Annotated in this window: 35 protein-coding genes (1 of these 35 running past the window's edge); 24 read left to right on the top strand and 11 right to left on the bottom strand. The window is 44.2% G+C overall.

Features of this window, described 5'->3' with window-relative positions; genetic code table 11:
* Positions 1-297: 297 nt before the first annotated feature.
* Entirely contained in the window at positions 298-1041 is a 744-nt protein-coding gene (locus AAFM34_RS02315) for an ester cyclase (RefSeq protein WP_341659558.1), read from the top strand.
* Between the two features lie 420 nt (positions 1042-1461).
* Here the strand turns inward: AAFM34_RS02315 and glnG are convergent, their stop codons facing one another.
* The 3 genes from glnG to glnA form a co-directional block, all read right to left on the bottom strand.
* Positions 1462-2865 carry a nitrogen regulation protein NR(I) gene (gene glnG, locus AAFM34_RS02310; RefSeq protein ID WP_341659556.1) on the bottom strand — a complete coding sequence of 468 codons (1404 nt, stop codon included), beginning with the start codon at positions 2863-2865 and terminating at the stop codon, positions 1462-1464.
* 28 nt (positions 2866-2893) lie between these two features.
* Complete coding sequence (gene glnL / locus AAFM34_RS02305) at positions 2894-3949, bottom strand: nitrogen regulation protein NR(II) (RefSeq protein WP_341659554.1); 1056 nt, start codon at positions 3947-3949, stop codon at positions 2894-2896.
* Between the two features lie 178 nt (positions 3950-4127).
* A complete protein-coding gene (glnA, locus tag AAFM34_RS02300; protein ID WP_341659552.1) occupies positions 4128-5537 on the bottom strand; it encodes a glutamate--ammonia ligase in 1410 nt (469 codons plus the stop codon).
* A gap of 483 nt (positions 5538-6020) precedes the next feature.
* On the opposite strand from glnA, the gene typA reads away from it, so the two are divergent.
* From typA to AAFM34_RS02255, 9 genes are all read left to right on the top strand, one after another.
* Positions 6021-7850, top strand: coding sequence for a translational GTPase TypA (gene typA / locus AAFM34_RS02295; protein ID WP_239172567.1), 1830 nt, complete (start codon positions 6021-6023; stop codon positions 7848-7850).
* Positions 7851-8184: 334 nt separating this feature from the next.
* Positions 8185-9861 carry a peptide ABC transporter substrate-binding protein gene (locus AAFM34_RS02290; RefSeq protein WP_341659549.1) on the top strand — a complete coding sequence of 559 codons (1677 nt, stop codon included), beginning with the start codon at positions 8185-8187 and terminating at the stop codon, positions 9859-9861.
* A 15-nt stretch (positions 9862-9876) separates the two neighbouring features.
* A complete protein-coding gene (locus AAFM34_RS02285) occupies positions 9877-10806 on the top strand; it encodes an ABC transporter ATP-binding protein (protein ID WP_341659547.1) in 930 nt (309 codons plus the stop codon).
* Positions 10806-11633 (top strand): ATP-binding cassette domain-containing protein, encoded by an 828-nt coding sequence (locus tag AAFM34_RS02280; RefSeq protein WP_341659545.1) that lies wholly within the window; start codon positions 10806-10808, stop codon positions 11631-11633. Before AAFM34_RS02285 ends, AAFM34_RS02280 begins: the two co-directional genes overlap by 1 nt.
* A 34-nt stretch (positions 11634-11667) precedes the next feature.
* Positions 11668-12636 carry an ABC transporter permease gene (locus AAFM34_RS02275; RefSeq protein WP_341659543.1) on the top strand — a complete coding sequence of 323 codons (969 nt, stop codon included), beginning with the start codon at positions 11668-11670 and terminating at the stop codon, positions 12634-12636.
* Complete coding sequence (locus tag AAFM34_RS02270; RefSeq protein WP_341659541.1) at positions 12633-13541, top strand: ABC transporter permease; 909 nt, start codon at positions 12633-12635, stop codon at positions 13539-13541. The genes AAFM34_RS02275 and AAFM34_RS02270 overlap by 4 nt, the downstream gene beginning before the upstream one ends.
* An 81-nt stretch (positions 13542-13622) precedes the next feature.
* Positions 13623-14540, top strand: coding sequence for a virulence factor BrkB family protein (locus tag AAFM34_RS02265; RefSeq protein ID WP_341659539.1), 918 nt, complete (start codon positions 13623-13625; stop codon positions 14538-14540).
* Positions 14512-14946, top strand: coding sequence for a D-aminoacyl-tRNA deacylase (gene dtd, locus AAFM34_RS02260; protein ID WP_341659537.1), 435 nt, complete (start codon positions 14512-14514; stop codon positions 14944-14946). Before AAFM34_RS02265 ends, dtd begins: the two co-directional genes overlap by 29 nt.
* A gap of 52 nt (positions 14947-14998) precedes the next feature.
* The gene (locus AAFM34_RS02255) at positions 14999-15937 is read left to right on the top strand and encodes a bifunctional GNAT family N-acetyltransferase/hotdog fold thioesterase (RefSeq protein WP_341659535.1); all 939 of its coding nucleotides are present in this window, start codon (positions 14999-15001) and stop codon (positions 15935-15937) included.
* Here AAFM34_RS02255 and AAFM34_RS02250 read toward each other — a convergent pair.
* From AAFM34_RS02250 to hslR, 4 genes are all read right to left on the bottom strand, one after another.
* Entirely contained in the window at positions 15892-17826 is a 1935-nt protein-coding gene (locus tag AAFM34_RS02250; protein WP_341659533.1) for an AsmA family protein, read from the bottom strand. The genes AAFM34_RS02255 and AAFM34_RS02250 overlap by 46 nt on opposite strands.
* Positions 17827-17983: 157 nt before the next feature.
* Complete coding sequence (pckA, locus tag AAFM34_RS02245; RefSeq protein ID WP_239172577.1) at positions 17984-19612, bottom strand: phosphoenolpyruvate carboxykinase (ATP); 1629 nt, start codon at positions 19610-19612, stop codon at positions 17984-17986.
* Positions 19613-19949: 337 nt separating this feature from the next.
* A complete protein-coding gene (gene hslO / locus AAFM34_RS02240) occupies positions 19950-20825 on the bottom strand; it encodes an Hsp33 family molecular chaperone HslO (protein WP_341659530.1) in 876 nt (291 codons plus the stop codon).
* Between the two features lie 54 nt (positions 20826-20879).
* Positions 20880-21266, bottom strand: coding sequence for a ribosome-associated heat shock protein Hsp15 (gene hslR / locus AAFM34_RS02235; RefSeq protein ID WP_341659528.1), 387 nt, complete (start codon positions 21264-21266; stop codon positions 20880-20882).
* A gap of 252 nt (positions 21267-21518) precedes the next feature.
* Between hslR and gspC the strand changes: the two genes are divergently transcribed.
* Genes gspC through AAFM34_RS02175 form a run of 12 tightly spaced genes read left to right on the top strand, consistent with a single transcriptional unit; the run spans position 21519 to position 32738 of the window.
* On the top strand, positions 21519-22385 hold the full coding sequence (gspC, locus tag AAFM34_RS02230) for a type II secretion system protein GspC (protein ID WP_341659527.1): 867 nt from the start codon (positions 21519-21521) through the stop codon (positions 22383-22385).
* A 39-nt stretch (positions 22386-22424) separates the two neighbouring features.
* A complete protein-coding gene (gspD, locus tag AAFM34_RS02225) occupies positions 22425-24455 on the top strand; it encodes a type II secretion system secretin GspD (RefSeq protein ID WP_341659525.1) in 2031 nt (676 codons plus the stop codon).
* A complete protein-coding gene (gene gspE / locus AAFM34_RS02220) occupies positions 24455-25939 on the top strand; it encodes a type II secretion system ATPase GspE (protein WP_341659523.1) in 1485 nt (494 codons plus the stop codon). Before gspD ends, gspE begins: the two co-directional genes overlap by 1 nt.
* Positions 25939-27162: a type II secretion system inner membrane protein GspF gene (gene gspF / locus AAFM34_RS02215; RefSeq protein WP_341659522.1), complete on the top strand. Its 1224-nt coding sequence runs from the start codon at positions 25939-25941 to the stop codon at positions 27160-27162. Before gspE ends, gspF begins: the two co-directional genes overlap by 1 nt.
* Positions 27163-27216: 54 nt before the next feature.
* On the top strand, positions 27217-27660 hold the full coding sequence (gene gspG / locus AAFM34_RS02210; RefSeq protein ID WP_114785865.1) for a type II secretion system major pseudopilin GspG: 444 nt from the start codon (positions 27217-27219) through the stop codon (positions 27658-27660).
* A 36-nt stretch (positions 27661-27696) separates the two neighbouring features.
* Entirely contained in the window at positions 27697-28296 is a 600-nt protein-coding gene (gene gspH / locus AAFM34_RS02205; RefSeq protein ID WP_341659519.1) for a type II secretion system minor pseudopilin GspH, read from the top strand.
* On the top strand, positions 28286-28639 hold the full coding sequence (gene gspI, locus AAFM34_RS02200) for a type II secretion system minor pseudopilin GspI (RefSeq protein ID WP_341659517.1): 354 nt from the start codon (positions 28286-28288) through the stop codon (positions 28637-28639). The genes gspH and gspI overlap by 11 nt, the downstream gene beginning before the upstream one ends.
* A complete protein-coding gene (gspJ, locus tag AAFM34_RS02195) occupies positions 28626-29273 on the top strand; it encodes a type II secretion system minor pseudopilin GspJ (RefSeq protein ID WP_341659515.1) in 648 nt (215 codons plus the stop codon). The genes gspI and gspJ overlap by 14 nt, the downstream gene beginning before the upstream one ends.
* Positions 29273-30292: a type II secretion system minor pseudopilin GspK gene (gspK, locus tag AAFM34_RS02190; protein WP_341659563.1), complete on the top strand. Its 1020-nt coding sequence runs from the start codon at positions 29273-29275 to the stop codon at positions 30290-30292. Before gspJ ends, gspK begins: the two co-directional genes overlap by 1 nt.
* Entirely contained in the window at positions 30255-31466 is a 1212-nt protein-coding gene (gene gspL, locus AAFM34_RS02185; RefSeq protein ID WP_341659513.1) for a type II secretion system protein GspL, read from the top strand. Before gspK ends, gspL begins: the two co-directional genes overlap by 38 nt.
* 9 nt (positions 31467-31475) lie before the next feature.
* Positions 31476-31967 (top strand): type II secretion system protein M, encoded by a 492-nt coding sequence (locus tag AAFM34_RS02180; RefSeq protein WP_341659511.1) that lies wholly within the window; start codon positions 31476-31478, stop codon positions 31965-31967.
* Between the two features lie 6 nt (positions 31968-31973).
* Complete coding sequence (locus tag AAFM34_RS02175; protein WP_341659509.1) at positions 31974-32738, top strand: type II secretion system protein N; 765 nt, start codon at positions 31974-31976, stop codon at positions 32736-32738.
* Positions 32739-32820: 82 nt separating this feature from the next.
* Here the strand turns inward: AAFM34_RS02175 and envZ are convergent, their stop codons facing one another.
* A complete protein-coding gene (gene envZ / locus AAFM34_RS02170; RefSeq protein WP_341659507.1) occupies positions 32821-34134 on the bottom strand; it encodes a two-component system sensor histidine kinase EnvZ in 1314 nt (437 codons plus the stop codon).
* A gap of 70 nt (positions 34135-34204) precedes the next feature.
* Positions 34205-34924 carry a two-component system response regulator OmpR gene (gene ompR, locus AAFM34_RS02165; protein ID WP_152429276.1) on the bottom strand — a complete coding sequence of 240 codons (720 nt, stop codon included), beginning with the start codon at positions 34922-34924 and terminating at the stop codon, positions 34205-34207.
* A 180-nt stretch (positions 34925-35104) separates the two neighbouring features.
* On the opposite strand from ompR, the gene greB reads away from it, so the two are divergent.
* Positions 35105-35596: a transcription elongation factor GreB gene (greB, locus tag AAFM34_RS02160; protein ID WP_341659504.1), complete on the top strand. Its 492-nt coding sequence runs from the start codon at positions 35105-35107 to the stop codon at positions 35594-35596.
* A gap of 37 nt (positions 35597-35633) precedes the next feature.
* On the opposite strand, the gene AAFM34_RS02155 is transcribed toward greB, so the two are convergent.
* Positions 35634-37544, bottom strand: coding sequence for a RimK/LysX family protein (locus AAFM34_RS02155; protein WP_341659502.1), 1911 nt, complete (start codon positions 37542-37544; stop codon positions 35634-35636).
* A gap of 210 nt (positions 37545-37754) precedes the next feature.
* Between AAFM34_RS02155 and AAFM34_RS02150 the strand changes: the two genes are divergently transcribed.
* Positions 37755-40064, top strand: coding sequence for a Tex family protein (locus AAFM34_RS02150; RefSeq protein ID WP_341659500.1), 2310 nt, complete (start codon positions 37755-37757; stop codon positions 40062-40064).
* Positions 40065-40123: 59 nt separating this feature from the next.
* Here AAFM34_RS02150 and AAFM34_RS02145 read toward each other — a convergent pair whose 3' ends face one another.
* Positions 40124-40439, bottom strand: the 3' portion of a protein-coding gene (locus AAFM34_RS02145; RefSeq protein WP_341659498.1) for an ATP-dependent Lon protease. The gene runs 155 nt beyond the window's last position; 316 of the gene's 471 nt are visible here — the last part of the coding sequence; the start codon falls outside the window, past its right edge; its stop codon occupies positions 40124-40126.

The following is a 40439-nucleotide window of genomic DNA, read 5'->3' as shown; positions in this document are numbered from 1 at the left end:
ACCGGCATACGTTAATAGCGTATCTAGGGTTCAAATCCCTATCTCTCCGCCACATCTAAAAGCCGCTGTTTTTACAGCGGCTTTTTTCTTAATTACTTTGTCTAAAATTCCTTTTGTTTGGATCTTAAAGTAAACCATTCGGTCTATTTATTTTTACATTTCAAGCAACTTCATAATACTTCATAGTTACCATTTAAGTTAGATATATGGAACAATAAGCTTATTGTCTTCAATCCATTTTGATATTTAACCCATTCCTATTCCGTTAAATAGAAAATAAAATATGTTGCAAAAAGTATGAAACATCGAGATCCAAATGCTCGCTTAGCGAGAAATTTTATGGAGCATGTTTGGCTAGAACGTGTTCAGGAAGGTTTGGATGAATTTTTGTCGCATCAAATTCTGGTAAAGTCACCTCTAAAACAGAGTGTAGGGGTAGATACGCTCACTAATGCATTTTCCGTTTGGTTTAGGGGATTTCCCAATCTTTCCTATCGCGAGAAAAAGTTTAATATTTCCAATGATAAAGTGGATATTGAGTGGGAAGTCGAGGGGAATCATTTAGGTGAGTTTTTTGGCTTCTCTCCAACTGGAAAGCCAATTCAGTACTCAGGAACGACAGAGCTTGTCATGTTTGATGGAAGAATACAAACTTACAGCGCTGATGTCCAAATCGGTGCGGTTATAGAGCAGATATCGTCACATACTCCTATTGTTGTCGAAAATGTCAGTGATGATATTTACATTAGGCTCAATCATATCCTAGGGCTCAGTTTGACAAAAAGACAAATAGATTGTCTCGCACTCAATTGTTTGCGTTGTGATAATACGCTCATCTTATCGAAGCTCAATATCAAATACACCACCTTCAGAACCCATATCGAGAGGATACTACCGACCCTTGGCTTGACCTCTCGAAAAGATATTTTTGATTGGGCGATGTCAAACCACATATTAGAACTCTTAATACACATTGGGCTAGAAAAGCTTCATTCGACCGACCCTAAAAAATATAGTTCTTATTTTGATACACATATGTAATTACTGTGTTTTATCACCTATTTAGGGCTCGTGCTGAACAATTATTAACTGGTCCCTCAACTGAAAAGTCTCAGTAACAGAAAGTTAAGCTTATATTGCCACTGGTGTAATCACCCAGTTTAACTAATTGTGGGGTATTTAAATAACTTATTTCTTTGGTGATGGTTGTAACTATAGTGTGTGATATCACAAAATATAGTTTCATATTATGGTTTGTGGTCATTTTTTGAGGACAACTATGTTATGGTAGCCGCTATTAGGAAGTGGGATGGGAACGACACAAGTTCAACACGCTTTTTATTGGCTAGATATGCTTTTTTCGGAGACGGTATATCTCAGGGTTCTTGATAGAGCCCTGTTATGAAGCCATAAGCCAATTGGTTTGTACCCCGGGACTATTTAGTTACGGGGTTTTTTTGACTAATAAAGTTCTTTGAGTTTTCTTGTTAGGGTATTTCTCCCCCAACCCAACACTTTCGCAGCGTCTTGCTTGTGACCTCTGGTATGTTCAAGAGCCGCTTCCAGCAGAATTCGTTCAAATTCAGGTAACGCTTTGGTGAGGATTTCGGTACCTCCCTCTGATAGTGAGCTTTTGGCCCAAACCGCCAATTGACTTTGCCAACTGGTCGAGGCTTTATCACTTGAACCTTCGACTGTGGTAAAGAGCTCAGTAGGGAGATCTGAAGGTAAGATTTCTCCTCCGCTTGCCATAACAGTCAGCCAGCGACAGGTATTTTCGAGTTGTCTAACATTGCCCGGCCAATTGAGGCTACTTAGAGCCTGAATTGTGGACGAGTGAAGCGTTTTAGCATCCACTTCAAGCTCTTTAGCGGCTTCGGATAAAAAGTGTAAGGTAAGCTTCTCGATATCTTTTTTTCGCTCACGCAGTGCTGGAATATGCACACGTATCACGTTGAGTCGATGGAATAAATCTTCTCGAAAGTCACCTTCATTGACCAAATTTTCTAAATGTTGATGTGTCGCGGCTATTATGCGCACGTCGACTTGTATTGGTGAGTGGCCACCAACTCGGTAGAACTGTCCATCGGATAATACGCGCAATAAGCGAGTTTGAATATCAAGTGGCATGTCACCAATCTCATCGAGAAATAACGTGCCACGGTTAGCTTGCTCAAAACGCCCCTGGCGTATACTAGCAGCACCAGTAAAGGCGCCTTTTTCATGGCCAAATAACTCAGACTCTATGAGATCTTTTGGTATAGCAGCCATATTAAGTGCGATAAAAGGCTTAGAGGCTCTCGGGCTATGCCTGTGAAGCGCTTTAGCGACCAGCTCTTTACCAGTACCAGACTCTCCATTGATAAGCACAGAAATTGACGAGCGTGAGAGCTTGCCAATAGCGCGAAAGACCTCTTGCATTGCCGGCGCTTCACCTATGATTTCTGGAGTATTGTTGCTATTGGTTTGGTTTAAGCTTTGAGACTGTTTCTGCTCTTGATTGTGAGCCAATGCTCTTTCTACCAGATTGAGCGTTTCGTCGACATCAAATGGTTTAGGCAAATAGTCAAAAGCCCCCTTTTTATAGGAATTAACTGCGGCATCTAGGTCTGAATGGGCGGTCATTATGATAACAGGTAAGTTGGGATAACCTTGGTTAACACGCTGTAATAAATCCATTCCATCAATACCTGGCATACGAATATCTGATACTAAAACGTCTGGCGTTTCGCGCTCTAAAGCCACTAAAACACTTTCTGCTTCGGCAAACGTCTCGCACTTTATATTCGCTGCTGAGAGGGTCTTTTCTAATACCCAGCGAATAGAGCTATCATCATCGACAACCCAGACGTATCCTTTACTCATAGGGTACTCATCCTTTCAGTAATACTATTCATGTAATCGAAATTGGTAGATAGATGGTAAATTTTGTGTGACCTGGCCAGCTTTCTAAGTCAATTTTCCCTTGGTGTTGATCTATTAGGTTTTGGGCGATGGAGAGCCCAAGGCCAGTGCCCCCCTCTCTGCCACTGACCATTGGATAGAACAGAGTATCTTGCAGATTTTCGGGCACTCCCGGACCGTTATCTAGGATATCGATTTTTGCTGCCAGCTTATAGTTTTGACCATGTATATTGACTTGGTGCGCCGTTCGAGTGCGTATGAGGATCTGACCATGAGGTTGGTCTTGTAAGATCTGACCTGCGTTACTGATAATATTCAACATTGCTTGCTCTATTTGGTCTGAATCAAGCATGAATTCAGGCAGACTAGGGTCATAGTCTCGTTCAATTTTTATATGTGGCTCGGTATCTAGTTCGACTAACTGACGCACTTTTTCTAGGATAAGATGTAGATTTTGGCATTTCTTTTCCCCTGGTCTTTGTGGCCCTAGCAGCCTGTCAACCAGTACTCTTAACCTATCTGCTTGCTCAATAATGATTTGGGTGTATTCGACCATTGAAGGATCGGGGAGCATTCGCTCTAAAAGCTGCGCCGCGCCGCGAAGACCGCCAAGAGGGTTTTTTATCTCGTGAGCCAGTCCTCTCACTAAAAGCTTGGCAGCTTGCTGCTGTGTGTGTTGATGGATCTCTTGTGATAAGCGACGCTGCTCTTCTACTTTTCTTAGCTCAACCAGAAGCAGCAATTGCTTGTGCCAGGTGATTGGACTGGTAGTCACCTCTAGAATCAGCGGCCTGTCATCGATTATTAATGTGCAGTTACTGTCTGTCATGCTTTGACCTGTTTGAATTGGTCGTAATAGCCAATCTAAATCAATTGATGGATTTTGCACTAGGTTGGTTAGCTTTTGCTCGGTGATACGCTTAGCACTATGAGTAAATAGCTGTTCGGCGGCAGCATTCACATATTGAATTTGAAAATACTCGTCAATGATAATCACAGCCGTCGTTTGGTGACTGAGTATGATGCTATTTAGCTCACTATTCACATCTGATCCTCGTCCATGATAACACTATCAAATTTCGCACCAAATTGGTGCAATAACTTAGTATGGATTAATTATGCTGCTAAGCGAAGCAAAAAGTTTGTTTTCCCACAGTCAAAGCTTGATAGAAAAAAGGCCCACGTACTTGTGAGCCTATTTTAACTACTGATTCAACAATGAATCACACAGAGTAATAAAGTTCAAACTCAAGTGGATGAGTGGTCATGTTGACCTGTGCAACATCTTGCGACTTAAGGCCGATATAAGAATCGATAAAGTCATCAGAGAACACACCGCCAGTTGTTAAGAACTCACGATCTTGATCGAGTGAATCAAGCGCGTCTTTTAGCGAGTATGCAACGGTTGGGATCTCTGCAGCTTCTTCAGCAGGCAGGTCGTAGAGATCCTTATCCATAGCTTCGCCTGGGTGAATCTTATTCTTAATTCCATCAAGGCCAGCCATAAGCATTGCAGCAAAGCATAAGTATGGGTTTGCTGATGGATCGCCGAAACGAACTTCAATACGTCTTGCTTTAGGGCTTGGTACGACTGGAATACGAATCGAAGCGCTTCGATTTCGAGCTGAATAAGCGAGCATTACAGGTGCTTCAAAACCAGGAACTAAGCGTTTGTACGAGTTAGTGGATGCATTAGCAAAGGCGTTAATAGCGCGAGCGTGTTTGATGATACCACCAATGTAGTAAAGCGCGGTGTCAGAAAGGCCGCCGTACTTGTCACCTGCAAACAGGTTGACGCCGTCTTTTGCTAGAGACTGGTGAACGTGCATACCACTGCCGTTATCACCCACTAATGGCTTAGGCATGAATGTCGCTGTCTTGCCAAAGGCGTGAGCAACATTGTGTACTACGTACTTATAAACTTGGATTTCATCGGCTTTCGATGTAAGCGTGTTAAAGCGAGTCGCGATCTCGTTTTGTCCTGCTGTGGCAACTTCGTGGTGATGAGCTTCTACCACAAGCCCCATCTCTTCCATGATAAGACACATCGCAGAGCGGATGTCTTGAGATGAGTCGACGGGAGCTACAGGGAAGTACCCACCTTTAACGCCAGGGCGGTGGCCTTTGTTGCCTTCTTCGTAATCAGAGCCTGTGTTCCACGCAGCTTCAACATCATCAATCTTGAAGAATGAACCTGACATGTTGGTTGAAAATTTGACGTCGTCAAATAGGAAGAATTCTGGCTCAGGACCGATTAAAACAGTATCGGCAATGCCGGTAGAGCGCATGAAGTCTTCTGCGCGTTTTGCAATTGAGCGAGGGTCTCTGTCGTAACCCTGCATGGTAGCTGGTTCGAGGATATCACAACGGATGTTGAGAGTGGCATCTTCAGTAAATGGATCAAGGACGGCAGATGACGCGTCTGGCATCATCACCATGTCTGATTCGTTGATACCTTTCCAGCCTGCAACGGAAGAACCATCGAACATTTTACCTTCTTCGAAGAAGTCGGCATCGATTTGGTGGGCTGGGATGGAGATATGTTGCTCCTTCCCTTTAGTGTCGGTAAAACGTAGATCCACAAACTTAACTTCATTCTCTTGGATCAGCGACAGAACATTTTCAACTGACATCTTGGATAACCTCCAGTGTTATTAAAGCGGTAATAGCTCGATTAAATAAACAAATCCAGCATTGATTAATTTCATTGGTATTAATCGATGCTGACTCTACACAAGCTAGTACCATGCCATGTTTTTTTATCTTTTAAAATCAGTATATTATAAATAATCTCCTTGTTTTGGTGCAAAACTTTGCACCGATATGGGCTCCATTTGCACCATATTGGTGCGCTAAAATGATGTGTATTTCTAGAAGTCCAAGATTATTTCATTGGGCTTATAAATACCACTCATGTCAACGAGTAATGGTGGATTGGTAGAGAGATAGGTGTTTTTTTCGCATGGGTTGCGAAGAAAACTAATGTATCAGATCACATATTTCTGGGTTTTTCGCTAAAATCTGGTACATTACGGTCGTTTTTTTAATCAAATAAGCAGTGCTCGTTAAATGTACGATTTAAGAGGGTTGCTTCCTTTATAAGTGAATCAAGGTCCATGGCTACTCCACAGATTGATAATTTAAGAAATATCGCGATTATTGCGCACGTTGACCACGGTAAAACCACGCTGGTTGATAAACTGCTGCAGCAATCCGGAACCCTAGAGTCTCGCGGCGAGGCAGAAGAGCGAGTCATGGACTCGAACGATATCGAGAAAGAACGTGGTATTACCATTCTTGCGAAAAATACCGCGATTAACTGGAATGACTACCGTATCAATATCGTCGATACTCCTGGACACGCAGACTTCGGTGGTGAAGTAGAGCGCATTATGTCAATGGTAGATTCAGTGCTACTGATTGTTGATGCGGTTGATGGTCCTATGCCGCAGACTCGTTTTGTTACTCAAAAAGCGTTTGCACATGGCCTTAAACCTATTGTCGTTATCAACAAGATTGACCGTCCTGGTGCTCGTCCTGACTGGGTAATGGACCAAGTCTTCGATCTGTTTGACAACTTAGGTGCCACCGATGAGCAGCTAGACTTTAAAGTGGTGTACGCCTCTGCATTAAATGGCTGGGCTTCACTCGAAGAAGGTGAAACTGGCGATGATATGGAACCACTATTTCAAACTATCGTTGAAGAAGTGGCTGCGCCTCAAGTTGACTTAGATGGCCCGCTTCAAATGCAGGTGTCTCAGCTTGATTACAGCTCTTACGTTGGTGTAATTGGTGTGGCACGTGTTACGCGTGGTAGCGTCAAACCAAACCAGCAAGTGACGGTAGTTAGTGCCGATGGTAAGACGCGTAATGGTAAAGTGGGCACTGTCATGGGCTACCTTGGTTTAGATCGCCATGAAGTCGATCAAGCCAATGCTGGTGATATCATCGCTATTACAGGCCTTGGTGAGCTTAAGATTTCAGATACTATTTGTGCGCAAAACGCGGTTGAAGCTTTGCCTGCACTGTCGGTTGATGAGCCAACGGTTACCATGACTTTCCAAGTCAATACCTCTCCATTTGCAGGTAAAGAAGGTAAGTTTGTTACCTCACGTAATATCCTTGAGCGTCTTGAAAAAGAGCTAGTACATAATGTGGCACTGCGCGTTGAACAGACAGACGATCCAGACAAATTCCGCGTTTCTGGTCGTGGTGAGCTTCATCTATCTATCTTGATTGAGAACATGCGCCGTGAAGGTTTTGAACTCGCGGTATCTCGCCCTGAAGTTATTATCAAGGAAGAAGACGGTCAGCTAATGGAACCGTTTGAAACCGTAACTATTGATGTTATGGAAGAGCACCAAGGCGGCATCATGGAAAACATTGGCTTGCGTAAAGGTGAGCTGAAAGACATGTCACCTGATGGTAAAGGTCGAGTACGTATGGACTTTGTTATGCCATCGCGTGGCTTGATCGGTTTCCAAACTGAGTTTATGACCTTAACGTCTGGTTCTGGTCTTCTTTATCATACTTTTGATCACTATGGTCCACACAAGGGTGGCAACATAGGTCAGCGTATTAACGGTGTATTAATTGCCAATGCGGCGGGTAAAGCTCTGACTAACGCGCTGTTTAACCTACAAGAGCGTGGTCGTATGTTCATCGGTCATGGTGTGGAAGTATACGAGGGTATGGTGATTGGTATTCATAGCCGAGACAACGATTTGACGGTTAACGCGCTTAAGGGTAAGCAGCTAACCAACGTTCGTGCCTCTGGTACTGATGATGCTCAGGTTCTTACGCCGCCAATCATTATGACACTAGAGCAAGCACTTGAGTTTATCGATGATGATGAGCTAGTTGAAGTGACGCCAGAAAGTATCCGTATTCGTAAGAAGTTCCTTACAGAAAGCGATCGTAAGCGAGAAGCTCGTAACGCGAAATAGTCTCTCCGAACTCTTTTCTAAGCCCTACTGAAGCCTTTCAGTGGGGCTTTTTTATACCCTAATTCCACAAATAATCCGCACTCAATTATTTTTACAATAAATATCATATGCTTGAGTTGATCGAGCAATTAATGCATATTATTTGCTCGCATACATGGATCGTAGCGTACGTACAACGAGCAAATAATGGTTCTTATTGGTTAAAACCTCTTTCGAGATGAATTTTCAAACCCCCTATTTGTTTACGGCACTGCGCATCATGGTTTATCTCAATCTCAGGGCATTAAGCGATTGATAAAGAAGACTCTGAGAGTATTTTCGATATGGAGATCGTATGAAACTCAACAAGACCCTTTTAGCGACATTTTGCAGCGCAGCACTACTGAGTACTTCCGCTATTTCCGCTGAAGATTCATTAACCATTGGTGTCTCTCAGTATCCAGCAACCCTTCACCCAGCAATAGACAGTGCTGTAGCTAAAACTTATATTCGCGGTTTTACTCAGCGCGACTCCATTGGTTTTGACCAAAACTGGCAATTAACCTGCTACCTATGTGAGCAGGTTCCTACCTTTGAAAATGGCTTGGCTAGCATTATTGACCGACCAAACGCTAAACCAGGAGAAAGCCAGCAAGGGATAAAAATGACCATTCGCCTGAAAAAAGATTTGTTCTGGGGCGACGGTACACCAGTCACCAGCCAAGATCTTGCCTTCTGGCATCAAGTGGCGACATCGTCAGATGTTCAAGGCAACCCTGAGTTATCATTGGTTCGGCAAATTGAAAAGATGGATGTGATTGATGACTATACGGTTGAGATGTACATCGATAGGATCACGTACGAATACAACTCTAGCCTAAGGCCAAAGGTTCTTCCTCGTCATCTTGAAGAGCCTATCTTTAAAGCTAATCCTAAAGAGTATCATCTTAAAACCAAGTATGTGACTGAGCAAACTAATCCTAGTTTGTATAACGGACCTTATATTATTGAGCAAGCCAAGCAAGGTCAGTTTATAAAGCTTGCCAGCAATCCATATTGGAAAGGTAAAGCGCCTCACTTTGAAAACATTACCATAAAAACCATTACAGATACTCAGGCCCTGCAGGCCAATCTGCTCTCTGGCGATATTGACTATATTCCGGGCGAGCTTGGTTTGACGTTAGATCAGGCACTACAGTTTGATAAACGCTATGGCAGTAAATTTAATGTAGATATTCGACCAGCCGCTTTGTATGAGCACCTAGACATACAGCTAGATAACCCTCATCTAAGTGATGTTAGAGTGCGTCAAGCACTGCTTTACGGCCTTGATCGCGAACTGTTGACGCAAAAGCTATTTCAGGGCAAGCAACCTGTAGCAACGACAAGCGTCAATCCTCTAGATTCTACATTTGACCCTAATACGCCTTTCTATAACTATGATCCAGAGAAGGCTAAACAGCTGCTTAAAGAGGCTGGCTATAAACTGGTTAACGGCATACAGATGAAAAATGGTCAGCCATTAGAGCTAGAGTTTATGACCACGGCTGGTAATAAAACCCGTGAGTTGGTCCAGCAATTTGCTCAAGGTCAATGGAAGAAAGTCGGTATTAAAGTGGTGATTAATAACCAACCTGCGCGAGTTTACTTTGGCACAACTCTTAATGAGCGCAAACATAAAGGTTTAGCTATGTTTGCTTGGTCAAGCTCACCAGAAGGCTTACCCAATACAGTATTGCATTCTGAACATATACCTAGCAAAGAGAATGGTTGGTCTGGGCAAAATTATGCGGGCTACTCAAGTGCTAAAATGGATGGTTTGATTGACCAAATTGAAGCTGAGGTGGATGCAGAAAAGCGCAAGGCGTTGTGGAAGAGCTTGCAGAACCTTTATGCTACTGACTTACCGGCCCTTCCCCTTTTCTATCGCTCTGAGAGCTATATCTATCCCAAGTGGCTTGTTGGTGTTGAACCGACAGGGCATCAGTATTATTCGAGCTTCTGGGCTGAAAACTGGGCTCGGGCCAATTAAGCGGTTGGTATGTCTATGAATGAAGTAGTATTAGACGTTCGTAATATGAGTGTGGCTTTGGGGCCACACCTTGCGGTGAAAGAGATCAGCTATCAAATTCATGCTGGTGAGATTTTAGGTGTAGTGGGTGAGTCAGGTTGTGGAAAATCACTGACTTCACTTGCGGTTATGGGGCTTTTAGATAAAAAGCTGACACTGTCGGGTGAGATTCTATTTGCCGGTGAAAACCTAGTAGGTATGAGTGAGAAACGCTATCAGCACATTCGTGGCGAAGGCATAGGTATGATTTTCCAAGAGCCAATGACGGCGCTTAACCCTGTTGTTACCGTTGGTGAACAAGTGGCGGAAATGTTTTTGGTTCATGAAGGCGTATCTAAAGCTGAAGCCATGAACCGGGCAATAGAAATGCTAAGGCAAGTACATATACCCTATCCGGAAAAGAGAGCGAAAGCATTTCCTCATGAGCTGTCTGGTGGTATGCGTCAGCGAGTCATGATTGCCATGGCACTTGCCTGCAAACCTAAAGTATTGATTGCTGATGAGCCAACCACAGCATTGGATGTGACAGTCCAAGCCCAAGTCCTTGATTTGCTCGAAGAGCTAAGAGAGACCACGGGTACTGCTATCCAATTTATCAGTCATTCACTTGGTGTGGTGTCGCAAATTTCTGATCGCGTTATGGTGATGTATGCAGGGCAAGTAGTCGAAATTGCGGATGTGAATGATATTTTTGATAATCCACAACACCCCTATACCCAGGCATTGCTCGATACCATACCGCGAGTCGGTGTTGATATTAAACGTTTGCCAGCGATACCGGGGAGTGTTCCACCTCTTGACCAGCGGGGTGACAATTATACATTCCGTGATCGATGCCCTGAGCTTTTCGACCATTATACCCAACTGGCGAAGCAGCGTAATGAGAAAATGGTGAGGGGGTATTGATGGCGCTATTAAAAGTTAATAATTTGCACAAGTATTATGTGCTTGAGGCTGGCTCTGTGTTTGGGCAAAAACCTAAATACTTGCATGTGACCAAAAACGTTTCCCTTAGCCTAGAAGTAGGTAAGACCTTGGCTGTGGTTGGAGAGTCTGGATCTGGAAAGTCCACCTTGGGTAGGATGGTCAGCATGCTAGATAGACCTGCATCGGGCGAGATTTACATAGCCGGCCAAGAAGTGTCGCGCCTGAGTTCTAAGCAGCAAAGACCAATACGTCAACGGATAGGTTTGGTATTTCAAGACCCTTACTCTGCGCTTAACCCAAGAATGCCGATTTTAGACTCTTTAATTGAGCCAATGAAAGTTAATAAAATTGGTCATCGACACTCTCAGCGAGAGCGTGCTTTGGAAGTGTTAGAGTGGGTTGGGATGCATGAAGATGTGCTCACTCGATACCCTCATGAGTTTTCAGGAGGTCAGAGGCAGCGTATTGCAATTGCACGAGCCCTGATGTTAAAGCCAGAGCTTATTATTGCTGATGAACCACTCTCTGCTCTGGATGTATCGGTACAATCTCAAATCTTGAACTTATTTAAAGATCTGCAAGAGGAACATGGAATCGCCTTTTTCTTCATTAGTCATGATATGGCAGTGGTATACCACTTGGCTGACGAAGTTATCGTGATGAAAAATGGTGAGATTGTCGAGCAAGCGGATAAGGCGAGCTTTTTCGCACATCCGAAGCACCCCTATAGCCAAGAGCTACTTAATGCAGTGCCTGATATCGGTAATGTAAGGCGTCGTAATCAGACCGAGAGAAAATCAGCATGAAAGTAACAAATAATCCACAGATAGGGGGACGAAGATGAAACGCTTCCTTATTTCTCGTTTCCTACAAATGGTGCTGGTACTCTTTTTAGCATCATTTGCTGCCTACAACTTGATGGGGCTTATGCCTGGCGACCCGATTGATTTGTTGGTGCAAAGTAATCCAAGCATGACCTCGGAAGATATTGCTCGGCTTAAAGCTGAGCAGGGTTTGGATAAACCCGTCTACGTGAGATATTTTATTTGGCTAAAAGATGCCATGCATGGTGATCTTGGTTACTCACGTATGTTTGCCCAACCTGCAATTGATGTGCTGTGGGACGCAATGAAAAATACCTTAATTCTGGTGGGCAGTGGCACCTTGTTGTCGATTTTAATTGCTTTACCGGTTGGAGTCTTGTGTGCGGTTAAGAAAAATAAAGCGACAGACTACATTATTAGTGGTTTGACCTATCTATTTTTGTCGACACCGGCAGCTTGGCTAGCTCTTATGTTGATCATGGTGTTTGCCGTGGTATTGCCTGTGTTTCCAGCAGGGGGTACTGGCGAAGCTGAAGGTGCAGAAGGCTTGGCAAAGCTTGAATATATGATTTTGCCAATATTGAGTTTAACCTTGCTCAGCATCGCATCCATTTCACGTTTTATGCGCTCAAGTATGCTTGAAGTCTTTCGCCAAGACTTTGTGCGCACTGCGAAGGCAAAGGGCTTGTCGTCGACTCGTGTGCTACTAAAACACTGCATCAAAAATGGCATGCTTCCTATGATCACTGTACTTGCAATGGATGTGGCGGGGTTAATGAGCGGGGCTGTGTTGACTGAAACGATTTTCAGTTGGCCTGGTATCGGGAAATTAACCGTTGATTCAATAAATGGTAATGATTACAACGTTGCCATGCTTTGTTTTATGGTCGCAACGACAGCGATACTTGTGATGAATTTTATTGCTGACATTCTTTACTCAAAAGTTGATCCAAGAATTGATTTAACTAAGGGGGGCGTCCAATGAGTTATATAGTCAAACGCAGTCAAAACCCTTGGTTTCAGGTCGCTCAGCGCTTGTCTAGACATAAGCTGGCCATGTTGTCATTGGTGTTTTTATGTCTATTAGCCCTGGTTTGCTTCGGAGCAAATCCTATTGCACTTTGGTTAGGTGTTGACCCCTATGCCGATGATTTGTTCTCTCGCTTCTCACCTCCAAGCGAACTTAATGTGCTTGGAACCGATGAGCTTGGGCGTGATATTTTTACCCGCTTACTGCTTGGTGGCCAAGTCTCACTGACATTTGCTTTTATGGCCGCCTTAACCACGTCAGTGATAGGTACGGTGCTCGGAGTGATAGCAGGCTACTATGGAGGTAGAGTTGACGCATTTATCATGCGCAGTGCCGACTTTATTATTAGCTTGCCAAGCATTATGTTGCTTATACTGATTCAAAGTGTCGACATGACCAAGCTTGGGCTGTCTGAGGAACTGGTTCGCAGTGATAGTTTTAGTATCTACCGATTAGTGCTGGTGCTCTCCATTTTGGGGTGGCCTTTTGCTGCTCGTTTAGTGCGCTCGAATACTCTTTCTGTTAAACATAGGGAATATGTTCAGGCGGCCATTGGTTACGGTGCGAGTCATTGGTTTGTGATGGTAAGACATATTATTCCCAATGTGGTAGCCCCTGTGATCACAGCTACAACATTGGGTGTCGGCGGTGCGATTTTAACTGAAAGCGCATTGAGCTTTTTGGGTTTTGGTATTAACCCACCGACACCATCTTGGGGTAATATGTTGCAAAACGCTCGCGAAGCTATGTGGCTTTATCCTATGGCCGCTGTCTATCCCGGTCTTATGGTTTTAATGACGGTGATTACAATTAATTTCTTGGGAGACGGGTTACAAGAAGCGATTGATCCCAAATCATAGGTAAACACTTTGGCCTGTTTTCTTGCAAGCAGGTTGATATCAGGTAGACAGGCCTTAGTTTTATTTTGATTGGGGGATTTGATGTTAAATATTGAGCAGATTAGCAAACATGGCGTGAGATTTGGACGATACCTACTCGCAAGAATGCATCATGATAGAGTCAATGTTAATGCTGGTTATCTAGCTTACATCACCTTACTTTCCATTGTTCCTATGCTGACCGTGCTTTTGTCGGTGTTATCTTCGTTTGCGGTTTTCGCTAATGCCGGCGATGTTATTCAAGACTTTGTGATTACTCACTTCGTCCCTGCTGCTGGGGATGCGGTCAAGCAAGCGCTGCTCGAATTTGTGGCTAATACAGGTAAGATGACGGCGGTTGGCGGTTTGTTTTTGTTTGTTGCGGCTTTGATGCTGATTTCTAACATTGACAAGAATCTTAACTATATTTGGCGAGTTGAGCACAAGCGGCGCAAAGTGTTTTCCTTTTCTATGTATTGGATGGTGTTGACACTGGGACCAATTTTAGTCGGTGCGAGCATTGCAGCCACTTCCTATGTTACCTCTTTAAAGATACTCGATAGTGAGGCTATCTCAGGGATTTACGAGTTGGTATTACGTTGGTTGCCCTTTTCACTGTCATTTTTTGCCTTTATGGGGCTGTATATTCTAGTTCCTAACAAAAAAGTTTATATATCACATGCATTTATTGGCGCTATCCTTGCTGCTGTATTGTTTGAGGCAAGTAAAAAAGGTTTCGCTGCATACATAACGCAGTTTCCTTCGTATCAACTTATATATGGTGCTTTAGCGGCCATCCCAATTTTGTTTGTCTGGGTGTATTTATGTTGGTTGATTGTTTTGATTGGCGCAGAGGTGACGGCTGCTTTGGGTGAGCGTGATCAGTGGAGCGAGCGCCAAGAAGTGGTACACTTGGCCTCAGATAATGGTCAGCAGAAAGAAGGAAAGCGCAGTGATAGCACTGATCCAGAGAGTGAGTGAGGCCGCCGTGCGAGTCAACGGTGAAGTGATTGGTGAAATAAATCATGGATTATTGGTGCTGTTAGGTGTTGAGAAAGGTGATGATGAAGCAAAAGCAAAACGTTTAGTGGAGCGGGTAACGTCTTACCGAGTGTTTAGCGATGACGAAGGTAGGATGAACCTCAATGTTAAACAAGTTGACGGTCAAGTACTGGTGGTTTCTCAATTTACCTTACCAGCAGATACCAACAAAGGCACGCGAGCTGGCTTTTCACGCGGTGCTCATCCAGTTGACGCTGAGCGCCTTTATGACTACTTTGCTAACCAGTGTGCTGAATTGATACCAACCAAGCGTGGGCAGTTTGCAGCAGATATGAAGGTTTCATTGGTTAATGATGGTCCAGTGACTTTCTGGTTACAGGTATAAAATTAAGATGTAAAAGCTGGTGGCTGTATGTAGCCAAAAAACAGGGATTTTTATGTTTAAGCTGATCACCCCGCAAACGGATAATCAACTCAACAAGTATTATCACTTTCGCTGGCAGATGCTGCGCGAGCCGTGGCGTATGCCAATTGGTTCTGAGCGAGATGAATATGACCCCATGAGCCATCATCGAATGATTGTCGATGGCAGGGGAAGACCAATGGCTGTAGGGCGCCTTTACATTACCCCTGATAGTGAAGGGCAGATACGTTATATGGCGGTCAAGAATACTCGCCGTAGCAAAGGTGTCGGCTCTCTGGTATTGGTGGCCTTGGAGTCATTGGCTCGCCAAGAAGGCGCTAAGCGTTTGGTTTGCAATGCTCGCGAGGATGCAATTTCTTTTTATGAAAAGAATGGGTTTGAGCGACGTGGCGAGCTTACTGATGAGCGTGGTCCTATTCGTCATCAGCAGATGGTTAAACAACTAGATCCTATGGCCAATGTATTGCGCCGTCCTGATTGGTGTAAAGAGTTGCAAGAGCGTTGGGAGCACCAGATCCCCATCAGCGATAAAATGGGAATTAAGATCAACCAATATACGGGGTATCAATTTGAATGTGGTTCGCAGTTAAACCCTAACTTAAACCCACATAACACCATGTTTGCGGGCTCTGCTTTTACGCTAGCAACGTTAACGGGGTGGGGGATGACCTGGCTGTTGATGAAAGAGCGTGGCCTAAGTGGTGATATTGTTCTTGCTGACAGCCAAATTCGCTACAGGCATCCAGTGACCCAAAACCCTGTTGCATCGACTTCTCTTGATGGGATCAGTGGTGACTTGGATCGTCTAGCCTCTGGTCGTAAAGCTCGAATCATTATTTACGTAACTATCTATAGTGGTGATGTGCCAGCAGTCGAGTTTGTGGGCACTTACATGCTTCTTCCAGATTATAAATCAGTACTTGGCGTTTCCTCTTCAGACGATACGGCTTGACGATGGCTCGTAGGTGAACAGACTTCTTGCACTATATTGGTCTGACTTAAAATATCAGACCAAAGCCTTTTACACTCAGCTTCGCTGGTAAAAATTAAGGTGCCGAACTGGTATTTAGCAAGATCGATGTTACCTGCGAGTTCCGCCTTTTCCCCTTTAGCTGTGATTTGCATACGGCCTCTGTCTATGGCTACTTTTATGGTGTTGAGAGGCCACTCTCCCTTATAAGTTGCTGTTTTATCGTTGCTTTCTACTCGCAATGCCGCTTGGTGCAAGTGTAAGTTGGCTGAGCCAGTTAGGCTATGTGCAAAGATTGGATAGTCTCCAGATAGGCCTTCAAGGTTAATATCTGCTTCAGCCATTCCTATAACTTGAAAGGGCAGTTTTGCTTGAAGTAAGGGTAAATCGACGGGAAATCCATCAATATTTAATGACAATTGCCAAGGAGCGCTGAGCTCTTGTCTTTGCCACTGGCCATTAGCTTCTATGTATCCTCTGGCTAAGGGTAACAAGGCTCGCTCAATACTGATGTTTTCATTTTGAGCGGTGAGTTTAACAATGGCTTGTGTGGTCAATAAATTATCTAAACTGGCATTGTTGGCACTTGCTTCTACACTACCAGAGTACAAGCTAGGTTTGCCGTTTTGGATTAACTGCAAATCCTTGCCTTCAATATTAATGCCTGAAATTTGCCAGTAAGGGCGATGCTCAACTTGAATTAACTGAGAGTTTTTAACCTCCAGTGTTTTGATAGCTAGCGTATCGAGAAAGTTTGATTCATTACCCAAAATCCCAACTAATTGGTTTGTGTCTTCTAACCACTTCACACCTGAGATTTTGAGCCAGTTGAGATTGACTTGCTTTTGGGTTAAAGAACCACTCATTTGAATTCGACCTTGCTTGAAGTCTGCATCGAATTCATCCAAAGATATAGTCGAGTCCAGCATATTGAGCCTAGCGGTCGGGCTAATAAAACGCAGCTGTTCATAATCTATGCTTTCAGCGTTGAATGACAGGCTTGCTTGTTCTTGCTGCTTTATGGCTTGATTGATGAAAAAGTTTTCTAGTGAAGCATCAATTTGATTGAGCTTCCAGTTTCCGTAGCTAAGGTCACTGTTGAGAATATCCAAACTATTGATGTGATAGACAGGTAATGCCAAGTCCTTAAAGCCAGTAAGTAATTTTTCGACGGATAAAGCTTTGGAAAGTCTGAGTTTATTGACGGTGACGTTAATCAGTGACCAGCCTTGCTGGTATTGCTCTGCTTGACCTGAAATATCGGCACCTCGCCACTTAAAGGAAGCGCCATAGATGGTGCTATCTTGCGCTTGATATTGGGCGTCAATTAGCAACTTGTCCAAAGCTTCGCCATCCACATATAATTGCTGGGCTGATAATTGCATTTTTCCATAGGGTAGTGTCTGTTTTGGTGAAAGCCATACTGGCTTTTGTATTTGCAGATTAACATCCCGGGCTGACCAATTAGGCGCTTGAATATCAACATGCTGAAGAGCCAATTGTTGTATCTGAAGTGACTGTAATAGTGGTGAATTAAGAGTGCTCAGTTTTAAGTTTGCCTCTTCGATCAAAATTGAATCAAAAGATAGTTTTTTATCTTTCCATAGTGACGAGGATAGCCATAGTGAGAGTTTGGGAATGTGGAAATCTTGGCTGCCATCGGTTATATCGACATCTGTGAGAGTAAATTGGTAAGGTGGCGAATACGATGCTTTCTGTACCTTAATCGCATAGGGTGAAATTTGGTCCAGAATGACATTGACCATTTTCCCTGAATAAGCTGATTGGAGCAGAAAAAACAATGAGACTATCAACAAGCTGCTCACACAAACTATGACAACAGAGGTGATGACGAAGACTTTTTTTAACATTCCAACCTTCTCCCAGTACAGACTTCAGCTAGCTTGGAACATTTTTCTTTTTCAGGCAACAAAAAGCCCCTTTAACTAGGGGCTTAACATATAAATTTACCGATTTGCTTGCTTTGTTACCTTGAAAAATATCGAGGTAACTACAGCTTAGGCTGCGTTAGTCTAGCTGAGGGCCAGCTGCGACCAATGATTTACCTTCATCATTGTCGGTATATTTGGCAAAGTTGTTGATAAAGCGCTGAGCAAGATCTTTGGCTTTATTTTCCCATTCTTGAGGCTCTGCATACGTGTCGCGAGGATCCAGTATGCCAGAATCAACATCATGCAATGCGGTTGGAACCTCTAGGTTGAAGATAGGAATATGCTTAGTGTCTGCGTTTTCAATTGAGCCATCTAGAATAGCATCTATAATTCCGCGAGTATCCTGAATCGAGATTCGCTTACCACTGCCATTCCAACCCGTATTGACGAGATATGCTTCAGCACCTGCAGCTTCCATACGTTTAACCAGTACTTCAGCATACTTGGTTGGATGTAGGGTTAGGAAAGCCGCGCCAAAACACGCTGAGAAGGTTGGTGTTGGCTCAGTAATTCCACGTTCGGTACCAGCAAGTTTTGCCGTAAAGCCTGAGAGGAAATGGTACTTGGTTTGCTCCGGTGTTAGCTTAGACACTGGTGGTAATACCCCAAATGCATCAGCTGACAGGAAGATCACCTTATTGGCATGCCCACCTTTTGATACAGGCTTGACGATATTCTCTATGTGCTCGATCGGGTAAGATACGCGAGTGTTTTCGGTTTTAGAACCATCATCAAAATCGATAGAGCCATCGCTAAGCACAGTGACGTTTTCTAGCAGTGCATCGCGTCGGATGGCATTGTATATATCAGGCTCAGCTTCTTTAGATAGCTTAATGGTTTTGGCATAGCAGCCACCTTCAAAGTTGAACACGCCGTCATCATCCCAACCATGTTCGTCATCACCAATTAGCGCGCGCTTAGGATCGGTTGATAGGGTTGTCTTACCTGTTCCAGAAAGACCAAAGAAGACTGCAACATCGCCATCCTTACCCATGTTGGCAGAGCAGTGCATAGAGGCAATATCCTGCAAAGGTAGGAAGTAGTTCATCATGGCGAACATGCCTTTTTTCATTTCGCCGCCGTACCATGTGCCGCCGATGAGCTGCATGCGCTCAGTTAGGTTAAACACAGTAAAGTTTTCTGAATTCAGACCGTGTTCTTGCCATTTTGTATTGGTACATTTAGCACCGTTCATGACCACAAAGTCGGGTTCAAATGTTTTTAGTTCTTCTTCGCTAGGGCGAATGAACATATTTTTGACAAAGTGTGCTTGCCACGCGACTTCGGTAATCACGCGGATGCTCAGGCGAGTATCTGGATTGGCTCCGCAATAGCCATCGACCACAAAGACACGTTTGCCAGAAAGTTGGCTGGTAACCTCACCTTTGAGGTCGTTCCAAACTTGCTGTGTGATTGGTTTGTTGTCATTTTTTACCGCATCAGAAGTCCACCACATATGCTCTTCTGTTGTTGCGTCTTTTACTATGTACTTATCTTTCGGTGAGCGCCCAGTAAAAATACCAGTGTCCACAGCTACAGCACCTAGTTCTGTTACCACGCCTTTTTCATAGCCTTGTAGGTCGGCGCGAGTTTCTTCTTCGAACAGCATTTCGTAACTTGGGTTGCGAACAACTTCTTTTACGTTGTGAAGCCCATGTTTGGTAAGATCAATTGTTGCAGCCTGTGCATGCTCCATAACGGTCATAGGTGCTCCTTGTAGGAATATATCGTAGGGATGTTCTAATAATGTTTTAGTGGTTATCTGCTCACCATGCTAACAACGGGTGCTGGGCAAAACAGGGATGTAGTTCAAAAAGAATCCATGTTAGCCATTTGGTTTTCAGCGACTCATCACACAATAGCGGCGACAGTGTATCGCGCGCGCAAAGGATTGCGCTAGAGATAAATTAATTATTAATACACAAAAATTAAGCGGTTGCTTTATTACAGTAATCTTGTTTATTTAGTGATCTCTATCATAAAAGACCAGGCTTTTCCTGGTCTTTTGATATGAGAATTACAGTCTTTTTGTACGTGATGAATTAATGCAGTGTGTTGTCACCTGAACTGGCTTGTTTGAACAGCTCTGAAACTTGAGTTTGATCGAAGGAGTAGCTTGTACCACAGTAATCGCAATGCAAAGAAATAGAGCCAATCTCGGCTAAAATGTCGTTCACTTCCTTGCGCTCTAGCGTCACTATAGCAGCGCCGCTTTTCTCTCTTGAACAACCGCAGTGGAAAATCACAGGTTGAGGCTCAAAGATACGTACTTTCTCTTGATTGTATAGGCGGTATAAAAGCTCATTCGCCTCAAGGGAGAACAATTCACTGTCTTTCACTGTGTCTGTTAGCTGTTCAAGGTGTTCAAAGTCTTCGGGGCTTCCTTTGCCGTCAGGCATGACTTGTATTAGCATGCCAGCGGCTTGTGGTTTGCCTTGGTGCTCGCCAGTTCGTATCCAAAGGCGAGTTTTAAGCTGCTCTGAATTAGCAAAGTATCCTTCTAGAATTTCCGCTAGGCTGTCGCCTTCGAGAGCGACAATGCCTTGGTAGCGTTCACCTTTATTAGGCTCGATAGTGATAACTAAATAGCCTTTACCCATCATATCGTGAATGCTTGCATCATCCTTTATATCACCTTCCCAGCGCGCTACGCCACGTATTTTCTGGTCATTGTCGCCATTAATGACTGCTAAGGATACAGGGCCATCTCCTTGCAATTGCATAGTGATTGAACCTTCGAATTTTAGCGTGGCGGTTAACAAGGTAGTAGAGACCAAAAGCTCACCTAAGAGAGTTTTTAGTGGTGCGGGGTATTCCTTACTGGAAATAATCCGTTGGTATTCCTCACTCAATTGTACCAACTCGCCACGTACTGAAAGGTCTTCAAAAAGATAACGGTTTAAAACATTGTGTGCCATTAAGTATTTCCTCGTACGATATGGTACCGATATCAGCCGTATATAGGTTGATATTTATTGGTGTTTAAATTTAATTATATCGCGCCGCTGCTTTTTGTCTGGGCGGCGCTCTGGGCTAGGGTTGTGCGCGTGGAGCTTTCGTTGAGCAGCATTCTCTTCGCGTTTAGCAATACTGCTTTCGGTTTCGCTATATAGAGTTTGCGCTTCTGGTGCTCCGCGTCTTTGATCGGAAATTTTTTCTATCACCACGGTTTTTTCTTCATGGCCCTGACGAAGAGTGACGATAGCGCCTAACTCGACAGCTTTGCTTGGCTTGCTGCGTTGCCCATTGTAATGGACTTTACCTCCGTCGACCATATTGCGAGCTATGGAACGTGTTTTGTAAAAGCGTGCAGCCCAGAGCCATTTATCGAGCCTGACTGCTTCAATTTCTGTAGCCATAGTGGATACTAACCTCTGACTGATATCAATCTTGTGCCAAATTATTGAAGTAACAATGGTGACGTAGCGCTCATTTTTCAAGGTATATGACAAAAATCTGCGGCTTTGTGTGTTAATCAGTCCGATTACTATGTTGGTGGTTGAATATTTTGGTATAATGCTCAGTTCAAACGAAAACGTTAATGTAAAAATACTTGCTAAGTAACAAATACCTAGCATAGCTTCGTCAGCTGGTTATCGAAAGGATTGTGAGTGAATATTCGTGGTGTAATTCAACTAGACACTTTTGTGAAAAATCAGGATCGCTTAAGTGTAGTTGCAACCGTCATATTGCTAGCCATGAGTGCATGGGTTGCTGGTGCTCTAATTTGGCAGCCGTTGGAGTCTCATTCTGTGACAGCTTGGAAGCCCTCAGCCCTATCAAGTAATGTTGAGAAAGGAGCAGGCTTAAACATTGCTGACTTACAAAATAGTCATCTGTTTGGTCGTTATCAGGCAGATGCACCTGTGGTAAAGAAAAAAGTAGTCACTGAGGCCCCTAAAAGTCGCTTGAGTGTTGTTCTCGTTGGTGTGGTTACCAGCAGCGAAGAAGGAAAGAACTTAGCGGTAGTGTCCAATCGAGGTAAGCAAGCTACTTACGGGATTGGTGAAACACTCGAAGGTACAAGAGCGACTGTGGTTGAAGTGCTCTACGACCGCATTATAGTGGATAACTCAGGCCGCAATGAAACAGTCATGCTGGAAGGGTTAAAATATACCAAAGATCCTCAACCTCAGCCGAAAGCCAAATCAGTAAAGGCCGAGGTATCTGCTGATAAGTTAGAAGAAATTCGCACTGCTATTCGTAAAGATCCCAAACAAATTTTCCAATATGTTCGCATGTCTCAAATGAAAAGAGATGGTGAAGTAATAGGGTATCGATTGTCCCCTGGCAAAGATAAAGAGCTATTTGAATCGGTTGGTTTAGAGCCTGGGGATGTGGCAACGCAGATTAATGGCCAAAATTTGAGTGACCCTGCTGCTATGGGTGAGATTTTTAAAAATATGTCTTCGCTTACAGAGCTTAACCTGACGGTAGAAAGGGATGGCCAGTCTTTTGAAATTTATATTGAATTATAATAATGATGCAAACGCATACATCATTTCGAGGAGTAGAAGGTGAACCATTGGCTTAAAAAAAGCGCTTGGCTTTTAGCAGGAAGCTTATTGACACTTCCAGCTGCGGTTGTGGCAAATGAATACAGTGCGAGCTTTAAAGGTACGGATATTCAGGAATTCATTAATATTGTTGGCCGAAATCTAGAAAAAACGATTATTGTTGATCCTTCTGTGCTGGGCAAAATAGATGTTCGCAGCTATGACATGCTGACGGAAAAGCAATATTACAGTTTCTTCCTTAACGTTCTGGAAGTCTATGGGTACGCGGTTGTTGAAATGGACAATGGCGTTATTAAGGTTATCAAGTCAAAAGATGCAAAAACGTCGGCAATTCCAGTCGTTGGTGATGGCGCTATTGGTGGTGATGCCGTCGTGACCCGAGTTGTGGCTGTGCGTAATGTGTCAGTAAGGGAGTTATCTCCTTTGTTGCGCCAGCTTAATGACAATGCTGGAGCTGGTAATGTGGTTCACTATGATCCTGCCAACATTATTCTGATCACAGGCCGAGCAGCTGTAGTTAACCGATTAGCTGATATCATCAAGCGCGTTGACCAAGCGGGTGATAAAGAAATTGAAGTGGTTGAACTGGATAACGCATCAGCTGCTGAGATGGTGCGTATCGTTGATGCTCTAAACAAAACAACAGATAAAAGTACGCCTGCTTTTCTTGAACCTAAATTGGTTGCAGATGTTCGCACCAACTCAATCCTTATTTCTGGAGACCCACAAGTTCGTCAGCGGTTACGTAAGCTAATTAAGCAGCTTGATGTTGAAATGGCAACCAAGGGCAACAACCGTGTGGTTTACCTCAAGTATGCCAAAGCAGAAGAGTTGGTCGATGTCTTGGTCGGAGTGTCGGAAAACCTTGAAGAAGAAAAGTCATCGGGGACTATAGGGGCAAAAGCTTCCAAGCGAAGTGAGGTGAAGATCTCAGCCCATGAAGGGACCAATGCTTTAGTTTTAACCGCGCCACCCGATATTATGAACTCTCTGCTTGATGTGATATCTCAGATCGATATCCGCCGAGCGCAAGTGTTAATCGAGGCCTTAATTGTAGAAATGTCAGAGGGTGACGGGATTAACCTAGGTGTGCAATGGGGCTCGCTGGGAACTGGTGCTGTGGTTCAATATCCCAATTCGGGAGCACCGATTGGTAAAGTTCTGGTTGGCTTGGAAGAGGCTAAAGACCAAACAACGACAGAAGAGAGATATAACTCTGTAACGGGACGTTATGAAAATGTGCCCGTAACAGGATCTGGTAGCTACGATACTTTGGCCTCTGCGTTGGGTGGTGTGAATGGTACAGCACTCAGCGTTGTTATGGGGGATTGGACGGCCTTGATCAGTGCCGTTTCAAGCGATACTCAATCTAACATCCTGTCTTCACCAAGTATCACAGTAGTTGACAACGAAGAAGCGGAATTTATCGTTGGCGAAGAAGTTCCGGTAATAACGGGTTCGCAGACGGGTTCGAATAACGACAACCCATTCCAAACGGTTGAGCGCAAAGATGTTGGTGTTAAGCTGACGGTAACGCCGCAAATAAATGAAGGAACTTCGGTTCAGCTGACTATTGCCCAAGAAGTCTCCAATGTGCTGCCGGCAACAGCTAACGCAGCTGTGGATGTAAGTTTTGCTAAGCGTCAGCTCAATACCACGGTTATGGTTGAAGATGGACAAATGATAGTGCTTGGCGGTCTTATAGATGAGCAAACCACAGAAAGTGAGTCGAAGGTTCCGCTGCTAGGTGATATTCCATACCTAGGTCGATTATTTAAATCCACCAGCTCTTCAAAGACTAAAAGGAATCTGATGGTCTTTATCAAGCCGACTATCATGCGTGATGGCTTAACGGCTGATGGTATCACTCAGCGTAAATACAACTTTATTCGTGCAGAGCAGCTCTACAAAGCAGAAGAAGGCATCAAGTTGATGGAAGATGTCCCTGTACCGGTATTGCCTAAGTTTGGAGATGAGATTCGTCACCCTGCGGAAATACAGGCCTTCTTGGATCAGATGGAAGCCCAGTGATGGATGAAGTAATCACATTTCGCCGCTTACCTTTTAGCTTTGCCAATCGATTTAAAATGGTGTTGGAGTCGAATGAGCAAGAGGCAGTGCTGTATTATGTCGCCCCTTTAGCTTTTGAAGCATTAATTGAAGTTAAGCGAGTAGTGGGTGAGCATTTTGAGGTCCAAGAAGTATCGAAAGAATCTTTTGATACCAAGCTCACAGAAGCTTATCAACGCGATTCATCGGAAGCTCGTCAGTTAATGGAAGATCTCGGTGCCGATAACGATGACTTTTTCTCCTTGGCAGAAGATCTGCCACAAGATGAAGACTTATTAGAGTCTGACGATGATGCGCCAATTATCAAGTTGATTAACGCCATGCTCGGCGAAGCGATCAAAGAAGGCGCTTCGGATATTCATATTGAAACCTTCGAGAAAGCGCTGTCTATCCGTTTTCGCATTGATGGTGTTTTACGTGATGTGTTGTCCCCAAGTAGAAAGCTTGCTCCTTTGCTAGTTTCTCGGGTTAAGGTTATGGCCAAGCTGGATATAGCGGAAAAGCGCATTCCTCAAGATGGCCGGATTTCACTACGTATTGGCGGTCGAGCAGTTGATGTTCGTGTGTCGACTATGCCATCTTCTCACGGCGAACGTGTGGTAATGCGACTACTCGATAAAAACGCCACTCGCCTTGACCTGCACAGCTTAGGAATGACGCCTGAGAATCACGCGAACTTTCGTACCATGATAGAGCGCCCTCACGGCATTATTTTGGTTACTGGTCCTACAGGTTCAGGTAAATCGACCACTTTGTATGCCGGGCTTCAGGAGCTTAACAGCAATGAACGTAATATTCTGACCGTTGAAGATCCGATTGAATTTGATATTGATGGTATAGGTCAGACTCAGGTAAACCCCAAAGTCGATATGACTTTTGCTCGTGGCTTGAGAGCAATATTACGTCAAGATCCTGATGTTGTGATGGTGGGTGAAATACGTGATTTAGAGACGGCTCAAATTGCGGTTCAAGCCTCTTTGACTGGTCACTTAGTTATGTCGACCCTGCATACCAATACTGCTGTTGGTGCGATCACTCGCTTGCGTGATATGGGTATCGAACCATTTCTGATTTCTTCTTCGCTACTTGGCGTTCTTGCTCAGCGCTTAGTACGAACCTTATGCTCTGAATGTAAAGAGCCTTACCAAGCTGATAAAGAAACAAAAAAACTGTTCGAACTTAACGAGCAAGATGAGCTAACTCTGTTCAAGCCCAGAGGTTGTGAACACTGTAATAATAAGGGTTATCGAGGTCGTACAGGTATTCATGAGCTTCTCGTTGTCGACGAACAGGTGCAAGAAAGCATCCATAGTGAGGCCGGTGAGCAAGCAATTGAAAAAGTGATTCGTCAACATACACCTAGTATTCGTCAAGATGGTCTAAGTAAGGTTCGTAATGGCATTACCTCCCTCGAAGAAGTAATGAGAGTGACGAAGGAAGGCTAATGGCTGCATTTGAATATAAGGCTTTAAATAAAAAGGGAAAAAATCAAAAAGGCGTTATTGAGGGTGATAATGCTCGCCAAGTTCGTGCTCGCCTTAAAGAGCAAGGTTTAATTCCCGTTGAGGTTACAGAAACACGGCAAAAGGCAAAGAAGCAAAATGAGCAAGCGGCGTTTACTTTCAAACGTGGTATTAGCACCCCTGATCTAGCTCTGATTACCCGTCAGCTTGCGACCCTAGTGCAATCAGGTATGCCCCTGGAAGAATGCCTTAAAGCCGTATCAGAGCAATCAGAAAAGCCACGTATACGAACCATGCTTCTGGCGGTACGCTCGAAAGTGACTGAGGGGTACACTCTTTCGGATAGTTTGGCCGACTTTCCCCATATCTTCGATGACTTATTCCGTTCTATGGTGTCTGCAGGAGAAAAGTCAGGTCATTTAGATGCTGTTTTGGAGCGCTTGGCTGATTATGCAGAAAATCGCCAAAAAATGCGCTCAAAGCTGCAACAAGCCATGATTTATCCCGTGGTACTGGTTGTTTTTGCGATTGGCATTGTGGCCTTTTTATTGGCGGCTGTGGTACCTAAAATTATTGGTCAATTTGTGCAAATGGGGCAGGAATTACCTCAATCGACTCAGATTCTTTTGGCATCGAGTGATTTTATTCAACATTGGGGAATTCAGATTTTCTTTGCTATCGTGGCTTTGGTTTATGTGTCTAAGTTTGCTTTGAGCAAACCTAATTTACGCTTGAGTTGGGATCGTAAAGTTGTACATATGCCATTAATCGGCAAAATCTCACGTGGCTTAAATACGTCGCGTTTTGCACGTACTTTATCCATTTGTACATCAAGCGCTATCCCGATCCTTGAAGGTATGAAGGTCGCGGTTGATGTAATGTCTAACCATTATGTAAAACAGCAAGTGCTAAGTGCTACAGATAATGTTCGCGAAGGTGCGAGCCTTAGAAAATCTCTCGAACAAACTAAGTTATTCCCACCAATGATGCTGCATATGATAGCCAGTGGTGAGCAAAGTGGAGAATTGGAAAGCATGCTTACTCGCGCAGCGGATACCCAAGATGCGAATTTTGAATCCACAGTCAATATTGCGTTAGGTATCTTTACCCCAGCTCTTATCGCCTTGATGGCCGGGCTGGTTCTGTTTATTGTGATGGCCACTATGATGCCAATTTTGGAAATGAATAACTTAATGAGTGGTTAGTCATAGTCAGGTGACTTTTCCCGTCTTGATACGAGTTTTTATTTGGAGAATCTAATGAAAGGAAATATGAGTAAGCAGTCTGGTTTCACTCTGCTAGAAGTAATGGTCGTTATTGTTATTCTGGGTATTCTAGCCAGTTTTGTTGTCCCTAACCTACTCGGTAATAAAGAAAAAGCGGACCAACAGAAAGCCATTACGGATATTGTTGCGCTAGAAAATGCACTTGATATGTACAAACTGGATAACAGTGTTTATCCAACCACAGATCAAGGCTTAGAAGCATTGGTTAAAAAACCGTCCAGTCCTGAGCCTCGTAACTATCGCGAGGGAGGCTATGTTAAGCGTCTGCCAACAGACCCTTGGGGTAATGACTACCAGTACTTAAGCCCTGGTGATCACGGCAATGTGGATATCTTTACACTGGGAGCGGATGGCCAAGAAGGTGGTGAAGGTGTAAATGCCGATATAGGCAACTGGAACATACAGGACTTTCAATAAGGCAGTGGCGGCAAGATAAGCCGCCCTCTTTTTCCTATGCATCAAACATATTCAAATCGCTTTCGAGCAGGATTTACATTGCTCGAAATTTTGCTCGTTTTAGTATTAGTTTCATTGGCATCTGTCGCGGTAATTTCAACCCTACCGACTAATGCTAAAGATGAATCAAAGAAGCAAGCCCAATCACTCTATCAACGCCTCTTGCTACTTAATGAAGAGGCGATGTTGAGTGGGCGCGATTATGGCTTAAGAGTGGATGAAAAAAAGTCTACTTATTACCTGATGACGCTAGAAAGTGAAGGCTGGAAAAAACTCAACATTGAACAAATCCCCTATGAAACAAAGGTGGAAGAGTCAGCGACCATATCCTTAGCCTTGGGTGGCAGTTCTTGGAATGATGATAGGTTGTTTAAACCTGGTGGCTTGTTTAATGATGATTTGTTTGATGATCTGTTTGAAAAGAAAAAACTTCCGCCTCCGCAAATCTTCATTGTTTCTAGCGGAGAGGTGACGCCATTTACAGTCTCTATCTATCCGCGACAAGGTGATGAAGAGCAAGATGCATGGAAAGTTACCGCTAAAGAGAATGGTCAGATAGTGCTTTTAGCTCCAGGAGAGAGTCTTGATGAAAGCTAAACGCGGAATGACGTTATTAGAGGTATTAATTGCTTTAGCTATTTTTGCCACTGCCGCTATCGCAACGATTCGTTCTGTTAGTCAGCATATTAATACGCTCAGTTATCTTGAAGAAAAAACCTTCGCTGCCTTGGTGGCGGATAACCAAATGGCGCAAGTATTACTGTCACAAAGCAAGCCGAGTAAAAAGAAAGGCAAAGAGGAATTAGCTGGTCGAGAGTGGTTTTGGTCGATAGAGCCAGTCGCAACCGAAGGTGATATTCTGCAAGCTTTTGATGTTAAGGTGGCGACCAGTGAAAAAGGTTCTCCTGTAGTAACGGTAAGAAGCTATGTACAAAAATAAAACGCCTCTCAAGCCGTCGGGTTTTACTCTAATTGAAGTACTGGTTGCTATTGCTATTTTTGCTAGCTTAAGTGTTGGTGCCTATCAAGTGCTGAATCAGGTGCAGCGCAGTAATGCTTTGTCACTTGAGCGTAGTGAAAGATTAAAAATGCTGCAGCGAACTCTGGTTTATATGGATGGTGATTTTCGCCAGATGGCAACACGTCAGACCCGAACCAATGGCGCAGAGTCCAATGGCATGTTACTGCAATGGAAAGAGTATCTTTTAGACTCTGATGCAAAAGGGATCATGTTTACTCGTTTAGGTTGGCATAATCCACAGCAGCAATTCCCTCGAGGAGAGATCAGCAAAGTCGGTTATCGAATAAAAGATGATGTGCTTGAGAGAGTGTGGTGGCGTTATGCTGATACTCCAGCGGGCCAAGAAGGTATCTCTTTACCTCTTATCGATAAAGTAGAGTCTTTTGACGTTAAGTTTTTAGAAGGTGCAGACTGGAAGAAAGAATGGACCAAGAAAGAGGCACTGCCAAAAGCAGTCGCTGTCGAATTGCAATTGAAGGATTATGGCAAGATTGAGCGCATTTATTTAGTTGCTGGCAGTGAAGCAAGCAGCTCAGAGGAGAAGACGCAATGATGAGGCGCTCTCAGAAGGGGGTTGCCCTTATCGTTATTTTGCTGCTTTTAGCTGTCATGGTGAGTGTTGCCGCGAGTATGGCTGATCGGCTTTTTACCCAATTTAAGCGCGCGCAAAATCAGATAAATTACCAGCAAGCTTATTGGTATAGTTTGAGTGTTGAAGCTTTGGCGAAATATGGCATCGAGCAAAGTTACCAAGATAACCCAGATAGTATTAACCTATCTCAGCCTTGGGCCAATGAATTTAATAGTTTGCCACTCGATTATGGTACGGTTAGTGGTAAATTAATCGATGCACAGGCGTGCTTTAATATCAATGCATTGGCGGGTTTAGAGGCAAGTGCAGGTGGCTCTCAGGTGCCATTTCTGGTGGCTAGATTTCAAAACCTACTTGAAGAGTTAGAAGTAGAGAATTATCAGGCGGAAACGATATCTCAGTCTCTGTGGGAGTATACCGATAGTAACGATTCGGTGAACTCACCTTCAGGCGCTGAAGATAGCTATTATGAGAGTTTGTCTCCAGCCTATCTAAGCGCCAATACTTTACTCGCTGATAGCAGTGAGCTTCGAGCGGTTAAAGAAGTTAGTGGCGATGCAATGGAAAAAATTAATCCTATGATTTGCGCATTGCCCACCAGTGATTTACGTCTTAATGTGAACACGATACCGGTAGAGCATGCTGCTTTGCTGGTTGCTATGTTTTATCCTAACTTGAGCGCATCACAAGCGAAAGAAGTTCTGGATGGTCGAGGCCCAGATGGTTGGGCTTCGATAGATGATTTTATGAGTCAAGCTGTGTTGAGTAGTTTGAGTGATGAAGTCAAAAAGGAAGTAAAAGGGTACTTGAGCGTCGATAGCAAGTATTTTGAAATGGACGCTGAAGTATTGGTGGATAATTCTAGGGTGCGACTTCGCAGCCTGTTATTTAGTGATGACAAAAAAACTGCAACGGTAGTACGCCGTCGCTTTGGAGGGATCGGTGAACGAGTTTCTAATCGTTCGGCTGAGCAAAAATAAAACAGCGGTAATTCAATGGCTGGTTTGGTCTGAAATCCAAAAGGAAGTGATAGCGAGCGGTGAGCTGCAGGATCATCAGGATTTATTAGATCTTACCCACTATGCGCAAGGGCGTCAGTTAGTTTTGTTGGTGTCGACTGCCAACTTGGTATTAACTCAAGTCGATATTCCTGCTGGGGCAAATCGTCAGCTCGAGTCGATGCTGCCATTTCTGCTTGAAGATGACATTGCTCAAGATGTTGATGAGCTACATTTTACTGTGCTTGCTAAGCAAGATGGTAAAGCACATGTGTGTGGAATAGATCATTGCTGGTTGGAAGCCATTATTGCTGACTTTCGTGAGCTAGGCTTTGTGGTACGTAAAGTGATACCAGATGCGCTTGCCTTACCCGTTTCCGAAGAGATAAGCCTCACAGCGGTCGAAGTGGATGGTCAGTGGTTGGTAAAAAAAGGCCCTTATCAAGCCATGAGTATTGAGGAATCTTGGCTTCATCTTCTGGCGCAATCTGAATGGGTTAAACAAGGTGATGATTATCTGCCGCTTAAGGCTTTTTCGCCATTGCCCAATATAGAGTTAAGCCAAGATCAAGACTGGCAAAATGAGTCACCTAAACTGGTGATGCAACTGCTGGCAGAAGGTGCAGTACAAAGTAAATTGAATCTTCTATCGGGTGAGTTTAAACCCAAGTCTTCACTGGGTCGCCACCTTAAAGTTTGGCGCAAAACGGGTATAGCGGCTGGTGTGCTGCTTTTTGTGATCGGTGTAAATAACTGGCTGCACATCCAAAATGCTGAAGCACAAGCCAATGCTTACCGTAATGAGAGTGAACGTATATTTCGTCAAATAACCAACAAAAATAAAATTCCAACTATCACTTATATGAAGCGGGAGTTGCAGCGTGAGGAAAAAGTGTTGTCTGGTGGCGGTGGCGACTCGGTACTTGATTGGATGATAAAAATGCCTCAGGTGATGAAGCAAGTTCCCGGACTGAAGTTAACCAGTTTTAAATACGATGGCTCTAGAGGTGAGGTGCGATTGCAGGCACAGAGTAATGACTTTCAAACCTTTGAAAAAGCTCGAGAGCTGATGTCAGATAAATTCACTGTTGAGCAAGGACAATTGAGTAAGTCTGGTTCTTTAGTCAATGGTACTTTTGTACTTAAGCGTCTATAAGAGGTGGAGATGAAGCAGTTATTAACATCAATACAGCTCTGGTGGATGAGCAATAGTCAACGTGAGCAACGCATGTTGATGGTTTGCGGTGCATGTTTATGTGTAGGCACCCTCTATTGGGGTATTGTTCAGCCTGTGATTCAAAGAGCAGATGCAGCGACGCAACGCATTCAAAATGAAAAGCAGCTTTTGATTTGGGTGAAGGATAAAGCGGACAGTATTAGCCAGCTTCGCGCAAAAGGTGGTATGTCCTCATCCGGTTTACCTTTAAACCAATCTATTTCTTCTACAGCTTCTCGTTTTGATGCGGAGCTTGTTAGGGTCCAGCCTCGTGGCGAGGAGCTGCAAGTGTGGGTGCAACCTATGCCATTTAATCGTTTGATTGATTGGATGACTTTTTTGAAAGAAAACCATGGTGTGTCTGCAACTTTTATGGATATTGATAAAGGCGATCAAGAGGGAACTGTTGAAATTAAGCGCCTCCAGTTTGTAAAAGGATAGTCTGCAGTGAAAAAAATAATTCTGCTGAGTTTGGCTCTGCTTTTGGTGTTTTTGGTAAGTGCTATAGCTCACGTACCCGCTCAGATTGTGCTGAATTATCTGCCTTTGCCCCCACAGCTTATGGTAAGTGGGGTCACAGGCTCTTTTTGGAATGGTCGAGCTGATGCTGTTAAGTGGCAGAGTAGTAACTATGGTTCTCTGAACTGGCAGTTATCACCGCTTAAGCTCTTGCTCGGTAAAGCAGAGGCTCAGGTGCGTTTTGGTCAGGGTAGCGATATGCAGATCTCCGGACGGGGAACTGTTGGCCTGAGTATGTCTGGTCCTTATGCTCATAACTTAGTTGCCTCACTTCCAGTTGGTAAAGTCCTTGAATTGGCTCCACCACTCCCCATTCCGGTTGAACTTAGCGGTAAAGTGGAATTGAGTATTCAATCTATGGTTTATGATGCGCCATATTGCCAATCTGCTAAGGGCTCATTGGTATGGAATACAGATAAAGTCATTACCCCTCTTGATGAGCTAAGGCTAGGTCCAGTTATTGCCAACTTTACTTGTGATAATAGTGATATCACGGTGAAAGTGGAGCAAAGTAGTCAAGATGTTGTAAGTTCAGGCGATCTTGAACTTAGCCCTAATCGTACTTACCAAGCATCGGCATGGTTTAAGCCAGGTGAAAACTTCCCCCAAGCACTTGCTGAGCAATTGAAGTGGCTACCCTCACCAGACGGGCAAGGCCGCTATCAGCTTAGTTACCAAGGTAAGCTTAACTAAAGGCAGCAACTTGAGTTAGGTATTTGCCAGAAATAGGCGTTTGCATTTGTGGCAAATATCGAGATTGGGATCTGGACTGGTGCTAGCAAGCCCTGATAGTTGGAAAACTAATTTGCGCTCTAAGTCCGCCATTGCTGCGATTATTGATAGTGACGCTTCCTTGGTGCTGATTGGCGATGCGTTTAACTATCGCTAGACCGAGCCCTGTGCCTTCACTTCCACGAGCCGTGTCCCCTCGAGTAAAGGGCTCAAACAGCTTTCCTATCTGACCTTCCTCGATCCCTGGTCCATTATCTTCAATACAAACCCATACAAGCGTGTTATCGGCGGTAATACCCGTGCTGACTTTAACCCAACCATTGCCATAACGCATGGCGTTGATAAGAAGGTTAGTAATGGCTCGCTTGATCGCAATCGGGCTTCCATGTGCAAACTTGAGTGGTCTGTGATACTCAGTTTCGATTTTCACTTCATATCCACCTTCAGCAGAGGTCACTTCGTTGGTGATGTCATTAAGGTTAACAGCAACAAACGTTTCTCTGTCGACGGGTTTCAGGTAGTCCATAAACTGATTGATGATCTGATTGCATTCTTCAGTGTCGCTGATGATACCTTCAGCAAGATAACTGTCTTGTGGTGACATCATTTCGGTCGCGAGACGAATGCGTGTCAATGGCGTTCTTAAATCGTGACTGATACCAGCCATGAGTAGGGTTCGGTCCTCTTCAAGTGCTTGAATGCCTTTGGCCATTTGATTAAAAGCGCGGGTAACGGCGCGAATTTCTGACGCTCCTTTGACTGGTAAAGGAGGGGGGATCTCACCTTGCCCCACACCTTTGGCGGCTTTTTCTAGCGCAATAAGGGGCCGATTTTGTAAACGGATAAAAAGCCAACCTCCTGCAACAATTAGTAAAGCCACTAATAAGCTATTGCGAAACAGTGGCGCAAAGTCTTCTTCATGTAATTCGGATAGTGGAATACGAAGAACGGAGCCGGGTAAGGAGTCGATTTTCATCCATAATATATAGCTATCTGCTCCGAGCGTCATGCGCACATCGGTTCTAGTGCCTAGCTCTTTGCTCATCTCTTCACTCATAAGATCTATGCTCATTCCCTGATAATACTCGGCCGCAATTGGGCTATCCTCACTGTGAATAGTAACGCCGAGCTGCTCAAGCACTCGCCTTCGCAGTGGTGCATCCATTTGGAGTTGGTGCTCTGCATTTGCAGAATCATCGAGCATAAGGCTGATTTCATGGCCGAGAATCTTATTGAACTGCTGCATGCTGGGCATCAAAGCGTAATTGAATACAGCGTAATAGGAATAAATTTGGCTTGCGATAAGTAAGGTGAAAAAGATAAAAATTGATTGAGTAAATGAGCTAGTAATACGCATGCCAGTAACCTTAGTCACAATGAATAAAAGAAATGCGAGACATAAGCTCGCATTCTTACCGGATTAGCTATTATGCCTCTTTGCCATCTGGAACAAAAACATAACCTAGCCCCCAGACAGTTTGTATGTAGCGTGGCTTACTCGGATCGAGTTCAAGCATGCGGCGCAGGCGTGATATTTGTACGTCAATCGAGCGCTCCATCGCTGAATACTCTCGGCCTCTGGCCATATTCATCAGCTTATCTCGAGACATGGGCTCTCTAGCATTGGTGACCAGTGCCTTAAGAACGGCGAACTCTCCTGATGTCAGAGGCATTGACTCTTCCCCTTTAAACATCTCTCGTGTGCCGAGATTAAGACTAAACTCACCAAACTCGACCACAGATTCTTCAGCGCTAGGAGCGCCGGGAAGTTCAACCGTTTGACGGCGTAATACTGCCTTTATTCGAGCAAGCAGTTCGCGGGGGTTAAATGGTTTGGGTAGATAGTCATCTGCGCCCACTTCTAAACCGACAATGCGATCGATCTCATCGCCTTTGGCGGTTAGCATTAAAATCGGAAGGGTGCTGTTTGCATTGCGTAGTCGTCGGCAGATAGATAAGCCGTCCTCTCCTGGTAGCATGAGATCCAGCACCATTAAATGGAAGTTTTCACGGGTCAATAGGCGGTCCATCTGCTCGCTGTTGGCAACACTGCGTACTTGAAACCCTTGTTCAGACAAGTAACGTTCTAACAGTGCACGTAAACGCGCATCGTCATCAACAACCAAAACTTTGTGCTTTTCTTGCATAGAATGCTTCCACCTATTTGTATATCCAGTGCTCAGAGTGAGGGGCTAGGACTTTTGCCTTGCGACTAAAATGTAACACCCTTTGCTAAAAAGTAGTCAAAAGAATTGTTAATGATTATTACCTTTTTGATCCTTTTTAGCTAATGTATATGCCAAGATCAACCAAGCAGTATTGAAGCAATGAAAACAAACTTGATCACCCGTGAAGGTTTTCAGCGATTAAAAGATGAACTTGATTTTTTGTGGAAAGACGAGCGCCCAGAAGTGACCAAAAAAGTCACTTGGGCGGCTGGTTTAGGCGATCGCTCCGAAAATGCGGATTACCAATATAACAAAAAGCGCTTACGAGAAATTGATCGCCGGGTTCGTTACCTTAGAAAGCGCTTAGAGCAGGTTAAAGTGGTTGACTATTCGCCTCAGCAAGAGGGAAAGGTTTTTTTTGGAGCATGGGTGGAAGTAGAAAATCAAATGGGGGAAGTGAAAAAGTTTCGTATTGTTGGTCCGGATGAAATTTACGGCGATGCAAAGGACTATATTTCGATTGATTCTCCTATGGCGAGGGCGCTACTCAAAAAAGAAATTGATGATGAAGTAATGGTAAGAACCCCTGAAGGGGAGAAAGAGTGGTTTGTAAACAGGATTGATTATAAGGCTGATGGCGAGCCTAGTTAGAATACCGCCGCGCAGCTGCGCGGCGGTAGAAGATTGATTATTTCTCGTAATCAGGCTTGTCTGTTACTATATAGTTGGTTTCACTAGAGACCATAACACCATGTTTTAGGAAGTTTTTACCTAAAATCATGCTGTAGTGGAAGCGGCTGCGATCTTGAAGGTTTACTCTCACTCTCCTTTCCAAGTCACCGAGTTTTACTTGCATTTCAACCACAGGTCGAACATTGGCTTTCTCCCCCTTTTTGGCCTTAATTCGCATAGTGTCTACAACTGGCTTAGTAAAAGTTTGGCTTATCCCTGCATCGTTTTGATAGGTAAAGCTAACCATGTCTTGGCCATCTTTTTTAAATTGCTTGATATTTATCGCGTTTATCGAACTGACATCCGCGCCAGTATCAAGTTTCACCGGAAAAGACATACCTTCGACCTGCGCAACTTCAATATGGCCTGCTTTAAAAATGGGGTCATTTTCTAGTAGATGATCTGATCGTGTGTTTAATAGTACGCCACCCTTGGCTATGTTGTGACCCAATACAAAAAAGGGTTGTTGATGCTTATCTTTATCTAGGATATCCAGAGCGACATTCATTGGTTGCTCTTTACTGCCAAGTATGACATTTCCCTCTATCACAGGGCGTACTGAGTCACCTACTTTAAGCTTTTTAATCACAGGTTTTGTGATTTTTTCCGCTTTCCCTGTCTCTGTTGGCAGATAGAAAGTCGCTACTTCTTTTTTATCCTTTTCAGTGAGCTCGAAACTCTCTACGCGAAGTAAAGGGGTTTTGACTGCAAAGGTTGGGTAAGCAGGCAGACTAATATTATCCAGTTTGATGGATTCTTGTGGCGAAATTACCAGAGTGTCAGATTTAAGAGCGGCGCTAAATGGCTTGTTGTGTTGGAGTAAGTTTTCTTTGTCAGTGTCGATAACAAAGTGCTGGCTTGCCAAATCCTTGCCAATTCTAATTTGTGAGCTGAACTTACTCCGGTCGCGCAAATAGACTAACCAGTTTTGACTATGCGTCTTATCTATTGTGACCGGTAGGTAAACCAAAGGACGTTCCCCACTGCTGGTTTTTAGCATCCGAACTAAAGGTAAGGTCATGGTTTGACGCTGTTTATTCTTTCCTTCCAGAACAAACGAGACTTGCTTATTCTTCTTGTCTACTTGGATGTTTAGTGCATGGGCGCTGGTATAGCGAGCTGTGGTTGAAATGCTGGTTTTATAGGGAATATCAGAGATGGTGACTAAGTCCTTTTTGCCAATCATCTTTGCATTGGGTTGTTCTTGAAGATAGTTATATCCCGCTAACACCCAAGCATTGTTGTTAAGGTAAGTTTTGCCAATTAGGATTGGAGCTGAAAAGTGAGAGCGGTCAGTTAAATTAACCAAAGTCTCTACTTTCTTGTTCGCTATCGTCAAAGGTAGTGTTATTGCGGGGCGTAAAATAGGTGCTTGGCTGGTGCGGCTGCGGATAACACTTAACTTCTCCAGCTTTTTATCTACGGGTATTGTCTTACCTGTTATGGGGTTTGGTATCTCAAAAGTGACGTGGACTTGATAGGCATCAAAGCTGTCGTCATCCCAGCTTGCTGCGGCAAATTTTTCAGCATCCCAAGTTCCATCGGTGCCAATTAAATCACCGAAAACTGCCCACATAAGTTGGTCATCTTGATACTTTTTAAACTTAGGGTTGTTGCTGTATAAGTGAACATTTTCTGCGTGAATGGAGGTGCTATCAGCACCAGTATCAATTTTGCCAGCAAAAGGTACCTGAGCAAGCTCAGAAATACCATTGAAGTAGACGTTTTCGACTCGGCCTAGTACAGGTTTATTATCGAGCTGGTAAATAGGGCTTTGTGTGGTGGCTGCAAGGACTTGCTGCCAGGTCAATGGATTGGCAAGTAAAGCCACCATTAGCACTAAGGCCGAAGACAGTTTCTTCATCATAGTTTCCCCGTAGATATTTAAGCGCAAAGGTATGTTCTAATACTCAGAGGTGATCTGCTTTCAGTTGTTCCAGTTTTGACATAAATCTGATGGATGTCTATCAGGAGTTGGTAAATTTTACTTAACATAGTTAAAAACATTGCAAATTCTGTATAGAACCCCAATGTTCTACGGATAAATCCCATCACTAAGAATGAAGAGAATCACCGGATGAGCCAAGCTATCTGCCAAATGATTGCTCAAGAACTTAATGTTCGCCCTGAGCAAGTCACTGCTGCTGTCGATCTAATTGATGACGGAAATACCGTCCCTTTTATTGCCCGATATCGAAAGGAGGCGACAGGTGGCCTGGATGATACCCAATTACGTAATCTCGATAGTCGACTTGCTTACCTCAGGGAGTTAGAGGATCGCCGTCAGACCATTCTAAAGTCGATTGAGGAGCAAGGTAAACTCACCGACCAATTGGCAAAAGATATTCACCAAGCGGAGAGTAAAACGCGTTTAGAAGACTTGTATTTGCCTTTTAAACCCAAACGTCGAACCAAGGGACAAATTGCAATTGAGGCGGGTCTTGAGCCATTGGCAGAAACACTGTGGAATCATCCTGAACATGATCCTGAGCAGCAAGCCTCTGACTATGTTGATTTGGAAAAGGGTATAGCAGATACCAAAGCGGCGCTTGATGGTGCAAGAGCCATCATCATGGAACAAATCGCAGAAAACGCTGACCTGCTGGAAAAAATACGTTCATACCTCAACCGCCACGCAGAACTTGAATCGAAAGTTGTCGAAGGAAAAGAGCGCGAAGGAGAGAAATTTAAAGATTACTTCTCACACTCTGAGCCTTTAAATAAAGTGCCTTCTCATCGCGCGCTTGCCATGCTACGTGGTCGTAATGAAGGCTTTCTTACATTGACCATGAATGCGGACCCTTCGCAAGAGCAAGGCACTCGTCAGTCTTATTGTGAAACCATTATTGCCGATCATTATGGCATTACTGTAAGCGAGGCCCCTAGTGATGGTTGGCGTAAGCAAGTGATCAGCTGGGCGTGGCGCGTGAAAGTGTCAATGCACATGGAAACTGAGCTCATGGGTGCGATGAAAGAACGAGCAGAGGTTGAAGCAATAGAAGTTTTTGCTACTAATCTCAAAGACCTTTTAATGGCAGCGCCTGCTGGTCCTCGAGCCACCTTAGGATTGGATCCAGGCTTGAGAACAGGCTCAAAAATAGCTGTGGTAGATTCAACAGGTAAAGTGTTAGCGACCGATACCATTTACCCTCACCCTCCGCAAAATCAATACGATAAGTCGGCTCAGGTTGTCGCCAAATTAGTCGAAAAGTATCAAGTCGATTTGATTGCGATTGGTAATGGCACTGCATCGCGTGAAACCGATAGTTTCGTAGCAGAGCTTGTGAAACGTCATCACCTTAAAGTGCAAAAAATTATGGTCAGTGAAGCTGGAGCGTCTGTGTATTCAGCTTCTGAGCTCGCAGCCAAAGAGTTTCCTGATTTGGATGTTTCACTTCGAGGGGCAGTTTCAATTGCTCGCCGCCTGCAAGACCCCTTAGCAGAGTTAGTGAAAATCGACCCTAAGTCTATTGGTGTGGGCCAATACCAGCATGATGTCAGTCAATCTATGTTGGCGAAACGCTTAGACGCAGTAGTTGAAGATTGTGTGAATGCTGTTGGCGTTGACGTGAATACGGCCTCGCCCGCTCTATTGAGTCGAGTGGCAGGTCTGTCTAGTACGATTGCACAAAACATTGTCGACTATCGCGATCAACATGGTCGATTCGAGGCGCGCACCGTGCTTAAAAAAGTCGCTCGCCTTGGGCCTAAAGCCTTTGAGCAGTGCGCGGGCTTTTTGCGCATCATGGGAGGCAAAAATCCATTGGATGCCTCATCGGTTCACCCAGAAGCGTACCCTGTAGTAAAAGCCATCGCAGAAAAAAACGCTAAGAAAGTGGATGTGCTGATTGGCGATACTCAGTTTTTACGGGGGTTGCATGCGATTGACTACACTGATGAGCACTTTGGCCTGCCTACGGTAACTGACATTATCAAAGAGCTTGATAAACCTGGCCGAGACCCTCGTCCAGAGTTTAAGACAGCAACTTTTGCCGATGGTGTTAATGCGGTGTCCGATCTTGAGCTGGGAATGATATTGGAAGGTGTTGTGTCTAATGTGGCTAACTTTGGTGCTTTCGTTGATATCGGGGTGCATCAGGACGGCCTAGTGCATATTTCGGCATTAACCGATCGCTTTGTTTCTGATCCAAGGGAGGTGGTGAAAGCAGGTGATATCGTTAAAGTCAAAGTGATGGAAGTCGATGTTCAGCGCAAGCGTATCGGTCTATCCATGCGTCTTACCGATGAACCTGGGCAAGATAACCGCTCACAACGTGCGGCACCAGCAAATAAAAAACAGGGCCGTACTCCGGCCCGCAGTAATGAATCGTCAAATAATGCGATGGGCGGCGCTTTTGCTGCCGCTTTTGCCAAAGCGAAAAAATAACGTTTCGGCCGATACAAACCCCCGTACACGGGGGTTTTTTATTAGTATCAAGCGTTTTATTACAACACCGCTATGACATCCGAAGGAGTGTTTGGTGCAACCGCATCGCCATAATGAAATTTGATGATGGTTCTGCGTTTGGCCATTCTCCCTTCGGTGATCGCTGCATCAATAATGTACCTTGGTAACCGAAAGCGCATTGCGTAGCCTTTGCCTTGATCCTTACTGTAGCTATCTAGAGCAATTAGCTTGAAAATCCTATCGAGGGCATCGTTAGGGTTTTCATGATAAGTCGGCTTCACATCATCTTGTTCACTCGCTTCATAGCTAGGATGTTCTGCTGGATCCCAAGAAGATTGTTTTCGCCTTTTATCA

This window comes from Vibrio sp., assembly GCF_038138445.1.
In the GTDB taxonomy this organism is placed as follows: domain Bacteria; phylum Pseudomonadota; class Gammaproteobacteria; order Enterobacterales; family Vibrionaceae; genus Vibrio.
The sequence above is the reverse complement of the archived record's forward strand: the minus strand, read 5'-3'. Positions and strand labels throughout refer to the sequence as shown.

Bases quoted from the DNA above. Each gene is read 5' to 3' on its own strand.
- typA (WP_239172567.1), top strand. From the start codon at position 6,021: ATGGCTACTCCACAGATTGATAATTTAAGAAATATCGCGATTATTGCG.
- ompR (WP_152429276.1), bottom strand. From the start codon at position 34,924: ATGCAAGAAAAGCACAAAGTTTTGGTTGTTGATGACGATGCGCGTTTA.
- AAFM34_RS02275 (WP_341659543.1), top strand. From the start codon at position 11,668: ATGAAACGCTTCCTTATTTCTCGTTTCCTACAAATGGTGCTGGTACTC.
- pckA (WP_239172577.1), bottom strand. From the start codon at position 19,612: ATGACCGTTATGGAGCATGCACAGGCTGCAACAATTGATCTTACCAAA.
- gspF (WP_341659522.1), top strand. From the start codon at position 25,939: ATGGCTGCATTTGAATATAAGGCTTTAAATAAAAAGGGAAAAAATCAA.
- AAFM34_RS02250 (WP_341659533.1), bottom strand. From the start codon at position 17,826: ATGTTAAAAAAAGTCTTCGTCATCACCTCTGTTGTCATAGTTTGTGTG.
- gspH (WP_341659519.1), top strand. From the start codon at position 27,697: ATGCATCAAACATATTCAAATCGCTTTCGAGCAGGATTTACATTGCTC.
- AAFM34_RS02180 (WP_341659511.1), top strand. From the start codon at position 31,476: ATGAAGCAGTTATTAACATCAATACAGCTCTGGTGGATGAGCAATAGT.
- glnG (WP_341659556.1), bottom strand. From the start codon at position 2,865: ATGAGTAAAGGATACGTCTGGGTTGTCGATGATGATAGCTCTATTCGC.
- AAFM34_RS02150 (WP_341659500.1), top strand. From the start codon at position 37,755: ATGAGCCAAGCTATCTGCCAAATGATTGCTCAAGAACTTAATGTTCGC.
- gspJ (WP_341659515.1), top strand. From the start codon at position 28,626: ATGTACAAAAATAAAACGCCTCTCAAGCCGTCGGGTTTTACTCTAATT.
- hslR (WP_341659528.1), bottom strand. From the start codon at position 21,266: ATGGCTACAGAAATTGAAGCAGTCAGGCTCGATAAATGGCTCTGGGCT.
- AAFM34_RS02255 (WP_341659535.1), top strand. From the start codon at position 14,999: ATGTTTAAGCTGATCACCCCGCAAACGGATAATCAACTCAACAAGTAT.
- AAFM34_RS02280 (WP_341659545.1), top strand. From the start codon at position 10,806: ATGGCGCTATTAAAAGTTAATAATTTGCACAAGTATTATGTGCTTGAG.
- AAFM34_RS02155 (WP_341659502.1), bottom strand. From the start codon at position 37,544: ATGATGAAGAAACTGTCTTCGGCCTTAGTGCTAATGGTGGCTTTACTT.
- AAFM34_RS02290 (WP_341659549.1), top strand. From the start codon at position 8,185: ATGAAACTCAACAAGACCCTTTTAGCGACATTTTGCAGCGCAGCACTA.
- AAFM34_RS02285 (WP_341659547.1), top strand. From the start codon at position 9,877: ATGAATGAAGTAGTATTAGACGTTCGTAATATGAGTGTGGCTTTGGGG.
- gspI (WP_341659517.1), top strand. From the start codon at position 28,286: ATGAAAGCTAAACGCGGAATGACGTTATTAGAGGTATTAATTGCTTTA.
- gspG (WP_114785865.1), top strand. From the start codon at position 27,217: ATGAAAGGAAATATGAGTAAGCAGTCTGGTTTCACTCTGCTAGAAGTA.
- gspK (WP_341659563.1), top strand. From the start codon at position 29,273: ATGAGGCGCTCTCAGAAGGGGGTTGCCCTTATCGTTATTTTGCTGCTT.
- hslO (WP_341659530.1), bottom strand. From the start codon at position 20,825: ATGGCACACAATGTTTTAAACCGTTATCTTTTTGAAGACCTTTCAGTA.
- gspE (WP_341659523.1), top strand. From the start codon at position 24,455: ATGGATGAAGTAATCACATTTCGCCGCTTACCTTTTAGCTTTGCCAAT.
- AAFM34_RS02315 (WP_341659558.1), top strand. From the start codon at position 298: ATGAAACATCGAGATCCAAATGCTCGCTTAGCGAGAAATTTTATGGAG.
- greB (WP_341659504.1), top strand. From the start codon at position 35,105: ATGAAAACAAACTTGATCACCCGTGAAGGTTTTCAGCGATTAAAAGAT.
- glnA (WP_341659552.1), bottom strand. From the start codon at position 5,537: ATGTCAGTTGAAAATGTTCTGTCGCTGATCCAAGAGAATGAAGTTAAG.
- envZ (WP_341659507.1), bottom strand. From the start codon at position 34,134: ATGCGTATTACTAGCTCATTTACTCAATCAATTTTTATCTTTTTCACC.
- AAFM34_RS02265 (WP_341659539.1), top strand. From the start codon at position 13,623: ATGTTAAATATTGAGCAGATTAGCAAACATGGCGTGAGATTTGGACGA.
- AAFM34_RS02270 (WP_341659541.1), top strand. From the start codon at position 12,633: ATGAGTTATATAGTCAAACGCAGTCAAAACCCTTGGTTTCAGGTCGCT.